Raw genomic sequence first — 55,905 nt, 5'->3', positions numbered from 1 at the left:
AAAGAGCTTTAATTACCCAAAAAGCTGATGGCTTGTATGTAACACTAACACTTGAAGATAAATCAGTTCCTAGCCTAACTGTAGATATTCAACCAACAGAAGAAAACAGTTTAGGTATTGATAGTGGTTTAGAGTTTTTTGTTGCTTGCAGTGATTTAACTGCTGTTAAACTCCCTAAATTCTATCGCCAATCCGAAGATAAATTAGCTAAACTTCAATCAAAAAGAGATCGTAGAAAATTAGGGTCTAAAGCCAGAAGAAAGCTCAACCAAAAAGTAGCGAAACTTCATCAAAAGATCGCAAGGCAACGTAAACAATGGCACTATGAAATTGCTAATCAACTCTTAGATAAAGCTGATGTCTTATTTGTTGAAGACTTAAAGGTATCCAATATGTCTAGGCGAAATCAACCTAAGCAGGGAGAAAATGGAACATTTCTACCTAATGGACAATCAGCTAAATCTGGGTTAAACAAAAGTTTTGCTGATGCTGGTATCTCTGGATTTCTTAGCGAGATACTTCCTGGCAAAGCTGAAAAAGCTGGCAAGAAAGTAGTTAAAGTCAATCCAAAAGGTACATCTCAACATTGTGCAATTTGTCTTAATCGTGTTCCTAAAGAATTATCAGATCGTTGGCATTCTTGCGCTTGTGGTGCATCAATGTCAAGAGACATTAATTCGGCAATATTAATAAAAAAAGTGGGGTTGGGCGTTCGCCTCACTATAAAACGCAAATCTTCTGATAATAAGAAGAGGAGAAGCCAGCGTTCTGTTGCCTAAGCAACGAACGTCTGGAGTACGTCACTAAAGAACGATAGATACTGTATTGTCCAATCGTTTTTTCCAGTTCTGTCATCAAGGATGGACTTCGGAAAACTTTGATCTCTACTACAATTTTACGATTTTGTTTTTCAGCAGCCAAGGCTTTTTCGGCTCCCAAGTCTGCATACAGTCGGATTCCTTTGTATTCAATTGTGAAGGGGTCATCGGTGATCGTCCAACCGTCCTTGATTAAAGCCGTTTTCACAACATTATGATAGAAGTCATACTGTGGCATTTTTCAACTTTATCATTTTTGACCCGTCAACACAGAGAATAGCCGTGTTGAAATTTTAAATGATTTTTTGCGGGTTTTCCTATCGCCTTACTTTTATTTCCTCCTTTCAGGGGGGAACTGAGGGGGGTCAAACTTAGAAAAACCTCTCCCCCAACCCCTCTCCTACGAGGCGAGGGGAGTGAATTTTCTTCCCTCCTTGTAGGGGGGACTGAGGGCAGGGCCGTTTCGTTGCCCGAAAACTTGATTTGTGGGGAGGTGGGGAGGTAGGGAGGTAGGGAGGTAGGGAGGATTTTTATTAATAAAAAGCTATTTTTCCTCGGAAAAAACTCCTCTCCCCATCACCCCCTTCGGGTTCGCCACTCCCCTCAACGCGGGGAACCCGCGCACGGGGGTGGACTCACCATCACCCTTTCACCCCATCAACCCCGGCAATTTTTAACTTAGAATGAAACAGCCCTGGGGACTGAGGGGGGTTAACTTTCTTCCCTCCTTTCAAGCGGGACTGAGGGGGGTCAAAACTGCATAACTCAACACCCCTCAGACATAAGTGATAATGAACTTGGCGTGACTATCTACCCGATGAAGCGAACTACCCTCAACCCCTTCCTCTGGCTAACCGTTTTCGTTGGATGTTCGGGACTGTTAACAACAACACCTCAACCCGTTCGCGGACAGACCAATTCTGCTGAAATAGTTCAACAGTCGGATGAACTCGAAGAAGCCGAACGACTCAACCAACAAGTTATTCAACTCCGTCAACAAGGCAAATATAACGAAGCCATACCTCTAGCAGAACAAGTTCTAGAAATACGAGAGAGAATTTTAGGAGAAAACCATCCCGATGTCGCCACCAGCCTCAACAACTTAGCATTACTCTACAGTGACCAAGGACGCTACGATGAAGCCGAACTCCTCTATCAACGTTCCTTAGCTATCGATGAGAAAGCCCTCGGAGAAAACCATCCTTCGGTCGCTACCAGCCTCAACAACTTGGCAGCACTCTACGACTCCCAAGGACGCTACAGTGAAGCCGAACCCCTCTATCAACGTTCCTTAGCGATTCGGGAGAAAGCTTTGGGAAAAGACCATTCCCTTGTCGCACTCAGCCTCAACAACTTGGCATCACTCTACAACTCCCAAGGACGCTACGATGAAGCCGAACCCCTCCACCAACGTTCCTTAGCGATTCGCGAGAAAGCTTTGGGAGAAAACCATCCCTCAGTTGCCACCAGCCTCAACAACTTAGCATCACTCTACCGTTCCCAAGGACGCTACAGTGAGGCCGAACCCCTCCACCAACGTTCCTTAGCGATTCGCGAGAAAGCCTTGGGAGAAAATCATCCTTCGGTTGCACAAAGCCTCAACAACTTAGCAAACCTCTACGACTCCCAAGGACGCTACGATGAAGCTGAACCCCTCATCCAACGTTCTTTAGCGATTTGGGAGAAAGCTTTGGGGGAAAACCATCCCCTTGTCGCTACCAGCCTCAACAACTTAGCAAACCTCTACGACTCCCAAGGACGCTACGATGAAGCTGAACCCCTCATCCAACGTTCCTTAGCGATTCGCGAGAAAGCTTTGGGGGAAAACCATCCCCTTGTCGCTACCAGCCTCAACAACTTAGCAAACCTCTACGACTCCCAAGGACGCTACGATGAAGCTGAACCCCTCATCCAACGTTCCTTAGCGATTCGCGAGAAAGCTTTGGGAGAAAGTCATCCCGATGTTGCCCTCAGCCTCAACAACTTGGCAAACCTCTACAACTCCCAAGGACGCTACGATGAAGCCGAACCCCTCCTCCAACGTTCTTTAGCGATTTGGGAGAAAGCTTTGGGGGAAAACCATCCCCTTGTCGCTACCAGCCTCAACAACTTAGCAAACCTCTACGACTCCCAAGGACGCTACGATGAAGCTGAACCCCTCATCCAACGTTCCTTAGCTATCTATGAGAAAGCCTTGGGAGAAAACCATCCCGATGTTGCCCTCAGCCTCAACAACTTAGCATCACTCTACCGTTCCCAAGGACGCTACGATGAAGCCGAACCCCTCTACCAACGTTCCTTAGCCATTAGTGAAAAAGCCTTGGGAGAAAACCATCCTTCGGTCGCTACCAGCCTCAACAACTTGGCAGCACTCTACGACTCCCAAGGACGCTACAGTGAAGCCGAACCCCTCCACCAACGTTCCTTAGCGATTCGCGAGAAAGCCTTGGGAGAAAACCATCCTTCGGTTGCACTCAGCCTCAACAACTTGGCATTACTCTACAGTGACCAAGGACGCTACGATGAAGCCGAACCCCTTTATCAACGTTCTTTAGCGATTCTGGAGAAAGCCTTGGGAGAAAACCATCCCGATGTCGCTACCAGCCTCAACAACTTAGCATCACTCTACTACTCCCAAGGAAATACAACTCAAGCGATAAACTTTCTCAGTCGAGGACTAGACGTTGAGGAACAAAACCTGAATGTTCTCCTCGCAACAGGTTCGGAACGTCAGAAACAAGACTCGATGAAAATGATTTCTAATACAACTGATGCTGTTGTTTCTCTGCATATTAAAGATGCACCGAACAACTCAGAAGCGGCACGTTTAGCCCTCACAACTATTCTCCGTCGCAAAGGTCGGATTTTGGATGTAATGACTGATAACTTACAACTATTGCGAGAAAATATCACGCCTGAAAATCAACAATTTCTCGATGAATTAGCAACGGTTAGAACTCAACTGGCGACTCTGATTTACAACAAACCTGAAAATCTCTCCGAAGAACAATACCGTCAACAAGTTACAAATTTGAGAGAAAAATCAGACCAACTCGAAGCGGAACTTTCTCGCCGTAGTGCCGAATTTAGAACCCTTTCTGAACCTGTTACGATTGAAGCGGTACAACAGTTGATTCCTGAAGATGCGGCGTTAGTTGAATTTGTGTTTTATAAGCCTTATGATGCTAAAGCGAGTACAACAGACAAATGGGAAACACCTCATTATGCGGCTTATATTCTTAAATCTGACGGTGAACCGCAATGGGTTGATTTAGGGGAAGTTGAACAGATTCATCGAGCGGCTTTCTTTAGATTTAGTCTAGATATTAAAGACAAAAAAGATGCTTTAATCGGAAATACCAATGACGTTAAACAAACTGCACGCCAACTTGATGAACTGTTAATGCAACCGATTCGAGAAAAGTTAGGCGATATTAATCATATTATCATTTCACCCGATGCTCAGTTAAATTTGATTCCCTTTGCGGCGTTGGTTGATGAAAATAATCGGTATTTGATAGAAACTTATAAAATTACTTATCTAACGACGGGACGGGATTTAATTCGTTTCCAACTCGAATATTCTCACAAACAAGCACCTGTTATTGTTGCTAACCCAGATTATGATAAACCGGGTGAACCGACAACGGTTGCTGTTTCCAATACTCGCGGAAGCAATCAACTTTCTAGAGGGGTTGAGATGAGTTTTGGGGCGTTACCGGGAACTGCTGAAGAAGCAAGGGTAATTGCACCTTTATTGTCTGATGTGACATTATTTACTGAGTCTCAAGCGACAGAAAATGCGGTTAAACAGTTACAAGCCCCGAATATTTTACATATTGCAACTCATGGCTTTTTCTTAAAAAATCTCCCGAGAGTTGAACCAGATAATACTTTTGGTTTGATCTCAGAAAACACTCAACAAAATACTCCAATTCAAGAAAATCCTTTGCTGCGTTCCGGTTTGGCGTTGGCGGGTTTTAACCCCCGTGAAAGCGGTAAAGATGATGGGGTATTAACGGCTTTGGAAGTGGCAAATTTAAAGCTACGCGGGACTAAATTAGTTGTATTATCCGCTTGCGAAACGGGGTTAGGAGAAATAGAAAATGGTGAGGGAGTTTATGGTTTACGTCGGGCGTTTACGTTGGCGGGTGCGGAAAGTTTATTGATGAGTTTGTGGACGGTTAGCGATGAAGGAACGAAGGAATTAATGATTAAATATTATCAACGGTTATTGCAAAATCAAGGACGTTCAGAAGCTTGGCGTCAAACACAATTAGAAATGTTAAATTCTCAAGAATATCAACACCCTTATTTTTGGGCGGCGTTTGTTCCCGTTGGAGAGTGGACACCGATGGAATTTTGAAATATTATTTGATTTGTCAACTACTTCCCTCTCTTCTTTTAGATGAAATTTTAAAAATAATACTACCTCCCTATCTCCCCACCTCCCTAACTCCCCACCTCCCCATCTCCCCAACTCCGGTCCCTCCCCATCTCCCCATCTCCCCATCTCCCCATCTCCCCATCTCCCCAACTCCGGTCCCTCCCCATCTCCCCATCTCCCCATCTCCCCATCTCCCCAACTCCGGTCCCTCCCCATCTCCCCATCTCCCCATCTCCCCATCTCCCCATCTCCCCAACTCCGGTCCCTCCCCATCTCCCCATCTCCCCATCTCCCCATCTCCCCAACTCCGGTCCCTCCCCAACTCCGGTCCCTCCCCATCTCCCCATCTCCCCATCTCCCCATCTCCCCATCTCCCCATCTCCCCATCTCCCCATCTCCCCATCTCCCCATCTCCCGACCTCCCTATCTCCCCATCAATCAACTGTTATCCGGATATCTCGAAAGAAAGGGATTTCGCCTGCGGATGTCAATTCGGTGCCATGATTGACTCATCCTGACCGAGAAAATTTGGCTAGGAAATAAAGAGTATGAATGTTCTCTTATTCTTGATTAGCACATGATTGGTGTGTAAACAAGATACAGGATTTGTTTGAATGGCTTATCAAAACTGATGTGATTTCACTTTATTATTTTAATGTCGCATGACTGCGCTCACAATTGCGTCTTCTAACGGGTCAGGAGTGAATCAGCAAGTTTTTCTCCGTTTGAAACGAGCATTGCTATTAAATCTACGACGTCAAATTTTAATTGCCGTCTGTGATGATTTGCAGTTGCGTCAAACGATGATCACTCGCTTACAAGCAGAGTTTTCTAAACGACAAACCCCTAAAAACAGTTCAACTTCCACTCCAAAAAAGAACAAGGTTCGTTCATCCTCTTTTACAAACTGGGTAACTTTAACGGTAGATTTAGATGAACCGAATCTGATCACTCAAATTGAACAGTGGTTCGCAGAAAATAGTTCTGAACAGTCTAGCGTGTCTGGGTATAGTGTGGGTTTTCAGGTTTTAGGCGTTGAACAATTAACGCGACAACCGGCTGCAATTCAATGGTCGTTTTTGCATCATCTCCGCAGCCTAGAAAGCCATCTTCCTGAGTTAGAGTTTAGCTTATTATTGTGGATTCCTTCGCCTTGGTTGCGTTGTATTGAACAGTCAGCCCCGGAATTTTGGCGGTGGCGAACCGGGGTATTTGAGTTTGCTGGAGAACCAACTCCGGTGACTGCAATTACTCAAGAGACTCAAGATTTAGGCAAAAATTCAGTTTCTCCACAAATTAAGCTTTTATCTGGGCGTCAGCCCGAAGAAACCGAATTTCTCGATCTCGATGAGCGTTCTCAAACTCAAGAAGATAGCAAATCCTCTGAAAATGTTGCCTCAGCCGATGTTAAATCGCCTTCAGTGGCTCCGCAAAAGCCGAAACAGGAAACCTCACATCCACCCAAAATAAAGCCGCCTAAAACGGCAAAGAAGCCGCTAGATTTGACTCAAACCCTACACAAAGTCAAGCAAATTCAGCAAACGACAACTTCTCCCAAACAACTCACCCGGGCTTACCGGATTTTAATCGCACGGGTTCGTCAACAGATGCAAGCGGGATTAACCTCTACCGAACAGATTCAGCTTGTGATCGAAGTTTATGAAACGGGATGGCAACAGTTAGAAGATGCAACTCGTCCGATTTTAAATACTTCAGAAATTGTGGATTGGCTCAATGATCTTGGAACGCTGTATTGGATGCGTTTCCATCAGGAAAAGTTAACCTCTGCGATCGCCGAAATACTCCCCCATCTAGAACAGAGTATCATTTTCTATCAAAAAGCGTTAATGTACGCCAATCCGGAGAAACAAGCATCAACAATTGCTAGACTGCAAAAAAATTTAGGTGCTGCTTACGCTGATTTAGCCAGAATTCGAGAGCCAGTTGAGAATTTACAACAATCTATTAATGCTTATTGTGAGGCTATTTATTATTTTCAAGTTGTCATTTCCAAAGCGTCTGAGTTAGAGTGGCAAAATCAGACAATAGCTCAACAGAGAGCTTTGAGTTATGCTGCAACTCAGAATAATTTGGGTACAGTCTACTGGAATTTGGCTCAACATACTCAGCCAAGTCAACATCTCAAAGCGGCAATTTCCGCTTATACTCAAGCAGGGCGTTATTACTCTGCTGACCAGTATCCGCGAGAGTTGGCAATGATTCAGGCTAATATCGGTACAGCCTACTGGAATTTAGCCCAGCACGAACCCGATGATCAGTGGTTGCATCATGCGATTAAAGCCTATGAAAATTCGTTGAAATATCGCACCCCAAAAACTGATGTGGCCTCTTGTGCTGCAACTCGCAATAACCTGGGAATTGCCTATTGGCATTTAGCCAATCGACATCAAGACTCAGAAGTTCGTGCTAGATTTCTACAAAAGGCGATTACATCTTATGAAGTGGCGTTAACTTTGGTCGAACAGTTGAGTCCCACTCAGCTTAATTTTGACCCCTTAGCCACTCACAATAACCTGGGACTTGCTCACTATCAACTCGGAAAAGATCAGTATCTAGCCCTGAGTCAAACAGAGCGAGTCACTCATTTAGAAACAGCTTTACGGCATCATTTGCAAGCGGGGTGTCAGCAACTTCTGCCAGTCGCCTCTGCCAAAGCCGTCAAGCCAGGACGTGAGAAAATTGCTCTAGGTCATGTCATCCGAACAATTCGGGCGATTTACAATCAATCCGGTTTACCGGGACAAAATCGAGCGCTTTCTCAGGTTCCCGCGAGTTTACTCTCAGAAATATTACGCTCTCTGTAACACAATGCAACTAAATCGATAAATCTCTAGGTGTAAACCCGAGTTTTACATTAACATTGAGATGATTGATTTACTCTTGCTCTATCTTCAGCTCAACCGAAGTGGTTATGGCTTCTGCAAAGATTCTTGTGGTTGATGACGACCCAGCAATCCGAAATTTAATTGCTCGCTATCTAAGTCAACAAGACTACGAAGTTGAATCGGCAAAAGATGGTGAGACGGCGCTGGAATGTTTTGATCAATTTAGTCCGGATTTGGTGGTACTCGATGTCAATCTTCCTGATACAACTGGTTTTATTCTGTGTCAGGAAATGCAAAGTCGTACCAGTGTGTTTATTTTATTGCTGACCAGCTTGACGGGTGAAGCCGATAAGATCAAAGGCTTTGATAAGGGCGCTGATGATTATATTACTAAGCCTTTTGGTTTAGCCGAACTCGGTGCGCGTGTACGGGCGATTTTGAAACGTCAACGTAGTGTCGCCGACAGCGAACCCCGTAGTTTAGTTTATGGCGATTTGCTGATTGATCCGTCTCGTCGTGAAGTCTACATTGATGATAAGTTGATCCCGTTAAGTGCCTTAGAGTTTGATTTACTGTATTGTTTGGCCAGTAAACCGGGTCGAGCGTGGCGACGGTCTGAACTCTTACAAGAGGTTTGGGACTATGATTACGAGGGAGAACAGCGAGTCGTTGATGTTCATATCGGCCAGATTCGCAAAAAGGTGGAACCAGATGTGAATAAACCTGTACTGATCAAAACCATTCGCGGCGTGGGTTATATGTTTGATCGGCGAGTCAAGGAAAGATAGGTATTGAGGGAATTTCACCCTCTCTCAACCCTATCTCTATTGACCCAAAAAACTGAGAATTTCGTTAGCTTGTCCGATAGAACGACGCACACAATCTCCCAACGCTACACCGTCGATATAGTTGCTACACAGATATAACCCCGGCATTGCCTCTAGACCCTCATTAACGTGTTGTAACCGTTGTTGGTGTCCGAGATTGTATTGAGGGATAGCACGTTTCCACAGATGCACGGCTAGCACTTTGGGAGAGATATCTTCTTTGAGTAAAATGTGACGCAAATCTTGATGAACCGCCTCAACAATTTGATCATCTTCTAACTCTCCAATTTCTGGATCCGTCGCTCCGCCAATATAACTGGTGAGGACTTGCCAGCCTTGGGGGGCGCGACCAGGAAATAAACTCGATGTCCAAATCGTGCCTAACGTCCGAATCCCTTGTCCTCGGGGAACTAAATTGCCAAATCCGGTTAATTTCTGCTTTAAAGCTGAAACGGGATAGGCTAAAACGACGCAAGCCACCGGGGGATAGGGAATTTCAGTTAACGTTTGACTGACTTGGAGTTGCAACGGTTTGAGAATTTCTGCTGTGACATAGGCCGGAGTCGTCAACACCACCGTTCGAGTTTCTACCTGTTGAACCCCTTCTGGAGTCGAAAATTCAGCCCGATAGGTTTGGTTTTCAGTCCGTTCGAGACGGGTGAGTTGCCAGTTTAATTTGAGTTGATCGCCTAACTGTTTGGCGATCGCATTGGGTAAGGCTCCAATCCCCTGACGAAAAGACCCCAACTCTCCCCGTTTAGTTTGGGGAATAGACGGGTCGGCAGGCGATCGCGGAGATTTGTTCTGACGACGCGATAAAACCGCTCCAGCAACCAATCCACCGCCACTGTAAGCCATACGTGCGACTCGGGCAAAAGCCGAGCTAATTTCGAGTTGCTGGGGATCGCCTGCATAAACACCAGAAACAAAGGGTTCAACCAGTCGCTTGAGAACTTCTGAACCCAAATGACGCTCAAAAAACTGCGAGATCGTTTCTTCCCCATTTTGTTGACTTAACGATTCTCCCATCGCGGGTTGTACAAACCCCAATGCCCCCGTTAATGCTCGAAGTTTACCTCCAGGACTTAAGAGTTTTGTACTCAACAAAGCCGGAGGACTCATCGGCACAGGCATGAGTTGACCATTCCAGTAAACGTACCGAGGTAACTTGCGATCGGCAAAGACTAGCTCAGGCTTAAGACCTACTTCTACCGCTAACTTCAGTAACTCAGGGGTTGGAGAAAAACTATTGGGGCCTTCTTCCCAAAGAAATTCTCCTTCGGATACTGTGGTTATATTTCCTCCTACCCGTCCTTGATGCTCGCTGACAAGAATGTTGAGAGGCAATTGATGATCTTGGTTCTGATGGAGAGCATGAGCTAACGCCAGGCCGCTAATGCCTGCACCGACGATTAAACTATCGAGTACGTGAGTCATAAAACATTGAAATTTGCAATGAGGGCATGGGGCGTAAGAATGGATGTAATATTACATCTCGCCAATAACCATTGTCTTACAGGGGGGGATCTCCCTCAAGATTGAAATAAAGTTTCTAGGTAGATACGGGCGGCTTGACGATGGTTCTGTTCGGCTTCTGGGGTTTGATCACTACCATTTTGTAACAAAAATAGTGACAAAGCCGCAGCAAACACCCGATCTTGATCCCAATCCGGATGGCTATCGAGATAGCCCTGGAGGGATTCGTGCAAGATTTCAGGAATTTCCGCCAGGATACTTACACTGGTGTTCATATAGCTACTCTTAAGGTGATATACACAATACCTATTTTTTGAGATTTTGGGGGTGGGACTGCCCTACAGCCTTTCCTCTAAAATCTAGAAATCGGTAGTCGATATTGTGTGCTAGAAGGGGGTAGGGTTGTCAATGTTGAGAACTGTTACAACCTGGGGACTCCTCCCATATTGTTTACGGAATAATCAGGCTTTTAGTCTAGTTTTTGTTACAAAACTTTAAATTAAAACCGAAGTCTGAGCGGCTTTGTGTCGGCGATCGCAAAATCCCCAATCGGGCAGTCAGATCCTCTAATATCGTTATTGCTTGTGGAAAAGTGTATCTCATCTGTGGAAAACACGGTCTTAGTTTGTGGAACATCTGTGGAATCTATGGGAAAAATCCCCCTGAAAGATAAGAATTTTGAAGTTTCACCTCGACAAAAATTAATTTTAACTTTGGGGAACTTTTGAGAGAGCGATTTAGTCGCACAGAGCAGTACGGGAAATGAATATTTTGGGATTCACTGACGACAAACAAGCGTTGAGATCAACCCCATCAGGGCGAGGAGCAGGGGAGAGATGTAATCTAGTATACGATTTGCGTTACTTTGAGTTGCTTCAAGGTATTTTCTGAATGTGATACAATCAAAAAACGCGAAAACCAAGCGATTAAAGCATTTAAGGCTTGACATCCCAGAGAATTCTTGTCTAGTGGGCAGCCTGTAAAAAGGTAACCGAGTAAAGCCATCAGTTTTAAATTTCCTGAAAATAGTGGAGTAGAGATCCAAAGTTTTCATTGAAAACTCAATAATAGGTTGGGTTCCAGCCGATTTTCAGCCTGTGGACAGGGTGCTGCCGACAGTCCTGGTTTGAAACAGGAAGCAAACAGTGCAAAAGTGTTGTAATGCGACGTTTTGTACAGGTTTTGTAGAACAGTTGCTCAGAATTTTTTCAGAAGGTTTTAGTCAGCACCCCGCTCTAAAGAGACGGGGCATCATGCTTCTCTTTTTAGGTAGCTAGTACCCGCCTAAGTCCCTTGAGGGCTACGTTATCGGCAAGAGTTAACGTTCCGACCCGGAGATGCGTGGCCAGTCTCCGGCTCTAGAACCACAGCATTAAACAGTCCTACGAGGGGTAAGACAGTGTGTTGTCGAAAGTACCGACCGATAACATTGGCGAGGCAAACATTACCCCAGAAATGGGTGTTGGGGGCAACCATACCCCCATTAATTTTTTTACAGGCGGTTAAAACCGCTCGTGTCGAGTTTCCTCCCCGGTCTAAAGACACGGGGCTTCCACTCTACCGGACTATTTCCCGTGAAATATTCCTCAGATTTTCTAGGAATGTTACAAAGCGAACACTTTACTCTTGATCAATCGATCCAAAACCCTAAATTTTTAGGTGAGATCTTGTGAAACCGAGCAACTCCATTTAAGCTGAAAATCAGATCTCGTCATAATGGGTAAAACCGAAGGCGAGTCTGTCTGTAAAATCAGAAATCAAATGATCTGCCTTGAGAGCCAGGGTAGTTGCCGGGTCAAGTCTTCGGGCTTGTAGCAGGGAGTAGCCAGGAAACTGAGCAAAACCTGTGGACGCTAAGTCAAGCCAACAGTAACGTTGTTGCGCTCAGGCCTTAGCGGTTGAAACCGGAAGCCGACAACCTAATTTTTGATTGGGTGTAGGTAGTTCATGATTTAACGCAAATAACAATCAATTCCAACGAATCGGTTGACAATGAAAAGACCAAGTTTCAAACGGTTCCGTCCGGGATTAGTTCTAGGCGCAATCGCGAGTGTGGTGATGAGTGGCCCGAGTGCCATAGCTGCGGATCGAGTCGTTTTAACCTACGGCCCGTTCCAAGCCCCAATTCGAGTTCGAGATCTCGAAGAATTTGCGGAGACGGGCGAAAAAACCAAAACGATCGGCCAGATTGTTGGTCGTTCCGGGATCGACGAAGAGACTTTACGGGGTCTAATGACTCTCGAAGTGGGCTTTGATCTGGTTCCTTTTTCCTGTTTGATCTGTAGTCCGACAGGCATGGAAATTGTCGAAGATATTGCTTTGACTTTGCGAACCCATCGCCGTGTAGAAAACTCCCACGCCATACACGCGGCTTTAATTAATGCCGTTAGTGATGATGGCAAAATCTCTTTCCTGGACTTAATCAAGAAGTATCCTGTTCCTGGATTATACGTTGATGTCGCCAACATTCCAGAGACAGTTGAAAAAATTCAGGGTTTAGCAACTGATTTAGAATCATTGCTGAGAACAGCATCTCGTTATAGCAAGTCGGGATGTTCCTTGCAAGAGATCAGTCTACCGGGGCCTGCACCGTTGCAAGCACCGCGTCCTCCTGCGCCTCCGGTACCCCCACCACCCGCACCGCGTCCGGTTGCTCCTCCACCTCCAGTTCGAGGATTGTGGTAATCAGATTCATTCTGAGGGGCTAATTCTGATTAACAAGAATGCCATCGCTGTTGACGGGCGGTGGCATTACAGTAATTAATTATCAATCTTCTACTGCGATCGCGGCCAAGGAATAGCAGATTGTCCGGCTAATTTTTGGGCGACAACTTGCGCCCCATAGCGGTTTAAATGACTCGGATCAACGAAGTATTCATACCGGGTTAAAGCAGCTTCAGACAGATCAATAAAAATAAATCCATACTCTTGAGAAAGTCGCTGCATATTGTTTTGAAATTCCTGTTCAGCCCACCAGCGATAGGAATCTAAATAGTCATCGGTAAGCGGTAAATTAACAAAAACCAGTGGAATATTTTGAGTCTTCACGTACCCGATCACTGAACTGAATGCCCTCGCCTGTTCTCCAGCTAAATTGAAAGCGCGATAATCTCCATCATAGCGACCTGAAACATAGGGACGTTGCTGATAGTAAGTATAGGGATTATAACGACTAGGTGCAGACAAAAAACCATTAGCATCTATGGTGGTATTCAGTGAAATTAATGTTGCAGAAGTCTGTTCAGAGGGACGATAAAAAAGAGGACTAACCTGTGGGGATGTAGCAGAATTAAATGCAACTGGAGAAAACGATTTTAAGTTAGCATTTTTCAGTGAAAAATCTTGGTCAAAAATCTGCTGATCTTGATGAGCTTGAGGGAGAACCCATTTCGGTTTAGCACTACAAGATTGCGGCAATTGATAACAAGTTTGTGTGTTATCTGATTGAGTTGAGGTCAATTGAGGACGAACACCCGAAGCTAAACGTTTGTGTCCTTCTGAAGCGATAATCGATTGATAGGTGCGGTCAATTCGACCACTATTGAGCGCCCTGACTCCATCAGCCCAAACAATCATTTTGGGGAGTTGATTAGGTGTTAATAGGTCTGTTAAAACATAGTCTACAACTTGAGCGGTTGCGCCATTGACTCCAAAGTTAAAAATCTTTAAGCCTTGATACCCTTTTGCGGCTAAAGCTTGTTTCATTTCCCTCGGATCAATCCCTTGCAAAGCACGAGAACTGCCAACAATTAAAATATCAGGTTTCCCAACAGTGCTGAGATAAGACAGATAAAGTTGCAATTGTTCATCGAGGAGTTCGCTATCAAAACTCGGAAACTGACTCGTCATTTGAGTTTTTGCGGCTTGCTGTTGGGAATAGGTTAAATTTCGCATATATTCAACCACTTTTTTCTCCGCAAAAGCCCGTTTAGGACTATTGGGAGGAACCGCTTGCATCCAAGCCACCGCCTGAACCCAGTTCCGGGCAACTTCATCCCATTGTTGCTTTGTTTTTGCGGTTTGGGCTAAATTCGAGCCTCTGAGTGCAAATCGAACTGATTCATCAAACGGACTTTGTTCTGTACAAGCGTTTGATTTCGCAATCGTTTCAATTTGAGAATTTTGAGTAGAATTTGACGAATTTTCCGGGTTGACAATTGCTACATTTTGAGTAGTCTGTTCCGCAAGCAAAGATGCTGAAGGGGTACTGTTAACTTGTTTCTGCTGAAAATTAAACAATGTTACCGCCAACAGCAATGCGGCGACAATCCAACCCAAAAACTTTGATTGTTTCAGACGACGAAATAGACTCATGGAAACCTCCAATTGGATATTCCATCTTTTTATCGGAAAGTGAAGACTCTAGGTGTCCAATGCTTTATTATAGAGTCTGTTGTTTCAATTGATCGGATCTTAAGAATAATTTTTTATCAAATTATTTTAATCTATCATTCCTGATATGATAACTATAATTAATCTGATAGATGACTTTAGATGTATATATAGTCTTGATTTTTCATTTCAGATACACTGCCACTCATCCCCCGGAGTTAACAGCTTCAACGGCACCTTCGGCTTCATGTACTATCGTTCTCAAATCCTCTAGCATTGCCTGATTTGACGCTTGCCACAAACCCCGTTGATTGGCTTCTAACAAACGTTCAGCCATATCTCGCAACGCCCAAGGATTTTTTTCTTGGATAAATTTCTGTACCGTTTTATCCAACAAATAAGCTTTAGCTACCCCTTCATACATAAAATCTTCCACACAGTTTGTCGTTGCATCATAGGCAAACAAATAATCTACCGTTGCCGCCATTTCAAACGCCCCTTTATACCCATGTCGCATCACTCCGGCTATCCATTTGGGATTAATTACCCGAGATCGATAAACTTTGGCAATTTCCTCTTTTAATTGTCGCACTTTCGGACGTTCCGGTTGAGCATTATCACCAAAATAAGTATGTGGATTTTTCCCGGTAATTGCCCGAACAGACGCCGTTAAACCGCCTTGAAATTGATAATAATCATCCGAGTCTAATATATCATGTTCTCGGTTGTCTTGATTATGCAAAACAATCTGCATTTGTTGGAGACGATTTTTAAAGGCTTCCGGTGCCGAAACTCCCCCCAACTTACTCTGACTCGTCCCATTAGATTGACTTGTATAAGCGTAACTACTCCAGTTAATATAAGCCCTAGCTAAATCCTGTTCATCCGTCCAATTTTGAGATGCAATTAACCCTTGTAAACCCGCCCCATAAGCACCGGGTTTGGAACCAAAAACACGATAACGAGAACGAATTTCAGCCTGTTCTTTGGTTAATCCTGTTGTCATTAAAACTTCTGTTTCTTGCTGAACTTGTGCGGCTAAAGGATTTAATTCTGGAGGTTCATCGAGTTGAGAAACCGCCACAACTGCTTGATCAAATAAATCAATTAAATTCGGAAACGCATCTCGGAAAAAACCGGAAATTCTTAACGTCACATCAACACGCGGACGCCCCAAAATAGAAATAGGTAAAATCTCAAAATCAACGACTCGACGAGAAGGCCCATCCCACACGGGTTGAACCCCTAATAACGCCAACGCCTCCGCCATATCATCGCCTCCGGTTCTCATCGTAGAAGTTCCCCAAACAGACAGTCCTAATGTTTGTGGATATTCACCATTTTCTTGAGTAAAACGTTCAATTAAAGCGTCTGCTGCGAGTTGACCCACTCTCCATGCTGTTTCTGTGGGAATAGCCCGAATATCAACTGAATAAAAGTTCCGTCCAGTGGGTAAAACATCAGGTCTTCCTCTTGTGGGCGCACCGGATGAACCACTGGGAATATATCGCCCTTCTAAGCCTTTTAATAAGTGAGTGATTTCTTGATGGGTTTTTTGCAGGTTCGGCAATAGTTTTTTCTCGATCCATTGTAACTCTTTTTGGGTTAATTGTCCAGTGTTTACTGTTTCCCCTGCGATGATTTTTTCAACTAAACTGGCTGCGTGGTTTTCTATCACCTCAACCGCATCGCCAACCGTGAGACAAACTTGATTTTGTAAAGTTAAGTTGGGGTTTAAAAATTCCGAAAAATCCGTTGTTAGGGGGTCAAATTCTAATTGCCAATCTTCAGCGATCGCCCGAGTTAGTCCTAAACGCTGAGAACTTGGATTTCGGGCAATTGACAGGATTAAATCTCTTAACTGTCGCCCAGTCGGACATTGCCCAAAAATATGTAAACCATCTCGAATTTGTGCTTCTTTGAGTTCACATAAATAACCATCAATTGTGTTTAAAGTTTGTGGATCGAGTTGATGTTCAGCCAAGCCCAAATCTTGGTTTAAATTTTCTGTTTTAATCAAATCTTGCAGACGATTTTTAATCATCGGTAGCCGAGATGGATCTAAACTTTGTGCTTCATAATATTCATCGACTAGCCCTTCTAACTGCTGTAATGATCCGTAGAGTTCAGCCCGAGTTAGAGGCGGTGTAAGATGATCTAAAATGACGGCTTGAGAACGACGTTTAGCCTGTGAACCTTCCCCCGGATCGTTAACAATAAAGGGGTATAAATGAGGCATAGCGCTGAGGGCAATTTCAGGGTAACAAGTTTCAGATAATCCCACACTTTTTCCCGGCAACCATTCCAAATTACCATGTTTTCCGACATGAATAATAGCATCAGCTTGAAATTGATATCGTAGCCAATAATAGAAGGCTAAATAGTCGGGAGTCGGTTCTAAATCTGGGGCATGATAGTTTAAACTGGGATCGCGATCATAGCCGCGACTGGGTTGAATTCCGACAAAAATATTATTCAGTTGAATTCCGGCAATTGGGAATAGTTTAGGATGAGAAGTTTCAGAGAAATCAGGCTTCCAGCGTTGACAAATTGCGGTTTGTATGGAACTTGGAAGTTGATCAAAATACTGTTGAAAATCTTCCCAATTTAATGACTGTTGAATAGTTCTTAGTTCTCGTCCTTCGGGATCATTGGTAATACCAGAAGTTAAGCGTTGAATGAGTTCTTCTCCGGTGTTAGGGAAGTTTTGAATATCGTATCCTGCTTGTTGCAATGCTGTGAAGATATGCACACAACTGGCGGGTGTGTCAAGCCCCACTCCATTAGCTAGTCGTCCATCTGCGGTGGGGTAGTTGGCGAGAATGATCGCAATACGTTTTTCTGTAGCTTTTTTTTGGCGTAATTTCACCCAATTTGCGGCGAGATCGGCTACAAATTGTATACGATTATTAACTGGAATATACCCAATTACATCGGTTTCTAACTGCGAATTCCAAGTTTCTACAGCTTTGAAGGAAACGGCGCGAGTAATAATACGTCCATCGACTTCGGGTAACGCGACATTCATCGCCACATCTCGGGGCGAAAGTCCTTGAAAATCGGCTTCCCATTGTTGAATGGTTTGACTGCTGAAAATGACTTGTAAAATGGGAATATCTAAGCTAAAAAGGGGAGAATTGACGGTAGAATCTTCGGAAATTGAAGCAATGGAAAAACTGGTTGTATTGAGAAGGATTTCAATCTGATTATTGCTGTTTTTTTGCAGTTCGGTGATTACTTCGGCTTGAACATCTGGATCACGCAAAGAGGAGACAAATACAGGGATTGGGTTTAAATTACGTTCGGTTAAAGCTTGACAAAGGGCTTCTATGGGGCGAACATTTCCAGAGAGATAATGGGCGCGATAAAAGAGTAAACCGACATGAGGATTCTCTGTTTTTTTTAGGGTTTGAGTTTGATAAATTCCGACACGAGGAACAGAAACGGGAGGCTGATAATTATGGGGTTGATTTAAACAAGTTTTAGCAATAAATAATAAAGCGTTTGTATAGTTCTCAATTCCGCCTTCGGTGAAATAATGCCAAAGTTGATTAACGGTTTTGAGAGAAACGGTTGAATGACTCATTAAGTCAGGATCGGGGCGATCATCTCCGGGAAGGATGATTAATTTTGCACCCGTTTTTTCTACTGTTTCTTCAACAACTTCTAAGCCATAATTCCAATAAGAACGTCCGCCTAAGAGTCGAATGATAATAACTTTTGCTTGAGTTAAAATATCCTCAGCATAAGTATCGATAGTTAACTGTTGTTGGAGTTGTAAAAGGTTAGCTACTCGGAGGGCGGGAAAATTCTTTGGAAGTTGATCAACTGCGGTAGCGAGGGTTTGAATATCGGTATCTGCTGCGGTTAAAAAAATAATCGGTGCAGGTGTTTGTTCGATGAAAATTACTCCTTCTGTGTCAGGAGTCCAGCCGCCCGGTGTTGCAGAAATTCGGTGCATTTATACTGTTCTCTATTGAAATAATTAGATTTTTTTGACCTGTCATTCTCAGCGGAGAAAAAAATATTTGATCTCCTTCATTTTAGTTAGGGTGACAGAAAAACACTGGTGACTGTAAGCTTTTTCCTGAATTAAAGCCAATCTTCTTGTTCTTCTTTTCCCCCTGTGTATACTTTCCCTTTGGCGTGTATTTCACGAGTTTTTTCAAAGAGAGTTTCCTCAGTTAATTGCCAGTTTTGCATAATTTTTTCTAAATCTTTTTGAATATCTCTGGCACCGGGAAACCCTCGATAACGAATTTTCAAACGAGCCAATTCAGCGAGATTATATTCAGTTTGTTGACCTTGAATTAAACTCTCGACTGTCGCGCGATCGCTTTTATATTGGGGATGTGTTTGGTCTTGATTACTCATGGTCAACTCAGATTAAAAATGGAAAATAGCAGATATAAATTTAAGTTTCCCGTAGAGTGTGAGAATAGGTTTCTCTACGGGAAAAGGATTCTAGAAATAAGTAATCTAAGATTCAATACTTGCCTTCCTAACTTTCTGAAGTACAGAGAATATCAGCCAGAACTCGATAAACTCGATTTCAACAGGACAAGTACGATTATAGATTTACAGAAAGTTAATTCTAGAGTTAATTTTGGTCGGCATCTGGAAAGGTGCGTTTGAATTCTTCGAGCAGTTCATCAATTTCTTCAATCGCTTGATTGACATCAATTCTCAGTGTTCCTAAATCCGGTTTCTCTAGTAGTTTGACTAGAGACTCTCGCTTACCCTCAATCAGAGTAATTCGCTCTCGAATTGTATTAGAGTCCATTTTCTATTTCCTTTGTGACCTCATAATCTATAATATATAGCGGCAAGCACTGCAAACTGCAAAGGAGATCGCCAAGATCACCTATGACGACAAAATGCCCCTAGATCTCAATTCAGGATGCGTTAAACATCGTTCAACCCGCAGTCACTAACGCAGAAAAGGGGGGCGTTTGCTATCTGTCGGTTTATTTTTGGTCATTTCCGCTAAATATCGTTTCAGAGCTTTCTCGCGATTTTTCATAAACGCGCCCCAAAAACCGGGTTGTAGCTCATCCATTGTCTTAGCCAATGCCCAGATATCAATGGCGAGAATATTGTACAACCGTTCATCTTCCTTTCTAAGAGAGTCAATCTCCTCTAGGAGCTTACGCTCAACGTGGGCAGTGGATAGCTCATTATCTCTAGTCATGTTGAGGGTTGGGTAACGAGGGCAGAGAGGGAGAAGGAACAGCTAACGAGGGTTAAACTCATTGAGCTGGTGTGAGATTTCCTATAAATCACCGCTGAGATGAAGTTGGGATCTCCTCAATCAAACGGCATGATGGGTATATCATCAATAGTGAATCTACGCGGACTACCTTAACATATATGTTACGTCAAACATCTTTAGCTCAAGTGGGTTTGATCTTCGGAGGACTACTCACTGCTGTCGGATTTGTTGCCTATTTTAAAGACTATGCAACCCTAAATTTAGCAGGCTTCTTTTATGGCATTCCGATTTTATTGGGAGGACTCGCATTAAAAGCGGCTGAGTTGGAACCTGTTCCCTATTCCCAACCGACATCGCCGGAAGTCTTAGCTTTGCGAGAACAACAAGCAACCGAAACCCAAAATCAAGTTCGTAAGGATATTACCCGTTATCGCTATGGCCAGACGGCTCATTTAATTGACGCTCTTGAACGCTTAGGACTAGGGGCAAATGATGACGAACATCCTCAACTCCAAGGCTTGCGAGAAGTAGAGGTAGACGGGGCTTATGTTTTAGTATTGGAGTTTGACTCCCCGTTTGTGTCCTTAGAAGCTTGGCAAGAAAAACAGGAAAAACTGACCAAATTTTTTGGCCCCAATATTCGGGCAGAGATCACTCAATCTCAGGAACAAGAAGAAGAAGAAATTGAGTTGGCTTTGATCACCATACCCCAAGCCTAATTCGTGAATACTCCATTGTAAACAGACCGAATACAGGTCTATTTCTCTAATCTAACCGCATACCACTGAAGGTATTTTCCGGGGCCAAGATCAAAGTCACAACAAGTATTCAGCAGATATTGGACTTGTTGGGAGACAGTCGAAAACTTTTGTAGTTCTCGCGGTAAGTCATCCTGTCTGTCTGACAAAATAGATTCAAGTTTTTGTATAAGTTCAGTCGTTGTGAGGAACTGCTCGGGTTGATTTGGCTCTAAAACCACATAATGGTCTTCGGAGTACATGATCGAATCAGGCATTGTTGTAATACTTGTTAACTCTTAATATTTGATTGTGACTTAGGCTTGCCCCCCTGACAATGGGAGAAAATGTCCAAGTGTAACGTGATAGGATTAAATTGATTCCTGACAATCCCGATCGGATTACCGGAGTTTCTCTGACTCACCTGGGTTGAGCTGTCTTCAACGGCAATCAGAGAGAAGGTTCAACCCCCCTCACGAATTGTGGTTAAAACTGGTACGACGTATTTCTATGACTACCTCTGTAAATTCACCGACACAGGATCGTAAACTCTCTAAGCTCGAAGGCATTAAAGAACGCAGCAACTATCTGCGAGAACCTCTAGCCAGCGAACTGTTTAACGACGAAAACTTCTTTAGTGGCGATGCCATTCAAATCTTAAAATTTCACGGTTCCTATCAACAAGACAATCGGGATAATCGCACCAAAGGTCAGGAAAAAGATTATCAGATGATGTTGCGAACCCGAAATCCTGGTGGGTTTGTGCCGCCCGAACTGTACCTGACTCTAGATGCTCTAGCCTCAGAATACGGCAATAATACCTTACGGACAACAACCCGCCAAGGCTTTCAACTGCATGGGATTTTGAAAAAGAACCTGAAAACGGTTTTGTCTTCAATTATCCAGAGTATGGGATCAACTTTAGGAGCGTGTGGAGATCTCAACCGCAACGTTATGGCTCCTCCGGCTCCCTATCGAAATCGTCGGGAGTACGAATACGCTCGTCTCTACGCCAATAATATCGCCGACTTACTCACCCCACAAACCGGCGCCTACTATGAAATTTGGCTCGATGGTGAAAAAGTCATTAGTGCAGAAGAAAACCCCGAAGTCAAAGCGGCTCGTCAACGCAATGGCAATGGTACCATCGTCAGCGAGTCGGAAGAACCGATCTATGGTGAGCATTATATGCCGCGCAAGTTTAAATGTGCGGTTACAGTTCCCGGAGATAATTCGGTGGATCTGTATACCCAAGATGTCAGTTTAGTTGTGATCACCAACGAAGCTGGAGAACTCGAAGGGTTTAACGTGATCGCCGGGGGCGGTTTGGGACGCACCCACAACAAAGAAGAAACCTTTGCGCGAATTGGTGACGAGCTAGGATTTGTTGAAAAAGCAGATATCTATGATTTTGTCAAGGCAATTGTCGCCACTCAACGAGATTACGGCGATCGCCAAAGCCGTCGTCATGCTCGGATGAAATATCTGATCCATGATTGGGGAGTCGAAAAATTTAAAGTCAAAGTCGAAGAATATTTTGGCAAAACCTTACAACCTTACAAACCTCTACCCCCTTGGAAATATCAAGACTACTTAGGGTGGCATGAACAGGGCGATGGTAAACTCTTTCTGGGAATTTCCGTCGAAAATGGTCGCGTTAAAGACGAGGGAGACTTTCGACTAAAAGCAGCATTAAAAGAAATCGTACCGCAGTTTCAACTGCCGATCTTGCTGACGGGGAATCACAATATCATCCTCTACGAAATTTCGCCCCAAGACCAAGCTCAAATTCAACAAATTCTCGATCAACATGGGGTTCTCAAGGAAACTCAAATTGATCCGTTAGTGCGTTATGCGATGGCCTGTCCTGCTTTACCCACCTGCGGATTGGCCATTACAGAATCAGAACGAATTATCCCTAGTATCCTGGAACGGATTCGGGTATTGTTGGACAAGGTAGGCCTAGAACAGGAGCATTTTGTCGTGCGGATGACAGGATGTCCCAATGGATGTGCTAGACCCTACATGGCGGAGTTAGGGTTTGTCGGAAGTTCGCCTAATGCTTACCAAGTTTGGTTGGGTGGCTCTCGGGATCAAACACGACTGGCTGAACCTTTCGTTGATCGCTTGGCGGTTGGTGAGTTGGAAACGTTCTTAGAGCCGATTTTTGTTTACTTCAAACAGGATCGCAAACCAGCAGAACGTTTTGGGGATTTTTGCCATCGTGTGGGTTTTGACTCGCTCCGTCAGTTTGTAACCAACTACTCATTGAATCCCTCGATGAATATTCAGACTCAAGAGCTAGCTGTTACTTCAGATCGTGAGACTTTTTCAGAAGTCTCCTCCTCTGTTACAGCAATTGACAACCAAGACGCAGCTATTTCCACTCAACCGTCTTCGGATGATGGAGGTGATCCCAATAAAATTCGACATCGGGTGAGTGTTCGCCATCAAACTTACTTGGAATTGAAAGAGGAATCGAAGCGTCAAGGTAAACCTGTCGTAGAGATTGCCACTCAAGCGATTGATGAATATCTCACTCGCATGAAATCTCAACAACAAGTTTAACTAACCTGTTGAAATTGTTGCTCAACCCAAGAGGTGTACAACTATCGCCTAAATTTTTGACCGTTTAATGGTTCAACTTCAAAGACTCGCGATCGCACTGGCGCAAATTTCTAATCGACACATTGATCTCACGGCTGAACAACAGCACTATTTGGGTCGGGTGTTACGCTTGCGCCAAGGCGATCGCTTTATTGTGATTGATGGCCGGGGTCATTGGTGGTTAGCTCAATTACAGGTTATGCTGCCTGCACCTTCTCCCCACGCTAAAATTTTAGAAGCGATTTCAGTACAAAATGAGTTACCCATTGCCGTGAAGTTGTGGGTGAGTCTGCCGAAAACGGGATTTGATGATCTGGTACGGTATTCTACGGAGTTGGGGGTGTCAGAAATTGTTCCGGTGATCTCTCAACGTACGGTGTTAAAACCCAGTTCGCAGAAAGTTGAACGCTGGCGACGGATTATCCGAGAAGCGGCAGAACAATCTGAACGTCAAATTATCCCGACTCTTGTTGATCCGATTTCTTTTGCCAATGCGATCGCCGATTTCCCCGATTTCAGTTTAGCTGCAACCTCTCAGCCCTATCTTTGTTTGGCGCGAGGTGATCTGCCCCATTTGTATGATTGTATGAGTAGCACTCAATCTACCTGCGACTCAATCACCCTAGCAACCGGGCCAGAAGGCGGATGGACAAGTGCTGAGGTGGAAATGGCGATCGCTTCTGGTTTTCAGGCTGTCAGCTTAGGACGGCGGATCTTACGAGCGGTAACGGCTCCTGTTGTTGCTTTATCTTATGTGAGTGCGATTTGGGAAACAGCAACGAAACCTGAAAATCATTCGTCAGTTTAACCGGAAAACTTGCAAGAATCACTGTAAAATAAACTAAAATTATCCGGAAAAATTTCATCAAATGGGTATCAAATCAATCAAGATCTAATCTGATCAATCTCGTCTTATAAATCCAGTTTTTATCTGGAAGTATAAGATTTAACAACGAATATTATAAGTTGAGTCTTGCCATCGACTTAGGATACTGCCTTATAATATAAATAGTTAAAATTTCATTAGTTGTTTGGCCGCAAGAAGCTCAGTAAATTAATGACTAACTCCAACAAAATTCTCGCCGTTATTCGACCGAACAGACCGAAACCCGACGACATCAAGCAGTCAGAAGCCAAAACTGATGTCCAAACTGACTCTCAGAAAGAATCAAAAACAGAGTCAAAACCCGAATCCCAGACCGAATCAAAAACAGAATCAAAGCTATCACTCCCCGAAAAACCCTCCCATCGCCCCCGACCTTCTTCTTCCTCGTCGGATAAGCCCTATCGTCCGTCTCGACCTAAGCCGAAGCATCTAGAAGAAGTTTCTCAAGCGACAAACCCAGCCGGTGAAATTTTTAACCCCGGTGATCAAATTTGGGTTAGATCTCCTTGGGGTAAATGGGCGGTTGCTGAGATTGATAAATTTTACGAAAGCAATCGTGATCAAGTTGTTGCTCATTTTAATCCCAAAGAAGAAAAAGCTGGATGGACGTGGATGGGCGGATGTATTCGTTCTGAACTGCTCAAAAAAGTGCCAATTCGACAAGAATAAAGCGTTAGATGTCCGATCACCGCTAAGATAAAAAGGTCGGACATCAAAGGAATTTTATACTTATGAAAGTTGGCTTAATAGGAACTGGACTGATGGGACAACCCATGGCTCTGCGCCTAGTAGAAGCCAATTTTGAGGTAATGGCTTATAACCGCACTGCTTCTAAGCTAGACCCTCTGAAGGCGGACGGTGTGCAAGTGGCGGATTCTCCTCAGTCTTTGATTGCGGCGAGTGAATGTATTATCTTGATGTTGGCGGATGCGCCTGCGATTGAAACGGTATTGTTATCCCCGGAGTCGCAACAGGAGTTACCTGGAAAAACCGTTATTCAGATGGGAACGATTGCTCCCCAAGAAAGCCGAACGATTGCACAGAGGGTAACAGAAGCCGGAGGAGAGTATTTAGAAGCACCTGTACTCGGAAGTATTCCCCAAGTCAAAAGCGGGACGCTACAGGTGATGGTAGGGGCGACAGAGGCGCAGTTTCAACAATGGTCTGATTTGCTGAAAAACTTGGGAGAACCAGTGTTAATTGGCTCAGTGGGGACGGCTGCGGCAACAAAATTAGGATTAAATCAACTGATTGCTGCTTTGACAAGCGCTTTTGGACTCAGTTTGAGTTTTGTTCAACATCAGGGCGCAGATGTCGAGAAGTTTATGCAAATTCTCCGTGAAAGTGCTTTGTATGCTCCGACGTTTGATAAAAAGTTACAACGAATGCAAGACGGGAATTATACAAATCCTAATTTTCCAACCAAGCATTTACTGAAAGATACCAATTTATTTCTGAAAGCTGCGGCAGAGTTAGGCTTAAATACCTGTTCGTTAGAAGGCGTAAAATCATTGTTAGAAACCGCTCTGACATTGGGAATTGCGGATGATGATTATTCAGCATTGTTTGAAGGAATTAAACCTCAAAAATAGAATGGGTAGGTTGGGCTGTACTGGCATTGAACTCAACCTACAACTTGGGGTTTAACTCAGAATACCAAAGGTCGTGAAGCAAGATTAGTTCAAGTGAGAAGATACAGCTAGTGATTGCTTTTTAGACTGAATCTTAGGGGATACTGAAGTTGCAGTCAGTTGAATCGCCAGATGGTATAACTTCTTCTGAACTGCTGGGGATTGAATATATTTTAATGTATCTTCTTTGAGTGCATCTATGTTTTTTTGATTTGCCTTAAAAGTCGAATGTTTTTGCTCAAAGCAGGGCTGAAAGCGGTGATAGTGATTGGAGTTGACCAGATGCCGAGAGATATGATCAATAACATCAGAAGAACCATCTTGAATTGTTTCTAAAATAGGCATATCATTTAAAGGATTAATCCACTCAAAAGCTCCCCATCCTCGTGATTTTTTGACGCTAATCGATTTTGTTTTTTGAGTACCACAACCAAAGGAAGCAACGACTAAATTTGAGGGATGATTTTTAGCTTTAATTGCTTCTGCAACTGCACATAATGTTGGATTGTTGGCGGCAACTCCTCCATCCAGTAAGGGAATGCAGAGATGATTGTTTTCTGGATTATTTGTTAATTTGTAACCCTTGGCTTGCCAGTAGCTTAGATAAGTTTTATCTTCAATAGTATGAGCGGGAAAAGCGATGGGTGCTGCGGCAGAAGCCCGACAAACTTCCCAAATTGGGAGAGTTTCACATTCAGATTGCTTACTATTAAAGACAACGGCTTGACCATTATAGACATCATAGCTTGTGACTAGGGTTTGAATCTTTAATTGATCAAATGTTGTGGTTTTAAATATATTCTGAAGAACGGCTTCTAATCCTTTGCCATCATACATAGGTTGACTAATACCGAGATGTAAGCGGTTCACAAATCCTGTTAAATAAGATAGAATTGTTGGCGGAAATATTTGTTGTGGAAATCCAGAATCTAAAGAATAAAATTCAACAATTTTAGAGATAGAAACGCCATAGGACAAACCACAAGCAATTAGACTTCCTGTAGAGGTTCCAGCAATCAAATCAAAACAATCTTTAAGCTGTTTATCTGGACTCCGTTGTTGAATTTTGTTTTCTAAATCTTGTAGAATTAAAGCAGTTACTAAACCGCGAATTCCACCCCCATCAAGAGAAAGAATAGAATAACGTTGAGACATCATTTCAATCCTGCTGTACTACAACCCTAACCTAACTTCCGAGAGGAGGCGTTGAATAGTCCCTTCTTTGAGTTACACTCAAATGAGAACCGATTTTAAGTTGGCTTTGGAGGTGAAAATGTGTTAGAAGAACGAGATTATTGGGTCTGTTGGTCACAAATTTCAGGAGTTGGGCCAATTGCTTTGCAACGCCTCCGCCAACATTGTGGTAATCTCGCTACGGCTTGGGAAGCTTCAACCCAAGAATTACGACAAGTTGAAGGTTTTGGGCCACAGACAGTTGAAAAAGTAGCACAACAACGAGCTAAGTTTAACTGTGTTGAATTTATTAAAAAACACTCTGAAAAAAACCCTTATTTTTGGACTCCGGCTGATGTCAATTATCCCCGTTTACTCTTGGAAATTCCAACACCTCCGCCTGTTTTATATTATCGAGGAACAATAGACATTCAGGAAAATCAAGGAATTAAACCCACTGTTGGGATTGTTGGTACCCGTGAACCTTCTGAATATGGGCGACGTTGGACTCGCAAAATTAGCACAATTTTAGCGAAAAGTGGCTTGACAATTATATCAGGAATGGCAGCCGGAATTGATACCGAAGCTCATTCAAGTTGTTTGGATGCGGGTGGACGAACCCTAGCGATTTTTGGGACGGGAGTTGATATTATTTATCCAAAAGATAACCGTCAATTGTCTGAACGAGTCATTAAACAAGGTTTAGTGATGAGTGAACATCCAGCCGGAACAAAGCCCAATCCTCGACATTTTCCCAGTCGAAATCGGATTATTGCGGGGTTAAGTCGGGCGGTATTTGTGATGGAAGCCGGAGAGAAATCTGGGGCGTTAATTACAGCAAATGTGGCGAATGATTTTTGTCGGGATGTGTATGTTTTACCGGGGCGTTTGGATGATGAAAAGTCACAGGGTTGTTTAAAGTTAATTAATGGTGGTGCGGGTTTGATTCCTGTTAATTTAGAAGAATTATTAGAACAACTGGGTGCAATTCCTCAACTGGATACACCGCAACAATTATCATTACTTGAATCACAACCCAAAACTTCGTCTTCTTCTGTTGGGACTTTAGAACCAACTTTAGAACCAACTTTAGAACCAACCTTAGAACCCAACCTAGCAACAGTTTTTAAGGTGATTTATTCTGAACCAACAGCTTTTGATGTGATTGTTCAGCAAGCAGGATTAGATACTGGTATTGTCTCTAGTTCGTTATTACAATTAGAGCTTTTAGGGTTAGTTTCTCAGTTACCGGGAATGCGTTATCAACGATGTTAATTCTAAACGAAGTTGAGAGAATATAACCCACTTTAAACAAAAATAGGGTAAACTTAATCTAAAACTTTACATCACAATAAATGAATATGAGTAACCCTTCTTTTCCTCGATTTCATCTTGCTTTTCCAGTCTGTGATTTAGAAAAAACTCGCTCTTTTTATCAAGGTTTATTGGGGTGTACAGAAGGGCGAAGTTGCGACATCTGGGTAGATTTTGACTTTTTCGGACATCAAATTACTGCTCATTTATATTCATCAGAAGACGAGGTTGTTTCAACGAATCCCGTTGATGGCGAAAATGTTCCTATTCGTCATTTTGGAGCGATTTTAGAATGGGATGAATGGCATAAACTGGCTGAACGTTTGCAGAATGAAAAAGTCGAATTCCTGATTAAACCTCAAATTCGGTTTCAGGGACAAGTCGGTGAACAAGCAACGTTATTTATCAAAGATCCAAGTGGTAATGTATTAGAGTTTAAATCATTTCAAGATGAAAGTCAAATATTTGCCAAAAATACAAACTCTCAAATCAACTCACTTTAGTTATTCCCATTCTTCTAATTCAGTAATCCAATTTTGTAACGCGGTTACGATTTGTTCTCGTCGAGTTTCAAAGTTAGCTGCAATCCAAATCAAGAGTAAACCGAGAATAAAACCGACAATCCATTTTAAGAAGGAATAAATTGAGTTGAGAATCAAGAGTTGGTTGACTGCATTAATTAAAAAGATTGCAGTTCCGACATATAAAAAGGCTCTAATTCTTAATCCTAAGCCGATAAAAATAGCCGTTATACTCACTAAACCGGGTACAATTCCTGTCTCTTTATTGGTTAACAATGCAGCAAAACAAATCATTCCTATTCCTATGATTCTAATCCAATGGCGTAGGACTTTTTGTTGAGGATGTTTTAAATAGGGGTCAATTTGGGCAATATATAAAATGGATAATCCCGGTAAAATTGTATCTCCCAACGCATTCAGATCATATTCTGTGGAAAATAGCCAGTGATAATAAGCAAAGTTAATTAATCCAACGCTGAAATAAGTGAGTTTAATTTGTTGAGAAAATCGAGCTAAAATTAAATATAAAATAATCGCTATAAAAGTTGAAAAATACCAGGATAATTCTAGCGTTGACTCGGCAATAACCGATGTTAAAATGACGGTTAAAATGGGAATAAAAATAGCGACTCGCCGCCAGGGTGTAATCGGCCATCCCCAACTTTCCCAAGAAATAAAATAGAGAAAATAAGCAATAATCGAAACAATAGCACCGCCCCAAGGAATTAAAAATCCTTCTAAATTTAAAAGATCACTAATAAAGTAACCGATTGCTGCGGCTTCTAAACATCCAATATAAACCCAAAAATTAGCTTCTCTGGTGTTAGAATTATAACGTCCTTGAAAAATTGCATATCGAGTTAAAAAGATACCTATTCCTAAGCTGAGAAAAGAGTTAAGTTCAGAGGGTAGAGGCAGAGAAGCAATCAAAAAACAACTACTGATTGCCCAGTGAAGATGAGCGATTATTTTGATTTCTGTCTCACTTAAATATAGATAACGGATTAACTGAGGTGAGAATAAACGATACACATAAACGATTGTTGTTCCTAACCCGGCAAAGGCGATAAATTGTTCTGCAAGAGGGGAAGAAGATAAGTTATAAACTAATAGTTGATAAGCGGCAAGTGAAACACCAAAAACACCAATATAAGTTAGAGGTTTTAACTCAGGGCTACGCCGCCCAATACCTAGAAAAATAAATGAGAGGATAAATAAACTGATTCCTGTCCAGTTATCAAAACTTTCTGATGAACGTAAAACGGCACCAAAAATCCCATAAAATAGAGGTAAGACTTGCCAGGGATGAGGAAGATGATGAATTCTTATTCTGTGTTTCCAGTAATCTCCTAAAACTTGTGCAATTAATCCTAAAATTAGATTGGCAATTGATAAGTTAAACAGGGCATTTTCAGTGAAACCAAAAGTATGAGCCATTAAAAGTTCAACTTCCCAACCTAATATATAAATAAATAAGGGCGGATACGGTTCTTGATTTTCTGTTTCAGGATGATTTAAAATATGAATAACAACAGCAATAATTGAAAGTATTGTTGCGAAGATAGCTAAAGCACTCGGATTAAAAAGTTGCCAATAAATACCGATGGCATAAAACGTCAAGCTGATTAATTGAAACCAACATAAAATCGGTGTCCAGATTTCCACCGCAGTTACATACAAAGACGCTATATAACTTGATAAACGGTTTAATCTCGCTTGAATAATCCAGAGTACATTTAAAGCAATACCAATAAAAACTAATCCACCTGTTAAGGTTAAATTGGGAACCATTTCCCAGACTAAAAATCCATAAAATGTTAATCCAAAACAAACCGTTATCGTGGCTGAAAGTTGATTCTGCAAATAGTAAGTATTCAACACCATTAATCCAGTTGTGACTCCCCAACTGATTAACCGAATTCCAGGGATTCTAAAGACTAATAGTTGTATCATTACTAATGCAACAATACTCAATTTGCTGGCTAACTGTCGGCGTGGGAGTATTAAACTAGCAATTGTTGTTAATGCAATTGGAGTGATTAGCCAAAGAATTCCCCATTTACTCAACCCTTGACAAGCCAAGTTTGGACATGAATCATTCAAATTATAGCTAGAATGACGATATAAAAATTGATAACTTAAACCTGCTAATCCTAATCCGATATACCAAGCACTGTTTAGAATAGAGTTAGCTATCGGAAGACTTTGTTGACGAGTAGAAATAGTATAGAATATCCATTCTCCAAGCATAAATATAATTGATAAAACTCCCCATTGAGATAAAGAGAGTTGAGGAAAATATAAGTCTATAAAACTTGCGAATGTAAATAAGCCTGTAAGATGGGTGAAATAAACGAGAAAAACGTTAAGAGGTTGACGACGAATGGTATAAACAACTAAAATGAGTGTAGATATTAATAAGTATAATGAACGCACAACCGGATCAAACAGCGAAATAATTGTTAAAAGGATTCCTAATTCTAATGTTAATCGTTCTCCAAATAGAGCCAGTTTAGGATGCTGAGACTGATGAATAAAGTCTGTTAGTGTGAGCATTAAAATCAAATCAATTAATCCAACCCAAGCTATTAATATCCAGGGTTCATCTGAAGATTGGGTAATTTGTAGAGCGGTTTGAATGATTTTTTGTTGACTTTCGACGGGAATTAAACGCCAAATTAACCACTGTGCTTGGAGTCCAGTAATAAAAATAAAAGCTAAATCTCGTTGTCGCCAAAACTGTCTTAAATTGATGCCAAAAATTACGAGTGCAATCCCACTAACTGCTAAGGCTTGTTCCGGTTTAGTCTCTATTGAAACGAGCCAACCTACGGCTAAAAATAGATAAGCAAATCGCTGTAACCAAACGGATGAATAGAGGGATAATAATCCTCCCGTTAACCCCAACGCTAACGCGAATTGAGCGAGATCAAGATTAACAACAAAAATAATTCGCCACCAGAGAAAGGCGATAGGAATTAAACAAAATATTAAGGGAAGATTTTCACGACTATTTAAACGAATCTGTTGATAATTTTGGCGGCGATAAAAGCTGACTATTCCCGTCCCGATAATCCCGAAATAAAGAGCAATTAAGGGAATATTAGGAATTTTCCAGCCAAGTTGTAAATAGCTGAGTCCCAGTTGATTTAAAATAAGTAGGCGTTGTAACAGTATTTCCTGGGGTTCTCCTGAAGACAAACGGGGATTGAGAATTATCGTAATAGCTGTTAAAATAAAAATAGAAACAATGCTAATCCCCAGACTGGAATATAATAAACCTAACCCATCAATTGCCCAAAAGTTTAGTGGAATTAAGAGTAAAGTGACCCATTTTAAAGTTTCCGACGTTAGAGGTAAGCGACTCTGAAGACCCGGCCAAACCGTGACAATTCCAAACCCCAAAGTATAAGCTAATAAGACTCCATATTGTCCGATAGTCGGTAATTCTTGCCATCGACTTGCAACCAATACCCCTGACGAAACCAACACCATGAATAATCCTAAAAAGAGCAGCCAGCGCACGCTAAATTCTGCTTTGAGGGATTGGAATAACTGGGAAGGTAAGCTATTAAGCTCAGTATTTTGTTGAGGTTGACGGACAGGAACAGATGCTTCTACAATAGAGTTTTCCTCTGAGATCGGTGATGGAGATGTTAGATCTAAAGTTTGAGGTGGAAGCGGTTCACTGAAAGAATGTTCACAAATTTGACGCACTTGTTCATCTGACAACAACCCTAAATTTAACCAGGCTTCTAAACCGGCTAATACGGCAGAATGATCGCTACGAATCCGAACTTGAAATTCAATAAACTTTATAATAGGGGAAGACATCACTTTAAGAGCGTAGCAAAAGCTAACCGCTAATTACATCTAGGACAAAAGAAAGTATTTTTTCTGAATTCAGTAGATAGACTCGCAACCCAAAAATTCCCAAATTTCTCTACTCCCTCTATTTATTGATCTTGAGTTCAGGATCGTCTCAAATCGGGAGTATGGAGTGAGGCTAAGATAACATACCTGCTTTTCAAATGGCAATCTAAAAAAGCATGGAGTACATTAAAATTATTGTTTTCACTGCTCGAATTCGCCGAAGGGTTCAGGGGACAAAGGAACAAAGTCTAGGATAAAATCAGTCTCTTATTGAAATAAATTAGGATAAAAAGTCAAAAATGGTGAGTATTTTAACCCAAGTAAATTTTTTTGGTTCTGTCGATACGACTCGTTTTGTTGTATTGGGAGCGCTGGAAGACGATAATATTATACCTCCCATTCAACTCTACGATGATCAAGGAAATCTTCTGACCTCAAATGCAGATGCGAGTCAACTTGAAATCTTACTTCGTGATGGAAATGATGTTTTTGATGGTTCTACTCTAGACGTTAGAAATCAAGAAGTAGAAGTAATTGTTGTTGGGAATAAAGGTAATGATTTGATTACTGGGAGTTTCGGCCAAGATAGTCTTTTTGGAGGACAGGATAATGATGATATTCAGGGAGGAGAGGGTGATGATCAACTCTTTGGAAACTTAGGAGATGATTTTGTTTTGGATGGCGGAGCTGGAAATGACTCTATTTTTGGGGGGCAAAATGATGATTATGTACGCGGTGGAGAGGGGGATGATCAAGTTTTTGGCGATCGCGGAAATGATATTATTCATGGAGATGGTGGTATTGATCTGCTAACAGGTGGCGAAGGACGAGATCAATTTGTGGTTGATTTAATGTTAGAAACTCAGACCAATAATCCTAACTTAGTGGATACCATTCAAGACTTTACTTCGGGTGAAGATGAAATTGTTATTTTTGGGATAAATTCTGAATTTATTGAAGTCAGTAACTTAACTTCTGTGGGGAGTTCTTCAGGATTTATTCTCTATGATACTCGTAGCGGTGATATTGGTTCGGGTGGTGAATTTGCGATTGCTTTTATTGAGCAAAATCCAAGCTTAACAGCAGACATAACTGTAGGTACAGATATTTTTACGATTTAATCTCAATCAACATTCTACTAAAAATCAACAAATTTATTCCTGATCAAAAAGTATGAGGCACGTTCTAGGAAATATTTCTAGACGTGCGCCTCAAAGTCAAGCGATAAAGCTTTTTCGATGATACAATCTCTCTAACCAGAAATGCAGGTGTAACAATACTGAGTTCACATGATCTACATTACTTCGTTATTGGATAGAGAGACTTAAATTTCTGCTAAAGATTTAGTAATTGTCGGAATAACGATCGCGACCGCGACCTCCGCCCCCACCAAATGAACTTCTTTTTTCACGAGGTCGGGCTTTATTAACCTTAAGATCCCGTCCCATCCATTCTGCGCCATCGAGAGCTTCAATTGCAGCATCTTCTTTGGATTCTTCTTGCATTTCTACAAACGCAAATCCTCGAGGACGGCCCGTTTCCCGATCCGTCGGAATACTAACCCGTTGGACAGTTCCATATTCAGCAAATACGGACTTCAAATCCTCTTCCGTAACCTCATAGGAGAGATTACCGACATAAATCGACATACGTTAACTTCCCAAATCAAACAAATATAAAAGACAGATATTTCGGAAGGCTAGCTCTGCCAGATGGAACAGAACAAAATTCTTTGTACTGAAAGCAAAAACTGCAACCGATACCTATTCCTTATAAATATTCTAACACGAGTAGTTTAAGCTCAGAGCGAATAGAGCAATTAAAAATCACAAATATCCCCAAATCCGCTTATACATAAGTATTACCCAGACTTCCCACTCTTGCAACACACGCTACACCCTTCTCCCTGACTCGCGAAGTCGAAGGTATTGTCTCTACAAATATTAACTTCAACCCTCCTCCTCTCCACTCCAAGATCAAAATTTATTTATAGAGAGAAAATAGCTCAAACAGTCACCCTCTCATCTGAAATACCAAAATGTTTACTGATGAGGAGACAGTCAACAGTAACCAGTATCAGTATTCCAGTCTTAGACTTATGCTACTTGACCTCTTGACTTTTGACCTGATAACGTCTTCTACCGGGAGGGAAGTTCAACTCGCCAAAGCCATCCTTGTTTATAAACTTTTTCTAAATTTGCTTCGTAAATTTGTTCAATTCCTTCCATTAAAACTTCAGACGGACGATATAAAAAAATATCACTAAAATCTTGCTCAGGAAGCAAAGGAATATTAGACTGAACAACCAATTGTAGATAAACATTGGGTTTGAGTCGATGGCTCAACGGTATAATTCTACCCGGCTCTGCATCACTAATCACCAAAGGACTTTCAGATGAATTAATAATTTCAGCGACTGGAGCAACATAGCGACTTCGGGTATAACTTTTATGCCACCAAACCGGATGAATAGAACTCACTAAGCAAGATAAAACTCCACTTAAGCCGATTGTCAAAAAAATGTATTTCCAGCGTCTTTTTTGTTGAGGCTTCAGTAAATCATCACTAATTTTTGTCGTCAAAAGATAAGCTAATGAAATTTGTAAACCTAAATAAGCAGGAATTCCATAACGAGCAATTGTTGAACGTTGTCCACCAAAGAGTAAATCGGGTAAAATTAGAGCGGTTCCCAGAACTCCCATCAACGAAATTATAAAAAACCAAGTTTTACTCGGAGTCTTTTTAACTAAAAAATAAACTGAATATCCCGCAATTATAATAATCGGATATAAAATCGGATTCAGTAAACTATAGCCTTGATTAAAATCAAAAGTTAGTCGCGTTAAATTCAAGCCCCAAAACAATATTGTACCGGGTCTAGTAATTCGATGAGAGCTAGTATTATCAATTAAATCGGGGAAATTTGTAAAAATAATAATTAACCAAGGGAGAAAAAGAATAACACTCAACAAAACCGCACCGAGAGCCGGAAGAATATACTTCAATTTTCGCCATTGTTTCAGCCCAAATACATAAATTCCATGAGCGAGATAAACAAATACAGAAAATAAATGAGAATACAATCCGAGTGTTATACTAAAAGCATAAATTCCCCAAGCTAAACGTTTAGATTTTACCGCTTGATCAGTTTGTGTAACTTGTAAGGCTCTTAATAATGCAGCACTCGAAAATAAAATGGTAAACGTCCATAAACTATAAGCCCGAGCCTCCTGAGCATACAAAACATGAAAGGGAGAAATGGCTAAAATTCCTATTCCCACCCAACCCACCGTCGCCGACTGAAAAAGTTCGAGACAGAGCCAATACATCGCCGGAAAACAGAGCAAACTAATGATTGCTGATAAGCAACGAATGGTCGCCACAGAATGTCCAAAGGTTTGCATCCAAAAGCGGGCTAATAAATAGTAAAAAGGAGAATGTTCGGGATGTTTGGTAAAGCTGGTAAACGCATCTTTTAAACTTTTTTCCGCCGTTGGATATTGATAAATCTCGACTAAATCTCCGGCTCGAATCAGTTGACCTGTATAAATTTGGGGGATTAAATCATCAAGTAGATAACCTGAACTTCTCACCGAGGTATGAACTTCATCATACCAATAGACTTTATACCCTAAGTTGACAAACCGAAAGGCAATTCCTACAATTATAAGGAGAGCCGCAAATTGTTGTAACCATCGAGTAGGAGACTTGGATTGATCCATGATTGGCTAATGATCGGACTGCTGACTAATTTTACAGTTAACCTAACTCATTTTTACAATATTAAGAATATTCTCTCATTAGGTAGATTTTTAAAGATAAAGCAAAGTTGATCTCGGGTTGAATGATTTCTACAAACTTAAATTTTAATTAACACCGATAATTGATGCTAATTATACAGTCTTTTCTGCCAATCAATTTCTGGAATATCTTCAAGATTCACCATCAAACTCAACAACATAGCTTTGATCTTCAAAGGTAACCCGATCACCATGTACTAATTTACGTCCGCGACGGGTTTCTATTTGATCATTAACTAACACCCAACCGGACTGAATAATCAGTTTAGCTTGTCCTCCTGTTTGGGCGCAACCGACAAATTTAAGAAATTGATCGAGTTTAATGGTGGGTTGATCAGGTGGTGTCATTGTGATCTCCTATTTTAAAATTTTTCAAGAAAGTAATTGGTCTTTTAATTGGATTTTAAAGACTTAAAAGCATTCAGGACGCAAGCAAGAGCGCCCCGACTTTATTTCTAAGTTAATTTCCTAAACAGCAACAGTTTGACTGAGTTTTGTTTGGGCGGCTATTACTTCTTGTCTTGCCCATTGATCAACCGCAATAATATCCTCTAAAGAGGGATTTTGGCTATTATCAGTTTGATGGCGATCGCAAACGTATTCTATCACTTTTGGAATCTCTAAAAACCCAATTTTTTCGTCTAAAAACAACGCCACCGCCTGTTCATTTGCAGCATTTAATACGGCTGGCATCGTTCCCCCTGCACGTCCAGCAGCATAGGCGAGAGACATACAAGGATATTTATGATTATCGGGTGCTTTGAAGGTTAAATTTCCGGCTTTGACTAAATCTAACGGTTCCCAATTGGTATAAATTCGTTCCGGCCAAGACATCGCATAAAGTAGGGGTAAACGCATATCCGGCCAACCTAATTGAGCTAAAACAGAGGTATCTTGTAACTCAATTAATGAGTGAATAATACTCTGGGGATGAATAACAATATCAATATTATCGTAATCCAATCCAAACAGAAAATGAGCTTCAATCACCTCTAAACCTTTGTTCATCATTGTAGCCGAATCAACAGTGATTTTACGACCCATTGACCAGTTCGGATGTTTAATCGCGTCCGCCACTTTTACGTCTGCTAATTTCTCAACCGGCCAATCTCGAAATGCACCCCCAGAAGCAGTTAAAATAATCCGTCGTAATCCCTTTTCTGGAACTCCTTGTAAACATTGAAAAATTGCCGAATGTTCGGAGTCAGCCGGAAGCAATTTCACACCGTATTCTTGAATTAAAGGATTGACAACGGGGCCGCCTGCAATTAAAGTTTCTTTATTGGCGAGGGCGATATCTTTTCCCGCTTTAATCGCCGCTAAAGTCGGCAGCAAACCCGCACAACCGACAATTCCAGTAACGACGGCTTCTGAGTCTCCGTAGCGGGCGACTTCAACCACTCCTGACTCTCCAGCGAGTAGAATGGGTTGAGGATCGAGATTTGCGATCGCGGCTTTTAATTCGGGTAATTTGCTTTCATCACAAATCGCCGCAATTTGAGGACGAAAGGTGCGAATTTGTTCGGCCAGAAGGGTAACGTTACGACGCGCCGCTAGTCCAACGATTCTAAATTTGTCGGGATGATCATTGACAATATCGAGGGTTTGAGTCCCGATAGAACCTGTTGAACCTAAAAGAGTGATGGCTTTCATATTTTTTTAATAAGTTGTCAATTATTACCATAGTACGATGCTTGATCCCCTTGTCGTAAAAATGGGAAATTTTCAGTCAAACCGTTGTAGGCTAGAGAAGAATATCAACGGGAGAGATGTGTATGGAACCCCAATGGATCGAGTGGGCAAAAGCATTACAGGCGATCGCACAAACCGGATTACATTTTGTTCAAAGTGAGTATGATGCCGAACGTTATCGCCAAATTCAAGAGATTGCGGCTGATATCTTCGCTCATCATACTAACACGAAAAAAGAGGTAATTGAGGATCTCTTTTCTCAAGAATACGGTTATGCAACGCCGAAAGTTGATGTCCGGGGTGTGGTATTTCAAGATTCTAAAATATTGCTGGTTCGTGAGGTTTTAGATAATCATCGTTGGACATTACCGGGAGGTTGGGCAGATGTTAATGAAACTCCGACTGAAGCCATTACTCGTGAAATTTTTGAGGAGTCAGGTTTTGAAACAAAGGTGGTGAAATTATTGGCAGTTTATGACCGAACAAAGCAAGGTCATCAGCCGACTATGCCCTATCATGTTTATAAGATGTTTTTTCTGTGTGAAATTATTGGTGGTGAGGCAACATCAAGCCATGAAACAAGCGAAGTTGGATTTTTTGCGGAAGATTGTATTCCAGAATTGTCAATTTCTCGGGTTCTTCCTCATCAAATACAACACTTTTTTGAACAGTATCGAAATCCCAATTCACTCACTGATTTAGATTGAAGTTTGATGTTGATTTCATCTCCAGCTAATGAGATCACTTTCAAATCAAGTTAAAGTTCTAGTTTTCTTGAGGAAAAGTTTATAACTAGATAGGTATTTTAATCTCAGGGAAACTCACTCATCTTATTATTTTTGAGAGCCAGAACAATTCCTATCATTTTTAATTAAAAAATTAGCCTGTTTAACATGAATTAAAAGAGTTTCTAGAGAACTTTGTTGTATCTCTGAGGAGAGATTGGGTTCTGCAATAATATCTTCGATTTCTGTTTGGATTTTAAATAAAATATTAGTTAAACCCTGGTGCATCGCTTGTCTTTTTTGAAAAGAGTTTAATGTTTCATTGGACTGAGATTGAGATGCTTGTTCTGGTGAATTCAACAATGACAATTCTAGATGATCCTGTAGATTTGTGTTTAAAGATTTATTTTCAATATTTGTCAAGGTTTGTTGAATATTCAACAGAATAGAATTCATTTCTATCGGATCAAATATTTTTAAGATATTAGTTTGGGTGATTAAACCGAGTCCTCTCCCCCAATTCCAAGATACAACTAACCGTCGAATATGATGTTTTTTCATCTCTTGATGTGCTTTCCAGAGTGAGTCTTCTGGACTCAGTAGAATCAGAGGTTGACTCATCACATCCTGAACAATAGTCTGATAAAAACTGATGTTCAGTAATTTATATTGCAAGATATCTCGTTCTGTAATGATTCCCACCGGGAGATAACGATCATCGGTTTCGGGTTCGGTAATAACAATACAACTGACCCGAAAACCTGACATTAATTGAGCAATATTTTCTAATGTAGCTGTTAGAGGAGCTTGAATCACGTTAGAGGTCATTATTTCCTCAACTCGCCGCAATTTCAGTAGATGAATGGGTTGTAAGACTTTACGAATTCGTTCGGGAGAAATCACACCAATTAATCGCTCTTGTTCATCTACAATCGGTAAATGACGAATTTGATAACGTCGAAATAAAAATAAAGGCGCGAAGATATCTTTAAAAGCTGTTTGTGATAAACTAATTACCGGATGAGTCATCACTTCCCCAACAGTTGTATTGTTAAAATCTATTCCTTGAGCGGTTAGTTTGACAATATCCCGTTCAGTTATAATTCCAAGTAGTTTTTCCTCAACCACAATCAAAATACAACTTGACTGAAATCGAGGAATTTTGGGAATATTGCTAGAAGTATCATCCTGGTTTTTTATTAAGCAACTACTCCCGAGAATATGGTTCATTTGAGTAATCGCATCAATCAATCGAACTTCAGGTGAAGTCTTCAAAGGATGATGATCTATTGCATCTGTTAGCAAGGGTTCCCAGAGGAGAGAATTTTCAAGTTGCATGGTTGACAAATACCAAACTAACGACTAACGACTATGCTAGACGGGAATGAAAACACTATTAGAGAATTTAGCAGGTGTTGAACATTTTCAACCCTAGAAAAATATGTCTTTAGAGGGATGTTACAACAAAACAATCTAAATAGCAAACGGGACTTTACATTTCCCGCATTTAGGTTTATGATCAAAAAACGAAATAGAATAGCGTCTAGGAAGTTCTTAGTATAAGCAACACAGTGACGTTGAGGTTTGAGACTCAATCTTCGGGAGAGTGAGGAGATTTCAACTCAGATACGCTCTCACTGGAGCTGATATTTCGACTTTCTAAACCCGAGGTTTTATGATAAAGCCGATCTAAAACACGCTTGACTGAAATTCGCCTCCATTGTTGACCCCGTTTTGTTTTATAGCTTTTTTCATTCAGCCAATTCGCGATTTGTTGTAGTGATTTCCCGGATTTATGATGACGGCGAATTAACTCAATGACTTGTTGTTCACGGGGATCTTCTACCAGTTCACCATTTATAGAACATAAGCCAAATGCAGGAGAACCATACCCTGCATAGCCCCCCTGAGCGGCTTTGGCTTGGCGTCCTTCCTCAAGTCGTTGCCAGCTTGAGAGGGAATCTAATTTATCGGCAGTCATAACTCTGTTATAAAGCATAGTCCACTATTCTGATTTTATACTATTAGACCAAAACTGCAACATCAAAAGTGCAATGGTTGTTCATCTGATCCCAACAAAAAGCCAGTCTATCTATTTGTTTCAACGGTTGTTACTCATTCTCAAAGATTCAATCAAAGTACAGAATAACTTGTAATATAAATCAACAAAAATTCCAAGAAACAACACTTAAAAACAAAAAAAGAGATCTCAAATAACAAAGTTAATCTTTCTCGTCAAGCTAATTTCAAAAAAACTTGATGTTTAAATGAAATATAGAATAAAAATGCTACAGATGATTAATTCCCCTTAAACCCCTTTAATTTTTTTCAATCTAAAAATAAACCAATGATTCTACTACACTTTTAATTTACACAGGAGTTAACAGTTGAAACTAAACTTTTTCAATAAAAAAGCTGTATTTATTCAGGAAAAAGACTTTGATCGAATTCTTGAAGAACATCCCTTAGTTGTCGTTGTTTTTGTTATATCTGGGTGCAATTTGAGCTATCGGATTAGATCAATCATTAACAAACTCGCTGATGAGTATTTTCCGCGCGTGAAAGTCGTAAAAATAGATATTGAAAAAAATAAACAAATTACCCAAAAATTTGAAATCGCTTGTCTTCCTAATATTTTTTATTTTAAACAGGGAAAACGAGTTAACAATCTAGTGGGTTTATTACCCTATGAAGTCATTCGAGATAAACTTGAAGAACTTTTATAGTTCAATCCGTTGATCAATCTTTTCAGAAGATCAGTAAAATGATGCTGAACCCTTCTACGATTAAAAATACAAGAAACAAAATATTTCAAATCAAGATTTCAATCGTAGGTAGAACTTCAGCATTTGATCAAATCAACATCAAATCAAACAGGTGATTTCACCTGAACCAGTTGATTTACAGGGGCTTGGGGTTGTCCTAAGCCATCAGTTAACACATAACTAACCGCCAGCAAATTCATCCATATCCCCGGATAACGAGGTTCTAACCAAGGCTGAATCCATCGAGAAAAGCGAGGAACCCAACTCAATAAACCACTCACTAAGGCTAAAACTGTGAAATTCAAATAATTAAACATCCAACGTATAATTTCATTGAAAGTAATGAAATCCAAAATCCAAATTAACAGTTTAGGATTAGTTCGAGCCGCTTTCAAAGCTAATCGAGTAAACGTCCACCAGTCGGCTCGATCTTTAATAAAAGTGTCTGCAACGGCTGTCGGTTCTGAGGCTAATAATCCAAAAAACGTATTTAAAATAGAGTTAATTTTTTGAGGTGGTAAATGTCGATCTGTAGGAACCATCATCCCTTTAGAAAATAGCCACGTGACTGAAATATTGCTTTGATAAGCTCGAATTTGATTTAAGTGTTTGACTTGCAAAAGATCATGTTTTAAAGCGGTATTCAATAAATCCGTTAAACGAGATAAATTCCGGACTAAAGAACCAAATCCAGTAAACACTAAAGGAGACTGAAGTGAAGCCGCATCTCCAATTGCAATTAACCGATCATAAGCCACTTTGCGATCGCGACTTCTCGCACTAAAGTGTCCAGGAATATAACCAAAAGTTGGTTTTTTCCAAACTAATTGATCTAAATCACAGCGACGATATTCAGGTAAAATGGTAAAAAAGTCCTCATACATTTCTAACAACGAACCTGGATTTTTGGGGTTAACTTGATGGTAATGAAACAGATAAAAAGTTAACTCATTTCCTGCACCGGGAAACAATTCCCAAATGAGTTGACGTCCGCGAGAAATATCACCATGACTATTAAGAACATCACCATATTTAGAGTCCCAAACATCCGGTTCAAAACCTCCATCAATCACCGCCCCAACCGTCGGACAAACACTATCAAAAGCCCGTCCTCCGTTCAATTGCCAAGCAATAGGAGAAGCGGTTCCCATCGCATCTACCAGTAAACGTCCTGTCGCAATTCGTTCTGATTGGGTCGGTAAATGAAGGGATTTAAGCATAACTTGACTCGAGGCAATATCAGCTCGAATAAATTCGGTTTCATCCCAAATATCACCGCCCGCCTGTCGTAATTTTTCTCCACAAGAACGGAGTAATTTCTCTGCATCCAAAGCAACATTTAAAACCGTCGGAGTATGCAGAACTGGGGCTTTAGCAACCGGGGGATTATTAGCATCAAAAAACTTATGAAATCCATCTTTATATTCTCTGGCAATTAAACTTTCAACCTCAGCTTTTGAGAATAATCCTAAATCAATTAAACTTTGAAGTTCACTGCGAGAAATATTCCACTCGCGGTTCATACGTCCAAACGGCAAACGTTCCATTAATAAAACTCGATAGCCTAACCGTGCCATCACAGCTGCATGAATCACCCCCAACGCTCCGCCCACATAAATCAAATCATATTTAGGTGGAGAATCGGTGTGAGTATCTGGCGCTGAAAAGATAATTTGTTTAGGTTTTTTAGGATTAAGTACACCTTCCCGCCACCGTTTTTCCCACCAATAAACTCGCTGAAGATCAGAGTTTCCATTGGGCATTTTTTGAAAGTATTTGACCGTCAAAGGATAATGATCCGCTAAGGCTTCAAAAATCGATTTTTGAGAGAGATCAATTTCTGGAGGTTCAGGATATTGATGAGGAAATTGTTGTCTAAGTTCAGTTTCTAGCCGTTGAATGAATTGCCGTTGCTCATTTTTCGGAGGATTTCCTACTCGAAAAACCTTTAGATAAGTCGTTCGTTGAAGTGACCAAACAAAAGCTGAAAGTTCGTTAGGTTCAGTCTTTGTCGCGTCAGTGAAAGGAAACCTGAGACGAAAACCATCTGGGGTGATGTGTTTTTCTCCGGTTCCGGGTTGAAACTTCTCCTGCAACCAGGTACAAACGCTTTGAGTATTGGGTGTGGGGATTTCCAGATAGAGAATTTCCTTCATGTTCATTTGTGATCGATTTGTACCTCAGTTACGAATCAAGTGATTCATCCATATCAATAGGGTAGGCTAAAAAAGGCATCTTAGGAAAGAGTCTGACGCCAAAGGTGTAATATTTATTGATGAACGTTTAGGATCAAGATATCATGGCAGAGTCACTTCAAGTTGAAAAGTTGATCCAACAGCAACGACAATTCTTTGCTACAGGTCAAACAAAGAATGTCAACTTCCGTCGGGAACAACTTCAACGTCTCAAACAAGCAATTATAGACCATCAAGGCGACATTATTGATGGAGTCAAAGCTGATTTGAACCGACCCGAATTTGAAGCTTATTTTGAAATTGCTTCGGTATCCGAGGTTAATTATGCCATTAAACACCTCAAATCTTGGACAAAACCGAAAAGAGTTTGGGCTTCTATTGATCAATTTCCCTCAACCGCACAAATTTGTCCAGAACCTTTAGGTGTTGTTCTGATTATTGGGCCTTGGAATTATCCCTTTCAATTGATGATTTCGCCTTTGGTTGGGGCAATGGCTGCGGGAAATTGTGCCATTCTTAAACCCTCAGAAATTGCGGCTAATACCTCTAAAGTTGTTGCTAATATCATTCAAGAAACCTTTGATCCGGCTTATGTTGCTGCGGTGGAAGGGGGAGTAGAAACCAGTCAAGCTTTACTCACTCAAAAGTTTGATCATATCTTCTTTACAGGCGGAACAAAAATTGGTCAAATTGTCATGGAAGCGGCGGCTAAAAATTTAACTCCCGTGACTTTAGAGCTAGGCGGAAAAAGTCCTTGTGTGGTTGAGAGTGATGTTCAGCTTGATTATACCGCAAAACGAATTGCTTGGGGGAAATTTATCAATGCCGGACAAACCTGTATTGCACCGGATTACTTGTTAGTGAAGCGTGAAATAAAAAATGATCTCTTAGAGAAAATTAAAGAAAATATTCAAGCTTTTTATGGAGAAAATCCTGAAAAAAGCCCCGACTATTGCCGAATTATTAGCCCAAGACAGTTTAACCGTTTAGCTGATTTTTTGCAAAATGGTAAAGTGATTATAGGCGGACAAACAAACCCCGAAGATCAATATATTGCACCGACAGTTTTAGATCAAGTCTCTTGGGATGATCCAGTCATGCAAGAAGAAATTTTTGGGCCGATTTTACCCGTTTTAGAATATAATGATTTAGGAGAAGCAATCTCTCAAATTAACGCTCGTCCTAAACCCTTAGCCCTTTATTTCTTTTCCAAAGATAAAGCCAAACAGCAACAAGTTCTTCAAAATACGTCTTCCGGTGGGGTTTGTTTGAATGATACAGTTATGCAAGTCGGAGTAACTAATCTTCCCTTTGGGGGTGTAGGAGATAGCGGCATAGGAAGTTATCATGGAAAAGCCAGTTTTGATACCTTTTCTCATTATAAAAGTGTGTTGAAAAAATTCTTCTGGCTCGATCTAAATTGGCGTTATGCTCCCTATCAAGGTAAAGTTGATTTCATTAAAAAAATTGTCAATGGATCGTAGCTTGTATTAAACTACAAGGTGTAGGGACGGGTTTAAATTTATTGATAATCCGTCCCGAAAATATTCATTAATTAATCTATAGTATGATCAATAGTCGTGATTTTATTTTAAGTTCAGTTCGTAAAAATCAACCAAATTCAGACGTTAAACTTCCTGAAATTCCAGAGTTTAACACCAACTCAGAACCATTGATTTCTCAGTTTAAAACGCAACTTGAACGCATGGGAGGACAATCTTTTGAACTCTCAAATATTGAGGAGATAAAAGCAAAAATAATAGAACTTTATCCTGATGCAAAAATCATCTGTTCAACCCTTCCTGAAATCACTGGAAATAAACCCATTTATTCTAATACTTCTCCCCATGAATTAGCTGATGTTGATGTTGCCATTATTCGGGGAAAATTTGGAGTCGCTGAAAATGGGGCGGTTTGGTTAACTCACGAGGATTTAGTTGTAAATGCGTTAGGTTTTCTCTCTCAACATTTAATCATTTTACTCGATTCAAAACAGCTTGTAAGTAACTTACATCAAGCCTATCAACGCATTGAATTAACTCAAACCTCCTACGGCGTTTTTATGGCTGGCCCCTCGGCGACAGGAGATGTAGAAGCAGTGATTATTCGCGGCGCCCAAGGGGTTCGGAGTTTAACCGTTTTTTTACTTGAAGACTAATCTATTTTGACTAGAAAACCCACTTTAAAAACAAACAATGAAAGTCGGTCTATTTATTCCCTGTTATATCGATGCGTTCTTTCCGGAAGTGGGAATAGCAACGCTAGAATTATTAGAAAAACTCGGCGTAGAAGTCGAATATCCCCTCAATCAAACCTGTTGTGGTCAACCCATGGGAACCAACGGAACTCAACAAGAAGCAGCCGCAACTGAACGAGTATTTGTAGACTGTTTTAAAGACTATCAATATATTGTCAGTCCTTCGGCGAGTTGTGTTTATCATGTTCGGGCAAATTTAGATGCAATTCCTCAAACTTTGGAGGTGCAAAATGTTCGTCAAAACATCTATGAATTAGTCGAATTTTTGCATGATATCCTAAAAATTAATCACTTTCCTGGGGCAGAATTTCCCCATAAAGTTGGCTTACATAACAGTTGTAGCGCCATTCGGAAACTCGGAATTTCTCGCCCCTCAGAATTAATGATTGCCTCTTTTTCTAAAAGTCAAACTCTCTTAGAAAAGGTCAAAGGGATAGAATTTGTAACCTTAGATCGTCCCGATGAATGTTGTGGCTTTGGGGGAACGTTTTGTGTTTTTGAAGAAGCGGTTTCGGCTCAAATGGGGTATGATAAAGTCAACGATCATTTCCGCAATGGTGCTGAATATATTGTTTCAGGTGACATGAGTTGTTTATTGCACCAAAAAGGGATCATCGACTATTATAAAATGAACCTAAAAACAATTCATATTGCCCAAATTCTCAACGGAACTTCACGATGACTAAACCCATTAACCAAGCCGCAGCAGCCGAACAATTTTTACAAGATCCACAACGCGCCCAACAATACGATCAAATTCTTTGGAATGCACGACTCCGACGAGATCAAGCAGCAGCATCTATTCCTGAATGGGAACAATTACGCGAAATTGCCTCACAAATTAAAGAACATACTCTCACTCATCTTGCTGACTATTTAGAACAGTTTGAAGCCAACGCAAAACAAAATGGAATACAGGTTCACTGGGCGAAAGATGGGGTAGAACATAATCAAATTGTTTACAATATTCTCAACACTCATCAGGTTCAAACTCTAGTCAAAAGTAAATCTATGCTGCAAGAAGAATGTGGCATGGTTCCATTTTTAGAAAGCCAAGGAATTACCATTACAGAATCAGATTTTGGAGAACGTATTCAACAACTTGATCAAGAACCTCCGAGTCATATTGTTATGCCCGCTATTCACAAAAACCGTCAAGATGTTTCTAAACTATTTGCCGAAAAAATTGATACCGATCCCAACAATGATGATCCTCATTATCTCAATGAAATGATGCGACAAAATACTAGACCTCGCTTTTTAAGGGCTGATGCCGGGATGACTGGGGTTAATTTTGCGATCGCAGAAACGGGTAGTTTTGTCGTCTGTACGAACGAAGGAAACGCAGATATTGGGGCGAATGTTCCCCGGCTACATATTGCCAGTATGGGCATTGAAAAATTAATCCCAAAAGTTGAACATTTAGCGGTTTTTATTCGTTTGCTGTCTCGTAGTGCTTTAGGTTCTCCCATTACTCAATATACCTCCCATTTTACCCAACCTAAAAAGGGTGGAGAAATCCATTTAGTGATTGTTGATAATGGCAGAAGTGAACGGTTAGGAATGGCGGATTTTTGGTCATCTTTAAAATGTATTCGCTGCGGCGCTTGTTTGAACACTTGTCCGGTATATCGTCGCAGTGGAGGGTTAAGTTATGGGGCAGTTTATTCGGGGCCTTTGGGAATGATTATTGACCCAACTTTTGATCTACAAAAATACAGTAATTTACCCTATGCTTCAACCCTTTGTGGTTCCTGCGGTGATGTTTGTCCAGTTAAAATTGATCTTCCCAAACAAATTTATAAATGGCGTCGAGTGATGGCAGAAAAACACTTACTCTCTTTACCTCGTCGAGAGAGTATGAAAGCTGCGGGGATGGTGTTAGGAAATCCTCAGCTTTATCGTTTTGCTGAGAATGTAATTTTACAGAAAGTAATGAAATATTTTCCCTTGTTATTTTCGAGTAAAATCTTAAATCCTTGGGTGCGACATCGGGCGTTACCAGCACTTCCCAAACAAACCTTTAAACAGTGGTATCTCAAAAACCGTCAAAATTTGGGTGCATGAAAAAACAAAAATTTGGTGATTACCCAAGTTAAGATTATGATATTGATGCACCGTTCCCCCAAAAAGTAGGGTACATCAAACAACAATTTCAGGAATACCTAAGTTAAAATGTATGATATTGATGCACCGTTCCCCCAAAAAAATTTGGGTGCATCAAAAAACAAAAATTTGGTGATTACCCAAGTTAAAGTTATGAAATTGATGCACCCTACTAACACTACCAGTCTCAAAGTAACTTGGGAAAAGTTACCCGAAGACTATATTTTACCCGATGATCCGGTGGATAATATTACTCAGCCCCTATTGGCAATGGCATTAACAGATGCGTTAAGTGTGGCGGGAAAATTACCTGAAAATTCTCTAACTTCTACTAATTATGGTATCTGTGCCACAGTAAATGATAAAATTGTTGTTAAAGCCCCTGACTGGGCATTTATTCCGGAAATTCGAGTTGAACGCTTAGAAGTTGAACGCAGTTATACGCCGCGTTTGGAAGGGGAGATTCCTCTGATTGTGATGGAATTTATCTCTGAAACAGAAGGGGGTGAATATTCCATAAAACCAACTTATCCGCCTGGAAAATGGTTTTTCTATGAACAAGTGCTGCAAGTTCCAAACTATGCGATTTTTGCACCCCAAAATGGTGTTTTAGAATTGTATCAATTGGATGATTCTAGCCGATATAAGGTACAAAAACCTGATGAAAATGGGCGATATTGGATCGCTGAAATGCAGTTATTTTTGGGCGTTTGGCAAGGAACCCACGACAGACGCACAGGCTATTGGTTGCGGTGGTGGGATGAGGCGGGAAGCTTATTGTTATGGGGGTCTGAGTTAGTCCAACAAGAACGTCAACGCGCAGAAGTTGAACGTCAACGTGCAGAACAAGCCGAACTTCGCCTCCAACAACTCATGGAACGACTCAAGGCTGAGGGAATTGAACTCGAAGAATAGGGTTTTCAAAAGTGAGTTGAAGCTAGAGTTTTGACGACTAATGTTAATGTTAATAAATTAGGCTTTAAACGTCTGTAACTTAAACTCAAGTTCAAAAGATTTAAAGATAGTCTAATTTCGGGCGAGAGGAGACAGAAAATCAAAATTCTCTATCTCCACCTAACAGTTTAGCGAGTAGAAGTTGAATTTTCGGAGAGGGATAACTCATCAAGCGATCGCCAAATTTCCTGCATTAAATCATTCAACCCAATTTTAGCAACCGCCGAAATAAGAAAGACTTTTGATTGGCTAACTTGCTGAATTTGAGTAATGATTTCTTGCACTTCTTCGCTGTCAGTATCTACCGCATCCGCCTTATTTAAGGCCACAATTTGTGGATGATCCGTTAAACCCCGACCATAGGCTTGTAATTCTTGCTGAATCGTATGATAATTTTCGACAGGAGTTGGATCAGTAATATCAATTAAATGCAATAAAACCCGAGTGCGTTCAATGTGGCGTAGGAATTCATGGCCTAAACCCAACCCTAAATGAGCGCCTTCAATTAAACCCGGAATATCTGCAAAAACAGTACCATCTCCTGTCGGTTTGCGAACAACCCCTAAATTGGGAATTAGCGTGGTAAACGGATAATCCGCAATTTTAGGTTTAGCGGCAGATAATGACGAAATCAACGTGGATTTCCCCGCATTCGGCAAACCCATAATACCGACTTCTGCTAACAGTTTCAACTCTAATCTAAGCTGCCGTTGTTCACCCATTAACCCCGGTAAAGCATAATCAGGAGCGCGATTTTGGTTACTCAGAAAGTGAGCATTTCCTAAACCGCCTTTACCCCCTTTAGCAACACAAAATTCTTGATGAGGGTGAATCAAATCCACGACAATTTCTTCAGTTTCTACATCATAAACCGTAGTCCCACAAGGAACTTCAATAATGCGATCATTTCCCATGGCACCCGTCATATTTTTGGGGCCACCTCGTCGGCCATCTTCAGCGCGAAAACGGTGATTGTACTTCAAATCGAGTAAAGTTTGTAGGTGTTCAACCGCGACTAAAATCACCGAACCCCCTTTTCCACCATTCCCACCCGAAGGCCCTCCGGCAGGAACATATTTTTCTCGACGGAAGGCGACGATCCCATCGCCACCTTTACCCGCTTCCACTAAAACTTCAACTTGATCAATAAATTGCATCTCTAGGACTGATAATCGGGACTGGGGATATTGGACATTTGACTTAGCATTTGAAATTAAAACGATTCTCCTGGTGCGATCCCTGCCCCTACATCCTCAAAAGCTTAAGACCGTTGGAAATAGAAGTAAGTTGCCATCGGTGCAACAGTTGCCACCACCAAAACAATTACAACAATAATTGTAGCGGTTTGGTCATCGGTTTCTTCAGCCGTCTTAAAAGTACCTTCGACTTGAACCTGTTCCTTTTCGCTTGGTGGGCCAGGATCAGGATTTCCCGACAAGACCGTAACCAATCGATCACTCACGGCTCGGAAGGCTTCATTATACTTATTACCATCCCGCAACGGAACTTGTAACGTTTCGGTGGCAACACTTTCGGCAATTTCATCGGTAAGGAGCGACTTCACTCCCTCTCCAGTTATAATTGCACTATTATTAGTCAGAGTATCCAACACTAACAGTGTTTCATTAGTCGCCGCTTCCGGAGTCGGAAACCACTTATTAAACAAATCCTCAGTAAAGCTATCGGCTGTTTCCCCATAGTCAAAGCGACGTAGCGTCACCAAACGCACTTCATAACCCGTTTGCTCGGCGAGTTCCGATAACTTTTGGTTAATCTGACGTTCAGTGCTTAAACTCAAAACATCCCCATCATCGACGATCCAAGTCGGATCACCAGAGGTTAAGTTTGGCATTTGATAAACCCCTGTTGCCGTTGCAGGTGTAGCCCAGAGTTGAGCCATCAAAACCGCAAGCACAGTCGGTAAAAGCAACGAAACAAAGCGTTTTTTCCAATTTAAGATTTTGTTAAATAGCTGTATCATTAGATTTAGTTGACCCGTATGATCGTCTTTTCAACCCATCCTACTACTATACAATTTAAGCTGTCCGCTTCATCGATCTGCAACAATAGAGTCTACAGTTTGAGCTATCTGTTTTGATCACAATCCCAGTCCGATCCGGATTGGTAATCAGCTTGTCCTCTTGAATCAAGACAGACAGAACGTTTATAGTGTCGGAAGTGTTTCGCTCAGACTGGCGATCAAAAACCAGTCATGGGGTATATATCGAATATCGAAGCTTATGGATTTTTCGAGTGTTGCAGCCCAGTTAAACGCTGGAACAATTCTGCCCGAGGGAATTGTCATTATCACCCTCCTAACGGTTTTAATTACAGATCTGATCGTTGGACGGACGGCTTCTGCTGGCCTGACACCCTACATTGCGATCGCAGGTCTTTCTGGATCGATGTTTGCCTTATACTATCAGTGGAATAGTACCGATACCATCGGATTTTTGGGCAGTTTCAACAGCGACGCCCTCAGTGTAGTTTTTCGCGGTATTATCGCCCTATCTGCCCTGGTCACTATTTTGATGTCGGTTCGCTATGTCGAACAAACCGGTACCTCCTTGGCTGAATTTATCGGTATTTTGCTCACAGCCTGTCTGGGGGGAATGTTCCTCTCAGGGGCGACGGAATTAGTGATGATCTTCGTCTCCCTAGAAACGCTGAGTATCTCATCATACCTGCTTACAGGCTACACCAAACGCGATCCCCGTTCCAACGAAGCCGCGTTGAAATACCTCTTAATTGGGGCATCGAGTTCAGCCGTGTTCCTCTACGGATTATCCCTGCTTTATGGACTCTCTGGTGGAGAAACTAACCTGACTGAGATCGCCAAAGTCCTAGCTACATCTGGGGCGGGTGAATCCTTAGCGATGGTGATTGCCCTGGTGTTTGTAATTGCCGGGATTTCCTTCAAAATTTCTGCTGTTCCCTTCCACCAATGGACACCCGACGTTTATGAAGGTTCACCCACTCCGGTTGTCGCTTTCTTGTCTGTCGGTTCTAAAGCCGCCGGATTTGCCCTCGCCATTCGGTTATTAGTGAATGCTTTCCCCATTGTCAGCGATCAGTGGCGGTTAGTCTTTACAGCCCTAGCGATTCTCAGCTTAGTCTTAGGAAATGTTGTCGCCCTCGCCCAAACCAGCATGAAGCGGATGTTGGCTTATTCCTCCATCGCCCAAGCCGGATTTGTGATGATTGGGTTAATCGCCGGCACCGAAGCGGGTTACTCCAGCATGATATTTTATCTGTTGGTGTACTTGTTTATGAACCTGGGCGGTTTTACCTGCGTGATTCTATTCTCACTGCGAACTGGAACAGATCAAATTAGTGAATACAGTGGGTTATATCAGAAAGATCCCCTACTGACTTTGGGTTTAAGTATTTGCTTACTCTCATTAGGAGGAATTCCACCTCTAGCTGGATTTTTTGGTAAAATTTACCTGTTTTGGGCAGGTTGGCAAGCCGGATTATATGCCTTGGTGTTGTTAGGATTAGTCACCAGTGTAGTCTCAATTTACTACTACATTCGCGTTGTTAAAATGATGGTGGTCAAAGAACCCCAAGAAATGTCAGACGCGGTGAAAAACTATCCTCAAATTCGCTGGGATTTGCCCGGAATGCGTCTCTTACAAGTGGGATTAGTGATGACATTGGTAGCGACATCCTTAGCCGGAATTTTATCGAGTCCTTTGTTCAACTTAGCTAATAGTTCTGTGAGTCGGACTCCAATGCTACAAGCCTCAATTGTTCAAACTCAACAAATGGCTGCTGTTAGCTCTAAATCTACTTTATCTCCTGTGCAACAGAACTGATTTTAGCTTTTCTAAATTGACTTCAAGGGGTGTGGAATCATGCCCCTATTTTTTGAAAGTTGCCAAATCAAGGAAAAAAAGTATGTCTGCATCCAATCATTCTCCCCAAACACTTAGACGCGAATTAGGTTGGTTTGGTGCTACCACTATGGGGTTAGGATCAGTCATTGGTGTCGGAATTTTTGTTAGTTTAGGTTTAGCTGCTGCCTTGTCTGGTTATGCAGTCATTGGGGCATTAGTCGTAGCGGGAATCTTACAAGTTGCAAATAGTTTGAATCTCGCTCAACTCGCCGCCAGTCATCCTGTTAGTGGGGGGATTTATGAATACGGTTACAAGTATCTAAACCGTTGGTTTGGTTTTACCGGAGGGTGGATGTATCTGCTCGGAAAAACGGCTGTTGCTGCGACGGCGGCTTTGGGTTTTTCCAGTTATCTGATTAATACAATTGGCATTTCAGAGTCTTTTTTAGTTCCTATTGCTGAAATTGCTGTTTTGGGTTTAACTATTGTTGTCTTAGGTGGAATGCGACGTTCTAAAGTCGCAACCACTGTGATTCTTTCTGTGACTCTATTTTCTTTATTCTTTTTAATTATTGCCGGAGGATTTGTATTATCTCAGCGTGGTTTTTTACCCGTCACTTTTGCAGAAATTGACCTCAAAACCGGACTTAAAAACTTCCTCGAATCTGTCGCTTTATTATTTGTTGCTTATAACGGCCCTGCCCGGATTACAATGTTAGGGGAAGAAATTACAGAACCTCGTAAAAATATTCCAAAAGCGGTTCTAATCACTCTCGCAATTACTACTGTTATTTATGTCGGTGTTGCCCTTGTTAGTTTAGGAACAATTGGAGCAAACGCATTAGGAATTGCTTCCGAACAAGCAGCACCCTTAGAAGTAGTCGCCGAAAGTTTAGGCATTCCCGGTGCAAAAACACTATTAGCAATTGGGGCAATTACCGCAACTTTAAGTGTGTTATTGAGTGTTATTTTGGGATTATCTCGGTTGCTTTTAGCAATGGGAAGACGGGGTGATATGCCGAAATTAGTTGCCCAGTTAAATGCTGACGGAACCACACCCTATTGGGCGGTGATTTTTATTAGTGTTGCTATCGGGCTTTTAGTTTTGACAGGAGATGTAAAAACTACTTGGTCATTAAGTGCATTTGGTTCTCTCTGGCGCTGTGGAATTGTCGGTTTAGCTGCATTGCGTCTGAGTGATGAACAACGATTATATCCCGTTTGGATGAGTTTATTTGCCTTATTTTCAGGCTTATTTTTAGCCTTCTGGATAGAATGGCAAGTTTGGTTAATCGGTTTAGGACTCATTGTTGTTGGGTTAGTGTGGCATTTTGTCGCGTTTAAACTTAAGGAAACAGTTGATTTACCCCAAACAAGTAATGATTAATTTAAGGAATTTAAACCCATGATTCGCCCTTACCAAGAACAAGATCTCAACCGTTTGTTAGAGGTTTGGTATTCCGCTTCAAAGATCGCTCATTCATTTTTGGATGAAGCATTTTTGGAAACGGAACGTCAGAATATACCGAACGTTTATTTACCTGCTGCCAAAACCTGGGTTTTTGAACAGGATAACCGTGTTGTGGGATTTATTTCGCTATTAGATGAAGAAGTCGGGGCGATTTTCGTAGAACCCCAATTTCAGCGTCAGGGTATTGGACGGGCTTTAATTGATTGGGCGCGAACATTGCGAAGTCAACTTTTTGTGGAAGTCTTTAAAGAAAATCAAATCGGGCGGACTTTTTATGAACAATATGGTTTTACCCCGATTGATGAACATCTTCATCTAGAAACAGGCTATCTGTTATTACGTTTAAGACTAAAATATTAACGGATTCATCCGACCAAATTCACCAAAAATCACCAATCAAAAACGCCCCCCCGAAGGAGAGCGTTTAAGGTTATTCAATTTAAGCTAGCAATTAGCCTTTGATGACGGGAGCAGACTCAACAGAAGCTAAGTCTAAGGGGAAGTTGTGAGCGTTGCGCTCGTGCATTACTTCCATACCCAGGTTAGCGCGGTTGATGACGTCAGCCCAAGTGTTGATAACACGTCCGCTAGAATCAATTACGGATTGGTTGAAGTTGAAACCGTTGAGGTTGAATGCCATGGTGGATACACCTAAAGCAGTAAACCAGATTCCGATTACCGGCCATGCACCTAATAAGAAGTGCAGTGCGCGAGAGTTGTTGAAGCTAGCGTATTGGAAGATTAAACGACCGAAGTAGCCGTGTGCTGCAACGATGTTGTAAGTTTCTTCTTCTTGACCGAACTTGTAACCGTAGTTTAAAGATTCAGTTTCAGTTGTTTCACGAACCAAAGAAGAAGTTACCAAAGAACCGTGCATTGCACTAAACAGTGCGCCACCGAATACACCTGCTACACCTAACATATGGAAGGGGTGCATCAAGATGTTGTGTTCAGCTTGGAAGACCAACATGAAGTTGAATGTTCCGCTGATACCCAGAGGCATACCATCAGAGAAGCTTCCTTGTCCAATCGGGTAGATTAAGAAAACTGCGCTTGCTGCTGCTACAGGTGCAGAGTATGCAACACAGATCCAAGGACGCATTCCTAAGCGGTAGGATAATTCCCACTCACGACCCATGTAGCAGAATACACCGATCAAGAAGTGGAAGATTACCAACTGGTAAGGGCCACCGTTGTACAACCACTCATCTAAGGAAGCTGCTTCCCAGATGGGGTAGAAGTGCAAACCGATTGCGTTGGAAGAAGGAACAACTGCACCAGAGATGATGTTGTTTCCATACATTAAGGAACCAGCTACGGGTTCACGGATACCGTCGATGTCAACCGGAGGTGCTGCGACGAAGGCTACGATGTAGCAGATTGTTGCTGTCAACAGGGTAGGGATCATCAACACGCCGAACCAGCCGATGTAAAGGCGGTTGTTTGTGGACGTTACCCAGT

General features: G+C 41.5%; 45 protein-coding genes. 23 read left to right on the top strand and 22 right to left on the bottom strand.

All coding sequences use genetic code 11. The annotated features are described in order from the left end of the window. Nucleotides 1–779, top strand: a 779-nt coding sequence (locus L8106_RS24040) for an RNA-guided endonuclease TnpB family protein (RefSeq protein WP_009787096.1), incomplete at its 5' end; no start/stop codon positions are given. Here the strand turns inward: L8106_RS24040 and L8106_RS30995 are convergent. Next, nucleotides 721–1,056: an element excision factor XisH family protein gene (locus L8106_RS30995; protein ID WP_083798472.1), complete on the bottom strand. Its 336-nt coding sequence runs from the start codon at nt 1,054–1,056 to the stop codon at nt 721–723. The two genes, L8106_RS24040 and L8106_RS30995, sit on opposite strands and share 59 nt — an antisense overlap. 579 nt (nt 1,057–1,635) lie before the next feature. Between L8106_RS30995 and L8106_RS24035 the strand changes: the two genes are divergently transcribed. From L8106_RS24035 to L8106_RS24020, 3 genes are all read left to right on the top strand, one after another. Then, nucleotides 1,636–5,184, top strand: a complete 3,549-nt coding sequence (locus L8106_RS24035; protein ID WP_009787094.1) for a CHAT domain-containing protein — start codon at nt 1,636–1,638, stop codon at nt 5,182–5,184. A gap of 683 nt (nt 5,185–5,867) precedes the next feature. Further along, the gene (locus L8106_RS24025) at nt 5,868–8,030 is read left to right on the top strand and encodes a tetratricopeptide repeat protein (RefSeq protein ID WP_009787092.1); all 2,163 of its coding nucleotides are present in this window, start codon (nt 5,868–5,870) and stop codon (nt 8,028–8,030) included. Between the two features lie 107 nt (nt 8,031–8,137). Further along, nucleotides 8,138–8,839, top strand: a complete 702-nt coding sequence (locus L8106_RS24020) for a response regulator transcription factor (RefSeq protein ID WP_009787091.1) — start codon at nt 8,138–8,140, stop codon at nt 8,837–8,839. 36 nt (nt 8,840–8,875) lie between these two features. Here L8106_RS24020 and hemG read toward each other — a convergent pair whose 3' ends face one another. From hemG to L8106_RS33200, 3 genes are all read right to left on the bottom strand, one after another. Beyond that, nucleotides 8,876–10,315, bottom strand: coding sequence for a protoporphyrinogen oxidase (hemG, locus tag L8106_RS24015; RefSeq protein ID WP_009787090.1), 1,440 nt, complete (start codon nt 10,313–10,315; stop codon nt 8,876–8,878). Nucleotides 10,316–10,410: 95 nt separating this feature from the next. Continuing rightward, nucleotides 10,411–10,629, bottom strand: coding sequence for a DUF2811 domain-containing protein (locus tag L8106_RS24010; RefSeq protein WP_009787089.1), 219 nt, complete (start codon nt 10,627–10,629; stop codon nt 10,411–10,413). A 1,030-nt stretch (nt 10,630–11,659) separates the two neighbouring features. Continuing rightward, complete coding sequence (locus L8106_RS33200) at nt 11,660–11,899, bottom strand: hypothetical protein (protein ID WP_198012994.1); 240 nt, start codon at nt 11,897–11,899, stop codon at nt 11,660–11,662. A gap of 447 nt (nt 11,900–12,346) precedes the next feature. Between L8106_RS33200 and L8106_RS24005 the strand changes: the two genes are divergently transcribed. Further along, the gene (locus L8106_RS24005; protein ID WP_009787087.1) at nt 12,347–13,039 is read left to right on the top strand and encodes an alpha/beta hydrolase; all 693 of its coding nucleotides are present in this window, start codon (nt 12,347–12,349) and stop codon (nt 13,037–13,039) included. Nucleotides 13,040–13,129: 90 nt separating this feature from the next. Here the strand turns inward: L8106_RS24005 and L8106_RS24000 are convergent, their stop codons facing one another. The 5 genes from L8106_RS24000 to L8106_RS23980 form a co-directional block, all read right to left on the bottom strand. Continuing rightward, the gene (locus L8106_RS24000) at nt 13,130–14,668 is read right to left on the bottom strand and encodes a hypothetical protein (RefSeq protein WP_009787086.1); all 1,539 of its coding nucleotides are present in this window, start codon (nt 14,666–14,668) and stop codon (nt 13,130–13,132) included. 223 nt (nt 14,669–14,891) lie between these two features. Continuing rightward, complete coding sequence (gene cobN / locus L8106_RS23995; protein ID WP_009787085.1) at nt 14,892–18,647, bottom strand: cobaltochelatase subunit CobN; 3,756 nt, start codon at nt 18,645–18,647, stop codon at nt 14,892–14,894. 131 nt (nt 18,648–18,778) lie between these two features. Beyond that, a complete protein-coding gene (locus L8106_RS23990; RefSeq protein ID WP_009787084.1) occupies nt 18,779–19,060 on the bottom strand; it encodes a DUF3288 family protein in 282 nt (93 codons plus the stop codon). Nucleotides 19,061–19,286: 226 nt separating this feature from the next. Beyond that, nucleotides 19,287–19,469, bottom strand: coding sequence for a hypothetical protein (locus L8106_RS23985; RefSeq protein ID WP_009787083.1), 183 nt, complete (start codon nt 19,467–19,469; stop codon nt 19,287–19,289). Nucleotides 19,470–19,616: 147 nt separating this feature from the next. Next, nucleotides 19,617–19,877: a hypothetical protein gene (locus tag L8106_RS23980; RefSeq protein WP_009787082.1), complete on the bottom strand. Its 261-nt coding sequence runs from the start codon at nt 19,875–19,877 to the stop codon at nt 19,617–19,619. 179 nt (nt 19,878–20,056) lie between these two features. Here L8106_RS23980 and L8106_RS23975 point away from each other — a divergent pair, with 179 nt between their 5' ends. After that, entirely contained in the window at nt 20,057–20,617 is a 561-nt protein-coding gene (locus tag L8106_RS23975) for a DUF2854 domain-containing protein (protein ID WP_009787081.1), read from the top strand. Nucleotides 20,618–20,655: 38 nt separating this feature from the next. Here the strand turns inward: L8106_RS23975 and L8106_RS23970 are convergent, their stop codons facing one another. After that, on the bottom strand, nt 20,656–20,913 hold the full coding sequence (locus tag L8106_RS23970) for a chlororespiratory reduction protein 7 (protein WP_009787080.1): 258 nt from the start codon (nt 20,911–20,913) through the stop codon (nt 20,656–20,658). 232 nt (nt 20,914–21,145) lie between these two features. Between L8106_RS23970 and sir the strand changes: the two genes are divergently transcribed. From sir to L8106_RS23950, 4 genes are all read left to right on the top strand, one after another. Further along, complete coding sequence (sir, locus tag L8106_RS23965; protein ID WP_009787079.1) at nt 21,146–23,203, top strand: sulfite reductase, ferredoxin dependent; 2,058 nt, start codon at nt 21,146–21,148, stop codon at nt 23,201–23,203. Nucleotides 23,204–23,270: 67 nt separating this feature from the next. After that, nucleotides 23,271–24,050 (top strand): 16S rRNA (uracil(1498)-N(3))-methyltransferase, encoded by a 780-nt coding sequence (locus L8106_RS23960; RefSeq protein WP_009787078.1) that lies wholly within the window; start codon nt 23,271–23,273, stop codon nt 24,048–24,050. Nucleotides 24,051–24,299: 249 nt separating this feature from the next. Continuing rightward, nucleotides 24,300–24,797, top strand: a complete 498-nt coding sequence (locus tag L8106_RS23955) for a hypothetical protein (RefSeq protein ID WP_009787077.1) — start codon at nt 24,300–24,302, stop codon at nt 24,795–24,797. A gap of 62 nt (nt 24,798–24,859) precedes the next feature. Next, the gene (locus tag L8106_RS23950) at nt 24,860–25,720 is read left to right on the top strand and encodes an NAD(P)-dependent oxidoreductase (RefSeq protein ID WP_009787076.1); all 861 of its coding nucleotides are present in this window, start codon (nt 24,860–24,862) and stop codon (nt 25,718–25,720) included. Between the two features lie 84 nt (nt 25,721–25,804). Here the strand turns inward: L8106_RS23950 and L8106_RS23945 are convergent, their stop codons facing one another. Beyond that, on the bottom strand, nt 25,805–26,917 hold the full coding sequence (locus L8106_RS23945; RefSeq protein ID WP_083798471.1) for a patatin-like phospholipase family protein: 1,113 nt from the start codon (nt 26,915–26,917) through the stop codon (nt 25,805–25,807). Between the two features lie 117 nt (nt 26,918–27,034). On the opposite strand from L8106_RS23945, the gene dprA reads away from it, so the two are divergent. Together dprA and L8106_RS23935 are read left to right on the top strand one after the other, a co-directional pair. Next, nucleotides 27,035–28,207, top strand: coding sequence for a DNA-processing protein DprA (dprA, locus tag L8106_RS23940; RefSeq protein WP_009787074.1), 1,173 nt, complete (start codon nt 27,035–27,037; stop codon nt 28,205–28,207). An 86-nt stretch (nt 28,208–28,293) separates the two neighbouring features. Continuing rightward, nucleotides 28,294–28,749, top strand: coding sequence for a VOC family protein (locus tag L8106_RS23935; protein ID WP_156803810.1), 456 nt, complete (start codon nt 28,294–28,296; stop codon nt 28,747–28,749). On the opposite strand, the gene L8106_RS23930 is transcribed toward L8106_RS23935, so the two are convergent. After that, nucleotides 28,750–32,601 carry a hypothetical protein gene (locus L8106_RS23930; protein WP_009787072.1) on the bottom strand — a complete coding sequence of 1,284 codons (3,852 nt, stop codon included), beginning with the start codon at nt 32,599–32,601 and terminating at the stop codon, nt 28,750–28,752. It abuts the gene before it with no gap. Nucleotides 32,602–32,939: 338 nt separating this feature from the next. Here L8106_RS23930 and L8106_RS29930 point away from each other — a divergent pair, with 338 nt between their 5' ends. Continuing rightward, entirely contained in the window at nt 32,940–33,761 is an 822-nt protein-coding gene (locus L8106_RS29930; protein WP_009787071.1) for a calcium-binding protein, read from the top strand. 222 nt (nt 33,762–33,983) lie between these two features. Here the strand turns inward: L8106_RS29930 and L8106_RS23920 are convergent, their stop codons facing one another. The 4 genes from L8106_RS23920 to dxr all read right to left on the bottom strand — a co-directional run bounded on the left by L8106_RS23920 (nt 33,984) and on the right by dxr (nt 38,093). After that, complete coding sequence (locus L8106_RS23920; RefSeq protein ID WP_009787070.1) at nt 33,984–34,289, bottom strand: RNA-binding protein; 306 nt, start codon at nt 34,287–34,289, stop codon at nt 33,984–33,986. A gap of 489 nt (nt 34,290–34,778) precedes the next feature. After that, a complete protein-coding gene (locus tag L8106_RS23915; protein WP_009787069.1) occupies nt 34,779–36,362 on the bottom strand; it encodes a glycosyltransferase family 39 protein in 1,584 nt (527 codons plus the stop codon). Between the two features lie 210 nt (nt 36,363–36,572). Next, nucleotides 36,573–36,788, bottom strand: a complete 216-nt coding sequence (locus tag L8106_RS23910) for an RNA-binding S4 domain-containing protein (protein WP_009787068.1) — start codon at nt 36,786–36,788, stop codon at nt 36,573–36,575. Between the two features lie 120 nt (nt 36,789–36,908). Further along, nucleotides 36,909–38,093, bottom strand: a complete 1,185-nt coding sequence (gene dxr / locus L8106_RS23905; RefSeq protein WP_009787067.1) for a 1-deoxy-D-xylulose-5-phosphate reductoisomerase — start codon at nt 38,091–38,093, stop codon at nt 36,909–36,911. Nucleotides 38,094–38,215: 122 nt separating this feature from the next. Between dxr and L8106_RS23900 the strand changes: the two genes are divergently transcribed. After that, the gene (locus tag L8106_RS23900) at nt 38,216–38,839 is read left to right on the top strand and encodes an NUDIX hydrolase (protein WP_009787066.1); all 624 of its coding nucleotides are present in this window, start codon (nt 38,216–38,218) and stop codon (nt 38,837–38,839) included. Nucleotides 38,840–38,965: 126 nt separating this feature from the next. Here the strand turns inward: L8106_RS23900 and L8106_RS23895 are convergent, their stop codons facing one another. After that, nucleotides 38,966–40,195, bottom strand: a complete 1,230-nt coding sequence (locus L8106_RS23895) for a CBS domain-containing protein (RefSeq protein WP_009787065.1) — start codon at nt 40,193–40,195, stop codon at nt 38,966–38,968. Between the two features lie 253 nt (nt 40,196–40,448). Further along, entirely contained in the window at nt 40,449–40,838 is a 390-nt protein-coding gene (locus L8106_RS23890; RefSeq protein ID WP_156803809.1) for a recombinase family protein, read from the bottom strand. A 406-nt stretch (nt 40,839–41,244) separates the two neighbouring features. Here L8106_RS23890 and L8106_RS23885 point away from each other — a divergent pair, with 406 nt between their 5' ends. Further along, a complete protein-coding gene (locus L8106_RS23885; protein WP_009787063.1) occupies nt 41,245–41,583 on the top strand; it encodes a co-chaperone YbbN in 339 nt (112 codons plus the stop codon). A gap of 143 nt (nt 41,584–41,726) precedes the next feature. On the opposite strand, the gene L8106_RS23880 is transcribed toward L8106_RS23885, so the two are convergent. Continuing rightward, complete coding sequence (locus tag L8106_RS23880; protein ID WP_009787062.1) at nt 41,727–43,778, bottom strand: hypothetical protein; 2,052 nt, start codon at nt 43,776–43,778, stop codon at nt 41,727–41,729. A 143-nt stretch (nt 43,779–43,921) separates the two neighbouring features. Between L8106_RS23880 and L8106_RS23875 the strand changes: the two genes are divergently transcribed. The 5 genes from L8106_RS23875 to L8106_RS23855 all read left to right on the top strand — a co-directional run bounded on the left by L8106_RS23875 (nt 43,922) and on the right by L8106_RS23855 (nt 49,095). Then, on the top strand, nt 43,922–45,301 hold the full coding sequence (locus tag L8106_RS23875; protein WP_009787061.1) for an aldehyde dehydrogenase: 1,380 nt from the start codon (nt 43,922–43,924) through the stop codon (nt 45,299–45,301). An 83-nt stretch (nt 45,302–45,384) separates the two neighbouring features. Continuing rightward, entirely contained in the window at nt 45,385–45,975 is a 591-nt protein-coding gene (locus tag L8106_RS23870; RefSeq protein WP_009787060.1) for an LUD domain-containing protein, read from the top strand. A 37-nt stretch (nt 45,976–46,012) separates the two neighbouring features. After that, the gene (locus L8106_RS23865) at nt 46,013–46,756 is read left to right on the top strand and encodes a (Fe-S)-binding protein (protein ID WP_009787059.1); all 744 of its coding nucleotides are present in this window, start codon (nt 46,013–46,015) and stop codon (nt 46,754–46,756) included. Next, nucleotides 46,753–48,141: a lactate utilization protein B gene (locus L8106_RS23860; RefSeq protein WP_009787058.1), complete on the top strand. Its 1,389-nt coding sequence runs from the start codon at nt 46,753–46,755 to the stop codon at nt 48,139–48,141. Before L8106_RS23865 ends, L8106_RS23860 begins: the two co-directional genes overlap by 4 nt. Nucleotides 48,142–48,342: 201 nt before the next feature. Further along, on the top strand, nt 48,343–49,095 hold the full coding sequence (locus L8106_RS23855; RefSeq protein ID WP_039897098.1) for a Uma2 family endonuclease: 753 nt from the start codon (nt 48,343–48,345) through the stop codon (nt 49,093–49,095). Nucleotides 49,096–49,262: 167 nt separating this feature from the next. Here L8106_RS23855 and obgE read toward each other — a convergent pair whose 3' ends face one another. Continuing rightward, nucleotides 49,263–50,291 (bottom strand): GTPase ObgE, encoded by a 1,029-nt coding sequence (gene obgE / locus L8106_RS23850; protein WP_009787056.1) that lies wholly within the window; start codon nt 50,289–50,291, stop codon nt 49,263–49,265. A gap of 104 nt (nt 50,292–50,395) precedes the next feature. Further along, nucleotides 50,396–51,115 carry a photosystem II repair protein Psb32 gene (gene psb32 / locus L8106_RS23845; RefSeq protein ID WP_009787055.1) on the bottom strand — a complete coding sequence of 240 codons (720 nt, stop codon included), beginning with the start codon at nt 51,113–51,115 and terminating at the stop codon, nt 50,396–50,398. Between the two features lie 259 nt (nt 51,116–51,374). Here psb32 and L8106_RS23840 point away from each other — a divergent pair, with 259 nt between their 5' ends. The 3 genes from L8106_RS23840 (at nt 51,375) to L8106_RS23830 (ending at nt 54,804) form a co-directional block, all read left to right on the top strand. Beyond that, on the top strand, nt 51,375–52,952 hold the full coding sequence (locus L8106_RS23840) for an NAD(P)H-quinone oxidoreductase subunit N (RefSeq protein ID WP_009787054.1): 1,578 nt from the start codon (nt 51,375–51,377) through the stop codon (nt 52,950–52,952). An 82-nt stretch (nt 52,953–53,034) separates the two neighbouring features. Beyond that, nucleotides 53,035–54,360 (top strand): APC family permease, encoded by a 1,326-nt coding sequence (locus tag L8106_RS23835; RefSeq protein ID WP_009787053.1) that lies wholly within the window; start codon nt 53,035–53,037, stop codon nt 54,358–54,360. An 18-nt stretch (nt 54,361–54,378) separates the two neighbouring features. Further along, nucleotides 54,379–54,804 carry a GNAT family N-acetyltransferase gene (locus tag L8106_RS23830; RefSeq protein WP_009787052.1) on the top strand — a complete coding sequence of 142 codons (426 nt, stop codon included), beginning with the start codon at nt 54,379–54,381 and terminating at the stop codon, nt 54,802–54,804. Between the two features lie 91 nt (nt 54,805–54,895). On the opposite strand, the gene psbA is transcribed toward L8106_RS23830, so the two are convergent. After that, the coding region (gene psbA, locus L8106_RS23825) for a photosystem II q(b) protein (protein WP_009787051.1) at nt 54,896–55,905 on the bottom strand (1,010 nt) is incomplete at its 5' end.

This window comes from Lyngbya sp. PCC 8106, assembly GCF_000169095.1.
Taxonomy (GTDB): domain Bacteria; phylum Cyanobacteriota; class Cyanobacteriia; order Cyanobacteriales; family Microcoleaceae; genus Capilliphycus.
Note: the sequence above shows the minus strand (reverse complement) of the source record. Positions and strands in the feature narration are given on the sequence as shown.

Bases quoted from the DNA above. Each gene is read 5' to 3' on its own strand.
- L8106_RS30995 (WP_083798472.1), bottom strand. From the start codon at position 1,056: ATGCCACAGTATGACTTCTATCATAATGTTGTGAAAACGGCTTTAATC.
- L8106_RS24035 (WP_009787094.1), top strand. From the start codon at position 1,636: ATGAAGCGAACTACCCTCAACCCCTTCCTCTGGCTAACCGTTTTCGTT.
- L8106_RS24025 (WP_009787092.1), top strand. From the start codon at position 5,868: ATGACTGCGCTCACAATTGCGTCTTCTAACGGGTCAGGAGTGAATCAG.
- L8106_RS24020 (WP_009787091.1), top strand. From the start codon at position 8,138: ATGGCTTCTGCAAAGATTCTTGTGGTTGATGACGACCCAGCAATCCGA.
- hemG (WP_009787090.1), bottom strand. From the start codon at position 10,315: ATGACTCACGTACTCGATAGTTTAATCGTCGGTGCAGGCATTAGCGGC.
- L8106_RS24010 (WP_009787089.1), bottom strand. From the start codon at position 10,629: ATGAACACCAGTGTAAGTATCCTGGCGGAAATTCCTGAAATCTTGCAC.
- L8106_RS24005 (WP_009787087.1), top strand. From the start codon at position 12,347: ATGAAAAGACCAAGTTTCAAACGGTTCCGTCCGGGATTAGTTCTAGGC.
- L8106_RS24000 (WP_009787086.1), bottom strand. From the start codon at position 14,668: ATGAGTCTATTTCGTCGTCTGAAACAATCAAAGTTTTTGGGTTGGATT.
- cobN (WP_009787085.1), bottom strand. From the start codon at position 18,647: ATGCACCGAATTTCTGCAACACCGGGCGGCTGGACTCCTGACACAGAA.
- L8106_RS23990 (WP_009787084.1), bottom strand. From the start codon at position 19,060: ATGAGTAATCAAGACCAAACACATCCCCAATATAAAAGCGATCGCGCG.
- L8106_RS23985 (WP_009787083.1), bottom strand. From the start codon at position 19,469: ATGGACTCTAATACAATTCGAGAGCGAATTACTCTGATTGAGGGTAAG.
- L8106_RS23980 (WP_009787082.1), bottom strand. From the start codon at position 19,877: ATGACTAGAGATAATGAGCTATCCACTGCCCACGTTGAGCGTAAGCTC.
- L8106_RS23975 (WP_009787081.1), top strand. From the start codon at position 20,057: ATGTTACGTCAAACATCTTTAGCTCAAGTGGGTTTGATCTTCGGAGGA.
- L8106_RS23970 (WP_009787080.1), bottom strand. From the start codon at position 20,913: ATGCCTGATTCGATCATGTACTCCGAAGACCATTATGTGGTTTTAGAG.
- sir (WP_009787079.1), top strand. From the start codon at position 21,146: ATGACTACCTCTGTAAATTCACCGACACAGGATCGTAAACTCTCTAAG.
- L8106_RS23960 (WP_009787078.1), top strand. From the start codon at position 23,271: ATGGTTCAACTTCAAAGACTCGCGATCGCACTGGCGCAAATTTCTAAT.
- L8106_RS23955 (WP_009787077.1), top strand. From the start codon at position 24,300: ATGACTAACTCCAACAAAATTCTCGCCGTTATTCGACCGAACAGACCG.
- L8106_RS23950 (WP_009787076.1), top strand. From the start codon at position 24,860: ATGAAAGTTGGCTTAATAGGAACTGGACTGATGGGACAACCCATGGCT.
- L8106_RS23945 (WP_083798471.1), bottom strand. From the start codon at position 26,917: ATGATGTCTCAACGTTATTCTATTCTTTCTCTTGATGGGGGTGGAATT.
- L8106_RS23935 (WP_156803810.1), top strand. From the start codon at position 28,294: ATGAGTAACCCTTCTTTTCCTCGATTTCATCTTGCTTTTCCAGTCTGT.
- L8106_RS23930 (WP_009787072.1), bottom strand. From the start codon at position 32,601: ATGTCTTCCCCTATTATAAAGTTTATTGAATTTCAAGTTCGGATTCGT.
- L8106_RS29930 (WP_009787071.1), top strand. From the start codon at position 32,940: ATGGTGAGTATTTTAACCCAAGTAAATTTTTTTGGTTCTGTCGATACG.
- L8106_RS23920 (WP_009787070.1), bottom strand. From the start codon at position 34,289: ATGTCGATTTATGTCGGTAATCTCTCCTATGAGGTTACGGAAGAGGAT.
- L8106_RS23915 (WP_009787069.1), bottom strand. From the start codon at position 36,362: ATGGATCAATCCAAGTCTCCTACTCGATGGTTACAACAATTTGCGGCT.
- L8106_RS23910 (WP_009787068.1), bottom strand. From the start codon at position 36,788: ATGACACCACCTGATCAACCCACCATTAAACTCGATCAATTTCTTAAA.
- dxr (WP_009787067.1), bottom strand. From the start codon at position 38,093: ATGAAAGCCATCACTCTTTTAGGTTCAACAGGTTCTATCGGGACTCAA.
- L8106_RS23900 (WP_009787066.1), top strand. From the start codon at position 38,216: ATGGAACCCCAATGGATCGAGTGGGCAAAAGCATTACAGGCGATCGCA.
- L8106_RS23895 (WP_009787065.1), bottom strand. From the start codon at position 40,195: ATGCAACTTGAAAATTCTCTCCTCTGGGAACCCTTGCTAACAGATGCA.
- L8106_RS23890 (WP_156803809.1), bottom strand. From the start codon at position 40,838: ATGACTGCCGATAAATTAGATTCCCTCTCAAGCTGGCAACGACTTGAG.
- L8106_RS23880 (WP_009787062.1), bottom strand. From the start codon at position 43,778: ATGAAGGAAATTCTCTATCTGGAAATCCCCACACCCAATACTCAAAGC.
- L8106_RS23875 (WP_009787061.1), top strand. From the start codon at position 43,922: ATGGCAGAGTCACTTCAAGTTGAAAAGTTGATCCAACAGCAACGACAA.
- L8106_RS23870 (WP_009787060.1), top strand. From the start codon at position 45,385: ATGATCAATAGTCGTGATTTTATTTTAAGTTCAGTTCGTAAAAATCAA.
- L8106_RS23865 (WP_009787059.1), top strand. From the start codon at position 46,013: ATGAAAGTCGGTCTATTTATTCCCTGTTATATCGATGCGTTCTTTCCG.
- L8106_RS23860 (WP_009787058.1), top strand. From the start codon at position 46,753: ATGACTAAACCCATTAACCAAGCCGCAGCAGCCGAACAATTTTTACAA.
- L8106_RS23855 (WP_039897098.1), top strand. From the start codon at position 48,343: ATGCACCCTACTAACACTACCAGTCTCAAAGTAACTTGGGAAAAGTTA.
- obgE (WP_009787056.1), bottom strand. From the start codon at position 50,291: ATGCAATTTATTGATCAAGTTGAAGTTTTAGTGGAAGCGGGTAAAGGT.
- psb32 (WP_009787055.1), bottom strand. From the start codon at position 51,115: ATGATACAGCTATTTAACAAAATCTTAAATTGGAAAAAACGCTTTGTT.
- L8106_RS23840 (WP_009787054.1), top strand. From the start codon at position 51,375: ATGGATTTTTCGAGTGTTGCAGCCCAGTTAAACGCTGGAACAATTCTG.
- L8106_RS23835 (WP_009787053.1), top strand. From the start codon at position 53,035: ATGTCTGCATCCAATCATTCTCCCCAAACACTTAGACGCGAATTAGGT.
- L8106_RS23830 (WP_009787052.1), top strand. From the start codon at position 54,379: ATGATTCGCCCTTACCAAGAACAAGATCTCAACCGTTTGTTAGAGGTT.